A 57671-nucleotide genomic window follows, 5' to 3' on the forward strand; every position below is an offset into this window, starting at 1 on the left:
TTTTTAGTGCGCTTGTAGAGTCCCATGAAAATTATTTTTAGTCTGCAAACCAAAAATAAGGGATTCTCAAGCTTCTTTAAAACTTAAACTTTCGGATAGTTGTGGGTTTATAATTAAGTTTATTTTTTTTCTTTTGAATGGCTGCGTTTCTAAATTCTTGGTTTCTTGCTCTAATATAAACACTAAACTTTATAGTTTTGTTTTTATGTTTATTAAACCTCCCAATCTCGCGTTAAGGATTGCAGTGGAAAGCCCGCAGCGCCCCGATTATTTTTCGGGAGCGCGAGGACTTGCAGCGAAAAGCCTGACCCTTTTTTAGGGTAACGCCCAAATGTTTAAAATTGTTTAGATAGTGTAGTGCTTTTTATTGTAATTTTGCACTTAAGTAAATCGCCTTATCGCTGTTGCGTTTCGATAGTTATCGGGATGGAATGGAGGAAAGTCCGAACACCGCAGTGCAACATAGTGGCTAATTACCACCAGCCGTGAGGTTAGGAAAAGTGCAACAGAAAGTATGTACAGGTTATGCTGTAGTGAAACCAGGTAAACTCTATGTGGTGCAATGTCATGTAAACCAATGTCTTGGTAATTGTTGTTATGATGATAACCGAGAACGGGCGGCACGCTCGAATATTGGAGGGTAGGCAGCTAAAATGTATTGGTAACAATGCATTCAGATAAATGATAAGGGTTACACTTTGGTGTGAAACAGAATTCGGCTTATAGATTTACTTACTTTTACAAAAGTGCGATCAAAACTGGTCGCACTTTATGTTTTTATATGGGGTAATCGATTGTTAATCTATGTCTTACCTTATTGTCTTTTCTTTATTTGAAAATTATTTAGATTAATTTTAAACAAGTAAAACATGACATTTATCAGTTAAAGTTTTCTTAAATTGACTGAGTTTTGTTTTTGATTATAGAGTTCCGACAGAGAATGGATCATTCCTTTTTGTAAAGATTAATGTTTTTTAATGGGAACGATATACCATGCAGCCAGTGAATATGATGTGAAACAGTTTTATAGAATTCTAAATAATGCCAAAAAACAAATAGGTTTTATATAATAACCATTTTCTTAATCAGATATAGTAAAGTGAAGTTTAAAAACAACATATTGCCCGATAAAAAAACGCGATGGCGAACGGTTGCTGTTTTTTTAATTGCAGTAATTACTGGCTTAGGATTTTTTATGGCAAAGGAGGCCGAATTGGTGTCGTACATGTCCGATGATCCTTTGGCTTGTGTTAACTGCCATGTAATGACTCCAGTTTACAACAGCTGGATGCACAGTTCGCATCGCCAATGGGCATCTTGTAACGACTGCCATGTGCCGCATAATAATATTGTTAATCAGTATTATTTTAAAGCCAAAGACGGGCTGTTTCACGCTTCTGTTTTTACCATGCGGGCAGAGCCGGAAGTAATGTTTATGCGAGAGGCTTCTGAAGAAGTGGTTCAAGACAATTGTATTCGCTGCCACGTACAACAAGTGACCCAAACTAAATATGATGGCTGGATTGATGATCATGCCAAGAATAGAACCGACAGACAGTGTTGGAGCTGCCATCAAGAAGTGCCACACGGCAAAATACACGGTATATCCACTATAAGAAACAATATAGCGCCCATTCCCACAGATACTGAGAAAACTGTGATTCCGGAGTGGTTAGAAAAACAAATAAATGACAAATAACTAAACCTAAAATGATACATCCATAACTACATTTTTATACCGTAAAAAACAGTTTTACAACATTAGGGTTGTGGAGATGGCAATTAAAAAAACAAATTTTACAGATGAAAAACAAAGTACTATTTATCGTTACCGCAGTAGTCGTGTTTCTACTAGGATTATTGGCGTCCAGTATTATTAACAGAAAAAACGAAGCCAAATACATGTATGTGCCACAGGTGGAGATAGGTGAAAACGAACCTAGAAATGAAGAATGGGGGAAAAATTTTCCTGCAGAGTATCAATCGTTTCTGCAAACAGCAGATTCCAGTTTTGCTTCGCTTCAAGGCGGTTCTGCTATGCGCGATATGCTTCATGAGGATTCCCGTTTGGTCGTACTTTGGGCTGGATATGGGTTTTCAAAAGAATATACGCAAGGCAGAGGCCATATATATGCCATTGAAGATATTACAAACTCCTTACGTACAGGCGCGCCAACAGGTAGTGATGATGGTCCTATGCCAGCGACGTGTTGGACTTGTAAAGGGCCAGATGTACCACGTTTGATGAATGAGCATGGTATTGCCGAGTTTTATTCTGGCACTTGGTCTTCTAAAGGTGCTGAAGTGGTAAACCCAATTGGTTGTGCCGATTGCCACGATTCTAAAACTATGAAATTAACCATTACAAGGCCTGCATTAATTGAGGCTTTTGAAGAGATGGGCAAAGATATCAATAAAGCGACGCACCAAGAAATGCGTTCTTTGGTATGTGCCCAATGCCATGTGGAATACTATTTCGATAAAAATTTACCAGGAAAAGAAGGGGTTCCTTATTTGAAATTTCCTTGGAAAAATGGGATGAGCGTTGAGGCGATGGAAGAATATTATGATGAAATCGAATTTAGTGATTGGACGCATCAATTAAGTCGTGCGCCAATGCTTAAAGCCCAGCATCCTGGCTATGAAACCTATTTAACAGGAGTGCATGCCGATAGAGGCGTATCTTGTGCAGATTGCCATATGCCTTATAAGAGTGAAGGCGGCCAAAAATTTACAGACCACCATATCCAGTCGCCATTAAACAATATGGCAAATGCGTGCCAAGTGTGTCATAGAGAAGATGCTGAAAAATTGAAATTAAATGTTTACGACCGTCAGCGTAAAGCTTCTGAAAACAGAATAAAACTGGAGGATATTTTAGTAAAAGCCCACATAGAAGCTAAAAAAGCATGGGATTTAGGTGCTACGGAAGAGCAAATGAAAGATATTTTAATGGATATCCGCCATGCCCAATGGCGCTGGGATTTTTCTGCTGCGTCTCACGGGGCATCATTCCACGCTCCTGTTGAAACCGCTCGGATTATGGGTGGCGCTTTTTCAGTTATTCAAGAAGGACGTTTAAAATTAGCGCGTTTATTGGCAGAACTTGGCCATAACCAACCTGTTGATATGCCCGATATTTCAACTAAGGAAAAAGCACAAAAATATATCGGTTTGGATGTGGATCAGTTGATGAAAGAAAAAGAAGCATTTAAACAAAACTTAGTACCTAAATGGCTTGAAGAGGCGAAAACTCGCGAAGCAGGATATGGTTCTAAAAAAGTATCAATGACAGAATAAGAAGGTCACGCTTCTTTTATAACAACTAATAAAAAAGATAACATTTGGGGATAAAATACACCACAAATGTTATCTTCTTTTTTATAGAAATTTTATGCAAAAATTATATAAATTTTTCTCGTCTTCAAGCCTAGCGCTTTTATTATTATTGATTTTTGCTATAGCCATGGCCGTAGCAACTTTTGTGGAAAATGATTTTGGTACCGCTACCGCTTGGGTTATCATTTATGATGCTTGGTGGTTCGAACTGGTTATGCTAGGCTTAGCTCTTAGTTTTATTGCCAACATTTTTAAATATAAGTTGCTGCGTAAAGAAAAATGGGCGGTTTTATTATTTCATTTGTCATTTATCGCGATTATTTTGGGTGCTTCTATAACACGCTATGCCTCCTATGGTGGTATTATGAGAATTCGGGAAGGGGCGTCTTCTAATATTGTTATTTCAGATACTAATTTTTTAACGGCAACTCTAACCGATGGTACTAACACGAAAACCATTAAAAAGAAACTGTCGTTTTCTCCAATAGGGAATAATGATTTTGTTTTAAAAACAGATTTTAACAATATACCAATAGAGATTTCACACAAAGAATTTATTGCAGATGCTGTACCAGAAGTTGTGCATGATGATGTTTCGGGAAAACCTCTTTTAGAAATGGTTGTAACCCATGGTGAAGGACGAAACACTATATTTCTTAAAAAAGGAGAAGTAAAGACTATTGGTGACCATCATCATGAGATTGGTTTTGAGTCTGACAAGGAAGGTATTATCAATATTTCGGAAATTGATGGTGCTTTTAGTCTTAAAGCCCCTCACGATTTAGACTTCTTTATCATGGCTTCCCAACAGGCTGGTAAAGTTTTTAAAGATAGTTTGCAGCCCATTACATTACGCACCTTATATAGAGCGGGCGATATGTCTTTTGTGCCTTTGGCTTATTATGAAAAAGGGAGTTTTCATTTAAAAAGCGATTCGGAAAAGGTAAAAGACAATGATAGCACTAAAGACGATGCGCTAATTGTAAATGTTTCGGTTGGTAACGGTGAGCAACAGCCTGTAAACATTTTATACAGACAGGGTTTTCTGCCAACGCATCACCATACAGAAATTAATGGGATAAACATAGCATTGTCATATGGTGCTGCGGCCATAAAAACACCTTTTTCAATTAAGTTGAATGATTTTCAATTGGAGCGATACCCAGGCTCTTCAAGTCCTTCTGCTTATGCCAGTGAAGTTTCAATTTTAGATAATGGCGAAAACATGCCTTATAGAATTTTTATGAATAATGTTCTGGACTATAAAGGCTATCGGTTTTTTCAAGCCAGTTATGATACTGATGAAAAAGGCACAGTACTTTCTGTAAACCATGATAGAGTAGGGACGTTTGTAACCTATTTGGGGTATTTGCTGTTGATGGTAGGGATGTTCTTTACGTTATTTGGAAAAACATCACGCTTTCAACTTATTAGTAAAAAATTAAAAAAACTAAAAAAGAAAACGGTTATCGCTGTAGGACTACTTCTTTTTGGGCTTTCTGCTCCTGTTTTTGCACAAGTTCCATCAGATTCTTTAACTGTAGTAATTGAAAAAGCGTTAAAGACCCAGAACATAGATAAGCAACATGCAGACTTTTTTGGTAGACTTTTGGTACAGGATTTAGATGGACGGATAAAACCAATCAATACCTTGGCATCGGAAATTATTAGAAAGATTTCTCGGAAGTCAAAATTCACTTATCCATTAGAACATGAGACTATTCAATTAAATGTTAATCAAACCTTTTTGGCGATGCATATGCTGCCACAAGTATGGCAGCGTATTCCGCTTATAAAAGTAGATTTTGAAAAAATAGGAAAATTACTGGATAGTATCCCCGTGGGAAAAAATAAACTTGTCGCTTTTACTGATCTTTTAAATGAAAAGGGAGATTATATCTTAGCGAGCCAAGTGGAGGATGCTAATGTGAAAAAACCTGCTGAGCGTAATGAATTTGATAAAGAAGTTTTGAAAATTGATGAGCGTTTCAATATTCTTTATAATGTTTTTATTGGGAATTATTTAAAAATACTACCTAATAAAAATGATGATAACCATACATGGTTTAGTTATACGCATCATTTTGACGATTTTCCTGAAGAAGATGCCCAATTTGCAGAAACCATTATCCCTACTTATTTTAAGGATGTTTCCATGGGAAATTATGTTGGTGCTCATGAAAAACTTATGTATATTAAAAAGTACCAAGAAGTGTTAGGTGCAGAGGTTATACCAACACCAGAGCGTATTGAAGCAGAGTTATGGTACAATAAGGCCAATGTGAATTTCTGGTTATTTCAAGTTTTCTTTACATTAGGCTTTATCTTGCTAATTTTAGCTATTGTTAGAATGTTTTCTAATAAAAAATGGGTAGAAGTTGCGAATAATACCCTAGTAGTACTCACTCTAATATCTTTTTTATGTTTTACAGGGAACATTTTGTTGCGTTGGTATGTCGCCCAGCACGCGCCTTGGAGTAACGGTTACGAAATGTTGATTTTTGTAGCGTGGGTATTAGTGCTTTGTGGATTACTAACGTTTAGAAAATCGGATTTCTCTTTGCCTTTGGCTACTTTGTTTTCTGGTGCTTTATTGTTTGTAAGCTACTTAGATTGGTTAAGTCCGGAAATCACCAATTTAATGCCCGTATTAAAATCCTATTGGTTAAAAATTCATGTGGCAACCATTGTGAGCAGTTATGCACCCTTGGCTTTATCGGCCGTACTGGGCTTGATGGCCTTACTGTTAATGATTTTTAGAACATCAAAAACAAAAGATATTATAGATGTAAAAATAAAAGAAATCACTTATATCAATGAAATGTCCATGACTATTGGCTTATTTGTTTTGGCTATAGGTACCTTTTTAGGAGGGGTTTGGGCAAACGAATCATGGGGCCGGTATTGGGCATGGGATCCTAAAGAAACCTGGGCCTTAATAAGTATTATAGTATACGCTATTGTGTTGCATTTACGTTTTGTACCCCAATTAAATAATGCTTATGTACTTAATATGGCGAGTATGTTTGCATTTTGGTCTATAATTATGACGTCTTTTGGGGTTAATTATTATTTAGCAGGGCTACATAGTTATGCGGCAGGAGATCCACTACCTATTCCTTCATTTGTTTATGTGTTAGCTGTTCTTATGGTTATAATTGCTGTTTTAGCAGCTTACAGAAATAAAAGAAAAAAAAATATTTAATGCGATAACTAGAATGTTTTTTTAAACCATACTGTGTTTTACACTTCATTTATATAAAATAGCCCCATTTTTTTATCAAGAACATGTGGCTATTTTTTTATATCCATATTGAAATGAGAAAACAGTGCGTTAAGCTTTCTGTTTTTCACATTAAGTTTTCCATGTGATATATTTTAATACGGTGCGGTTAAGCTAATGTAATACCATACATAAGGCCGTGCTTATAGGGATGAGAATTTAAGGGGCAAGTGCGATAATATGAGATATATCATAAATTATAAAAACAACAGCTTTTATATTTGTTAGGTTATAAAATATTCTGTTTATGATAAAATATAAAAAATGATAACTTAAAATCAGAAAAAAAATGAAAAAACAATATTTAGTATTGAGCATATTGGTGTTAGCCATGCAGTTTGCACAAGCGCAATTTTCTTTGGATGGTGAATTTAGACCGCGAACGGAATATCGTAATGGCTACGGTAGCATTATTCCTAGCGCAGAAGATTCTGGCTTTGGTGTTTCTACTAGAGTACGTTTAAACGCTGGTTATGCCGTAGAGGCTTATAAATTCTATATTAGTCTTCAAGATGTTATGGTTTGGGGAGAAAACAGACAGATATTGCCGTATGATCAAAACAACTCGTTTGCTGTTTTCCAAGCTTGGGCCGAAGTTAATTTGGGAGAAGGTTTTTCAACTAAATTAGGCCGCCAAGTGCTTTCTTATGACGATCAACGCATATTTGGTGGTTTAGATTGGGCACAACAAGGCCGTAATCACGATGCCGCATTGTTAAAATACAATAAAGGTGATTTTATGGCAGACATAGGTTTGGCTTTTAATCAAGATTATTCTCACCCTACAGGTTTTGTTTCTTCTGGAACTGGGTATAATACTACGGGGTTCTTTTCTTATAAAACCATGCAATACTTATATTTAAAAAACGTTTGGCAAAATTTTACAGGGAGCTTGTTGGTGTTGAATAATGGATTTCAAAAATTTGATAGCAATACAGAACCAGATGGTGTTGATAATATCCAAACCATAGGGACCCATGTAAATTATAAAAAAGGAGATTTTGGAATAGCGGCAAATGCCTTCTTGCAAACCGGAGATCAAGTGGATAATGCTTATTTGTTAGGTTTAGACCTTAATTATACAGCTACCAATAAATTAAACCTAGGAGTGGGTGTGGAGTTAATGAGTGGCGATGATAATACAACCGCAGATACAGAAGCTTTTGCGCCCTTGTTTGGAACCAATCATAAATTTAATGGATTTATGGATTATTTCTATGTTGGAAATCATATTAACAGCATTGGATTATTTGATGTTCATATTAGTGCCGATTATGCACTAAACAACACGTCTAGCGTAATGATAAAAGTATTGAATTTTAGTGGTGACAAAAAATTAGCAAGCGGAGAAAAGTCTTTAGGTACTGAAGTAGATTTAGTATACTCTAAAACTTTTAAAGGTTATAGTTTAGCATTGGGCTATTCCCATATGTTCGAAAGTGATGGTATGTATGAGTTAAAAGGCGTTTCTAAAAATGATGCAGCAGATGTGCAAAATTGGGCTTGGGCGATGTTGGTTATAAAACCCAAGTTTTTAAATTAATACCAACAGAGAGGGCTTGTGCAGTGGGTTAGAGTATCTGTTTTATACGCGTGGCACGGCCTATTATGTTAAAAAAAAGTTTCCCATATTTAAAACGGTATTGTTAACTAAGTTATTAAAAAGATAGAATTGGTTTAGCCTTTTATGATACAAACTATTAAATAGGGTATTATACTTTATAAATACCATGTTTTATAGCGTATAGTACTAAACCAATTCTGTTTCTCACATTCAATTTTTGAAACAGACAGTCTCTATACCCATCTATGGTTTTAGGACTTAAAAACATTTTGTCAGCAATTTCTTTGTAGGTCATTTCAGAACAGACGTGAGTGATGAATTCTATTTCTCTATTCTTGAGCTTAATATCATCTGTCTGTTCCGTGTTATTTAGCGAGTTTATTAAAATATTGGATACATCTCGAGTATGATAATACCCATGTTTTATAGTTTCGGTTAACGCTAGTTCTAAAATATCTTTTTCCACATCTTTTAGCAAATACCCTTTTGCACCAACTTTTAGCATTTTAATAATAGTAGCGTCTTCTTCTTCTACGGAAAGTGCTATAACTTTGATGTCAGGATATTGCTTGGTTATTATTTCTGTAGTTTCTATGCCATTTAATATGGGCATTTTCACATCCATAAGTATTAGGTCTGGAATATTGCTTGTCGTTTTAAGCATTGTAAGCAACGCTTTACCATGCTGGCATGTGTAGAGCACATTAAAGTCTGGAAACGAATTAACTAGACCTGCTATGGCTTGAGAGAGTAAGAGGTGGTCCTCAACAACAACTACAGTATAGGGTTTCATAGGTTAAATTTATATATTATAGTAAGTTTTGTTCCTTTATGTAAATCGGAAAGAATAACAGCATCGGCATGAATTAATTTAGCCCTGTTTTTTATGTTTATAAGGCCAATTCCCGAATTGCTTGGTGCGTTTACGTTAAAACCTTGTCCGTCATCTTTAGCTTCAATAATTAGCGAATCGGTTTTATAATGCACCAACACATCTAAATGTGTCGCTTTGGCGTGCTTTATGGTGTTTGAAAAAAACTCTTGCACCATTCTAAAAAGCATGATTTTTATGTTGGTATCTAAGGGCACGACTTGTCCGTTAACGGTAAAGCTAGAAATTATAAAATTGAGTCTATTAAACCGTCCAATTTCTTCACCAATAGCCTGTTCTAAGCTTATATTTTTTAGAGCATCTGGATTTATTGATTTAGACAGGATTCTTAATTCTTGTAGGCTTTTGTTTAGCGTTTGTTTTACATCTTCAATACCCAAGTGATTTTGTAACTGTATTTTTGCTAAAGTAAGCAATTGCCCAATGTTATCATGTAGCTCCCAACTAATGTTGCGAAAAGTTTCTTCTCTAATTTCAATTTGAGCTTTAGATAGCTCTTGCTCAAAGCGTTTTTTTATATGCTCTTGTTCAAAAAGTAAAGTGTTTTTCTTTTTTTGAAAGAGGAGAAATAAAGAAATCATCGTAAATACTAAAATGAATAATATTACAGAGGATATAATTAAAAATGATTGTATTTCTTTTTCGTCCATATAAAACCTATCATGTAACAGCCATATAAAACCACATTTAGAAAAAACAGGATACTAACAAAAATAGGGTTATCTACCCAAAAGTTAAAATATTCTGATAGCAATATAAATGGTATCATGCTTATATTAAATAAAACCAAAGCAATGGTAATCCAAAAACTCAATTTATATTTTAAATTTAAGATGTAATCGGCATTGAATAATTGATGAAGATAGAGCCCAGTTAATATAAGTAAAAAGAAAGCTCCGGTAATAAAACTATATTGATGGAGATTGGGCTTAGTAAAATTAAAAAAATAAACAATAAAAAATAGAAAACCAAACACGAGTATTATTCTTTTATACATTGTTTTTAATAACACGCTATGGTACCACCAATAATAGAATAAAAAACTGATACCGGTGTAGATATAATAGGCCCAAGTATTATCTATTTCAAATAAAGGTCTTATTAAAACACCTATAACGGTATCAAATATAAAAGTTAACCATAAGAAATGTAAAAAATAGCGTTCTGTAGAACTTTTATACTTCTTGTAGTGGATTAATGCCAAGATAGCAGCTGTAAGTTCCAATAAATGGATTAAATAGTATAAAAAATAATAGGAATCGCTCATCTTTACAAGGCATCATTTATTTTATTATCTTTTTTGGAGGTCGTCCTGCATGACCATAATTATAAGCACGTATGCTTTGAATGTTGTCATTGCTTAAAATAAAACTTGAAGACGAAATACCTGCTTTAGAAATCGATTTAGTGCCAGTAGGTACTAAAAAAACAGTTGAATACCCAGGGTCTGGATACTGTTTTTCCTTTGGATAGGCTCCGTTATAAATACGGATCCCTAAATTTTTATATCCTTGGGATTTTGCTTCTTGTTCCACATAAGCAATATATTTTTTTAGTTGATCAAGATCAAACCAAAATTCGCGAGCATCCTCCATATCTAAAGATTTATTGATTATGCTAGCTCTAGTGTTTATGTATTCTTCTTCTAAATTACTGGCATATTCATAATCGATGGTTTGTTTTGGAGCGCTAATCTTTTCGGGTTTCTGTTGCTCCGAAGGCTTTTCTTTTGTGACATTGTTACACGACACTAATAAGCATACGGTAAAAATGACTAAAACACTGATTTTGTGAATTGCATTTGTTTTCATAAAATATAGTTTATTGGTTTGGTCAAATGTACAGTTTATTATCTAAAATTAAATTATCCAGAATGGAGCTGTGTTTTGATCATTGTTGTCAATGTCTTGTCCATAAAGGGATAGTGTGTTTTGCTAGCTGTTTTTATAGGGGTATTTCTGATTGAAAAAGGGAAAAACACCTATAGTGGACAAGTAAAACCCTTGTAGTTTTTAAGGGGCTCTTCTTTTAGCATTTTAGGGATTTCACTCTTGAACGGTAAAGCTCCTAAAAATACATTTGCCAAGTAAACATATAATCAGGAACACATGAACATTTCAATCCACACGTTTTTTATAAAAAACGTTTTGTACTTACTAGGTCTGTGTATGCTTTCTATAAACATCTACTCTCAGGGTTTTAGTGGTTTAGAACACAAAAAATTAAACAAATGGAGTGCAGCTAACCAAAAAAAAACGTCTCGAAAAACATTCATTATTCCAAAAAATATTGCTTTAAAAAACCCTATTTCAAGAAGTGAGTGGACAGAGACCAAATATGAAATCAGTTGGAATTTAAAAGGAGAATTAAAACCTATGGAGATTCCAAAACCTCATAACACTTGGCATATGGATAATATGTCTTTTATTACTTTATCACCAAAATTTAAAAGAAAAAAAATGAATATCGATGCAGGCCGCCGAACTGCCTTTAACGCTAATAACTGCATGAGTGGCAACTGCTAGATTGGGGGCTAGAGCCTCTGGTTTATTGTAAATAGAGAATTATGACACTGATTTATATTTATGATAACCCTAAAATTTATAAATACCTGTCCACCAAAGCTCGCTTGGTTTTAATATGAAGTAAATGACCCAAAGTTTTCTTTCATGCGGTATATAACCGAAAACCATTTGCAGACGATAATTAAATACGTTCTCTTATAAAGGCGGGTGGTGGCAGTATTTTTAAAGTCCAAGTAGCTAGTTCGTAATTATGAAAGCACTTAAAAAACGGCTCTTAAAACCCTAGATCAAGGGCTGTGCTATAATTTTTTTAATAGAGTCCTGAACGTATTTTAGGGCTTTATTTTTTTATAAGAATTTTTATACTTTTACTGTTTCTAAATAAAATAATTTCTTACATTTAAACAGTAAATAAATCATATGCTTAAAAAAGTGTTTGCCAGTGCAGTTTTTGGTGTAGAGGCTTCAACAGTTACTGTTGAGGTAAATACAGATAAGGGGGTGGGATATCATTTAGTTGGCTTGCCAGATAATGCCATTAAAGAAAGTAACTTTCGTATAGCTGCTGCGCTTCAGAATAACGGATACAAAATCCCAGGTAAGAAAATCATCATCAACATGTCTCCAGCAGATTTGAGAAAAGAAGGCTCTGCTTATGACCTCACGTTGGCAATTGGTATTTTAGCTTCAACAAATCAAATTCAATCGGAAGATTTAGATCGCTATTTGATTATGGGCGAACTATCATTAGATGGTAGCTTACAACCCATAAAAGGTGCTTTGCCTATTGCGGTAAAAGCAATGGAAGAGGGGTTTAAAGGATTTATTCTTCCCTTTCAAAATGCGAAAGAAGCTGCTATTGTAGAAGGATTAGAAGTTTATGGTATCGAGAACATAAAACAAGTTATTGATTTTTTTGATAAAGGTGAAGCACTCGAGCAAACCATCATCAACATTCGTGAAGAGTTTGAAAAAAACTTGAACTATCCTGAATTTGACTTTTCAGATGTTAAAGGGCAAGAAGGCATTAAACGCTGTATGGAAATTGCAGCCGCAGGTGGTCATAATATTATTTTAATAGGCCCACCAGGAGCAGGTAAAACAATGTTAGCAAAGCGTTTATCTAGTATTTTACCGCCTATGACTTTGCATGAGGCTTTAGAAACCACTAAAATCCACTCTGTGGTAGGACGTGTAAAAGACACAGGGCTAATGGCCCAACGGCCGTTTAGAAGTCCGCACCACACGATATCGAATGTGGCTTTAGTTGGTGGTGGAAGCTATCCGCAGCCTGGTGAAATATCACTATCCCATAACGGTGTATTGTTCTTAGACGAACTCCCGGAATTTAAACGTGAGGTTTTAGAAGTAATGCGCCAACCGCTTGAAGATCGGGAGGTCACCATTTCTCGAGCGAAATTTACAGTAACCTATCCCTCATCATTTATGCTAGTGGCAAGCATGAACCCAAGTCCAGGAGGGTATTTTAACGACCCTAATGCTCCAGTAACATCTAGTCCTGCCGAAATGCAACGCTATTTAAGTAAAGTTTCTGGCCCTTTATTAGATAGGATTGATATCCATATTGAAGTTACGCCTGTGCCGTTTGAAAAGCTTTCCGACGATAGAAAAGGAGAAACCTCTATTGAAATTAGACAGCGCGTTACAAAAGCAAGGGAAATCCAAACCGATCGCTTTAAAGATTCAGATGCCGTGCATTATAATGCTCAAATGAATACTAAACAAATAAGAAAACATTGTGTTTTAGATGAGGGGTCTAAACTTTTATTAAAAACAGCTATGGAACGTTTAAACTTATCCGCTAGAGCTTACGATAGAATTTTAAAAGTGTCTCGAACCATTGCAGATTTAGAGGCATCTGTTACGGTAAACGGAAGCCATATAAGTGAAGCTATTCAATATAGAAGCCTGGATAGGGAAGGGTGGTTGGGGTAAAGTGTTTTAAAGATTTTATTCGCTATTATTTCTAAACACCTAATAAAAAAGACAGATATTTTAAATTATCTGTCTTTTCAATTAGTGTCGTAATCGTTTTTATTTTAAAGTTCCAACCATTTCTTCTGGTTTAACCCATGCATCATAATCTTCTGCAGTAACATAGCCTAGTCTTACCGCTTCTTCCTTTAAGGTTGTACCATTTTTATGTGCGGTATTTGCTATTTCAGCAGCTTTATAATACCCGATTTTAGGGTTTAAGGCTGTTACAAGCATTAAAGAATTGTTCAATAATTTGGTAATAACGTCTTGGTTTGGTTCAATACCAATAGCACAATTTTCATCAAAACTAACACAAGCGTCTCCAATTAATTGTGCAGACTGTAATACATTTGCTGCCATCACAGGTTTAAAAACATTCAGTTCATAATGGCCTTGCATACCGCCCACAGCTACTGCTACATCATTCCCTATTACTTGGGCACAGACCATGGTCAATGCTTCACATTGTGTCGGGTTCACTTTTCCAGGCATAATAGAGCTACCAGGCTCATTCGCTGGAATAATAATTTCGCCAATACCACTTCTTGGGCCAGAAGCCATCATTCTTACATCATTAGCTATTTTGTTTAAAGAAACCGCCAATTGCTTTAATGCTCCATGACTTTCTACTAAAGCATCATGTGCAGCTAGGGCTTCAAATTTATTTGGTGCAGTTATAAAGGGAAGCTCTGTGAGTTTTGCAATATATTCTGCTACGCGTTTACTATAGCCTTTAGGTGTGTTTAACCCTGTTCCAACAGCCGTACCGCCCAAAGCCAATTCACTTAAATGTGGTAAAGTGTTTTCTAAAGCTTTAAGGCCATGATCTAATTGCGCTACGTATCCAGAGATTTCTTGTCCCAATGTTAATGGTGTAGCATCCATAAGGTGTGTTCTACCAATTTTTACAACATTTTTGAAAGCTTCAGATTTCTTTTTTAAGGTATCTCGCAATTGTTTCACCCCTGGGATGGTTGTTTCTACTATTTTTTTATAAATAGCAATATGCATCCCTGTTGGAAACGTATCGTTTGAAGATTGTGACTTGTTAACATCATCATTGGGCTGAATAACCTTTTCACCTTCACCAATTTTTCTTCCAGCTAATTGTTGGGCCCTATTCGCAATCACTTCGTTTAAATTCATATTGCTCTGGGTGCCAGAACCTGTTTGCCAAATAACCAAAGGAAACTGGTCATCATGCTTGCCTTCTAAAATTTCATCACAGACCTGGGCAATCAAATCACGTTTTTCTATAGGTAATACGCCTAATTCGCAATTGGTGAATGCTGCTGCTTTTTTGAGATAAGCAAAACCATAGATAATCTCTAATGGCATGGAGGACGCAGGCCCTATTTTGAAATTGTTTCTAGAGCGTTCTGTTTGTGCTCCCCAAAGTTTGTCGGCAGGTACATTTACCTCACCCATGGTATCTTTCTCTATTCTAAAACTCATCATAGTGACTATTAAAATTAAGTTACAAAGTTAATGGTTTTAAGGGGGATTTTTTACTGATATATGTTAGTTTTTATATGATATTTTTAACATATATATAACGCAATAGCTTTAATAAAAAATAAAATAAATGGTATCTTAGCTAGATTCAGATTTTAAATTAAATATCTATTTAAAATTTATTTATAAACATAAAAAAAATAGTAATATGGCAACGATTAGATTAGGAGATGAAGCCCCAAACTTTACAGCAGAATCCACAGAAGGAACTATTAATTTTCATGAATGGCTAGGCGACAGTTGGGGTGTTCTGTTTTCACATCCAGCAGATTATACGCCTGTATGCACGACGGAATTGGGTGCTGTAGCAAGATATAAAGAACAATTTGATAAACGTAACACTAAGGTTATAGCATTAAGTGTTGATGGTTTGGAATCTCATAAAGGTTGGGTTAAAGATATTAATGAAACACAGAATACCACGGTTAACTTTCCCATTATAGCAGATGAGGATAGAAAAGTATCTGAGCTTTATGATATGATTCACCCAAATGCAGACGATAAATTGACGGTTCGTTCTGTATTTGTTATTGGTAAAGACAAAAAAGTTAAATTAATCATTACTTATCCAGCTTCAACTGGAAGAAATTTTGATGAATTACTGCGTGTTATCGATTCTTTACAATTAACGGCTTATCATAAAGTGGCAACACCAGCAAACTGGAATAGTGGAGAAGACGTGGTTATTTCTCCAGCCATTACTAATGAGCAGATTCCATCTTTGTTCCCGAAAGGACATACTGAGATAAAACCATATTTAAGAATGACACCTCAGCCAGATTTGAAATAAATAATAAGGCTATAAATAGTTTAAAAACATCATAGGAAACTGTGATGTTTTTTGTTTTTGTATGTAGTATAACCTAGTAGACTATACCTTGTTTTTTTTTTAGAGGAATACTCGTAATTATCACGAAGCAATCCTTTACCCCTTTAGATTGATTTAATTTTATTCTGTATAAGTATCCCATACGTCATTTAAATAATTATAAATAGCGCTTTTTTTACCATTTTTATGATAAGTGGTTTTTTCTATTTCCTCATTGTACTGATAAACAGTTTTGCTTAATAACTCGCCGGTTTCATAATACTTCAAATGTTCACCATCCTTATATCCCATGGCGTGATTGGACTTATAAGCACCTTTTGATTTTAGTACACCAGTAATATAGTACTGTTTAAATTCGCCATGTTTACTACCGTAATTATAGGAGCCTTCACATTTTAATTGGCCGTTTTTATAATATGTTTTAATGTCGCCATCCAACAGGCCATCTACGTAATGGGCTTTATAACTTATGGTATTATTGTCGTAAACCTTAATAATCTGTCCCGTGCCATAAGGGGTCTTTTTAAGTTTACTTTTTCTAATATTTTTACCCTTAGAGTTTTGTTGTTCAAGAACATCAATAACACGACCATTTTCGTATAAAATAGTAATCGCTAATATACCGTTTTCATGATATTCTTTATTTTCACCATCTTGAAGACCATTTTGGTTATAAACATGCCATTTGCTTAGCTGTGTAGTGTTATAATAATATTTCTGAATACCCCGAAGCTTGCCATTTAAATAGTTTTTTACCCATTCTTTAGTTCCATTGGGATAGAACTTTATTTCTGGACCGTCTTTTTCGCCTTTCGAACCATAAAGCGCACTATATGCTAAGCTGCTATTTTCATAATAAGACTTATAGATACCAACCCGTTGGTTGCCTTTATAGCTCCCTTCTTCCTTTATGGTTTTACCGTCTTCATGAAACGTTTTAAAACTACCATGCTTTTGATTATTGGCATACGTGTAAAGTTCTGCCAAAATCCCTGCAGTTGTGTATCTTTTCTCTATACCATGTTTTACACCACTGCTATACTCTGTAATCGTTTTTATTATACCGCTTGGGCTATACGATTTGAACGTACCTTGCATTACTCCATCTTCATAGTGCCCTTCTCGGTAGAGTTTCCCATTTTCAAAGTACTCTAAGAACACCCCATCTAAAAGTCCGTTTTTATAGGTCTCTACTTTTTGTAAATGCTCCTTATTGTAATAATACTTTTTTGTGCCATTTCGGTTTAATGGATCTTTAAAGTAACCAAAAGTATCAATTTTGTTAGAGATTTCTATATCACGAATTACATCTAAAACCTCTTTAAATTTAGAATGGATTTTGGGAGCTTCTTCAAGAAATTTTAAGAATAATTGTTTGGCTTCAACTATATTTATATCATGCCTATAATGTGCTTTGGCTTTTAAATATGTGATATCAGGACATGTTTTTGTCCCTGCATTTACTTGGGCTATTTTAAGAAAAGCAATCGCTTGCTTATAGTTGTGTTGTGCGTACTCTTCTTGGGCTCTTTTATAATAGGCGGTTACAATTGTAGAGGATTGTGCTCCTGTTTTCATAAAAAAGAAACTTAAAACAAACATCAACACGAATTTATTCATACCTAATAAGAGTTTTTTTTTAATGAGTTTGTAGCTATTTTAAGCATACTAATAACTTAAAGGATACATTTATAATGTACTTAGTTAAATGAGAATACTAAATTTATAAATAACCCCATGAGATGATAAGGCTTATTTTACTGGTGCTATACGCTTTATCTTTTTATAAATAGGTATTCTATATGAAATGGAATACCCAACACCCGTTCCAATACCGCTACTATCGTAAGTTCTGTTAAAACCCGGAATGTAGATGTTCTCAAAATTTTCAGGAATTTTTTCTGTCACTAAGGTTTTCATTTGGAGATTAAGACCAAGGTATAGGTTTTTAAAAATTTCTGCTTTAATACCTATAATAAGTTCAAGCCACAATGCCGTTAATCCATTAAATTCTTGGCTGGTGTTTGAGGTGTATTGTGGTGCCCAATATTGATTGGTGCTATACACTTCAAATTCATTAAGGGTATGGTTAAAAGAGCTAGCGCCTAAACGGAAGCCTGTATACACCATATTATCCATATCCAACCAGTTTTGGTAGAGGTTATAATCAATACCAGCTTTAAAATAGGATCCTGTTGTCGTTACATCTAAATAGTCGTTTATATTGGTTTTGTCTTCAGTACCAACTTCACCAGCAATATAGAGGCGATTACTATATCTAAAATCTGCTGAAATTTCAAATCCCTTATAGTCATCTTCAGCAAAAGTCCTGATAATTTTTCCGGTATCGACCCCTACACGTAAACCATATTTTTGTTGGATGTTAAGGGTGTCTTTATTTGTTTTTACTTTACTGGTACTTTGTGCTTGTATTGAAGCACTAAAAAACAGCAAGATGGCAATGTTAATGATAAATGTTGTAATGTGCTGCTGCTTCATCTTCTACAGATTGGTTATCGGTTGTTGCTTGTCTCGAAAGGATCCAGTTATCGCCATCATCTTCGATGGTGAGCGACACATTTTTAAAAATGGTTTTATAACCACAGGCACGCGATACATATATTTGCTCGGTGGTATAGTTTATGGTTATAATATCTTCGTTACCTTCTAAATAATCATCACTGCTATCGTCGGGCGTTCCATTATTATTTATAGTGGTGTCTTTTATCAACCTATATTGTGTTGTGGTGGTATCTGTTCTTAAGGGCAAGTTGATGTCCTCTATGGTAGCAATTTCATAACCTTCTAGTACCACATCGTTATCAACACCTATAACAAGCAGTCCGAAAATGTTTTTTCTATTTTCTTGAATGGTAGCATCATACGCTTTAAGAAGCAAGCGTGGTGTAGTAGATGTGCTTGAAGGGCAAATATCATCGCGTTCACAACTTATAAGAGTGCCAACGGCCATTATCGCAGTTAAAAAATAAACAAATTTAGAATACCTCATGCTTTAATTTAATGGGTGTTTATAGTAAAGATGATCTAAGTTCCAAAAGTACAACATTTTCAACATGAAATGTTTGTGGAAACATATCTACCGCTTGTGTTTTTGTTACTTTATACATCGCATCCATAAGGCTTAGGTCCCGTGCTTGTGTAGCGCTGTTACAACTCACGTAAACTACTTTTTTTGGAGCAATGTCTAAAATCTGCTGTACCACGTCTTTATGCATGCCATCACGTGGTGGATCGGTTATGATAACGTCTGGTTGCCCGTGGGCTTGAATAAATTCGCTATTAAAAACCTGCTTCATATCGCCCACATAAAACGCAACATTAGAAATTTGGTTTAATTTCGCATTTTCTTTTGCGGCAGTAATAGCATCTGGTACAGACTCTACACCTATGACTTTAGAAGCATTTTTTGCCACAAATTGCGCAATGGTTCCGGTACCTGTATATAAATCATATACCAATTCGTTTCCTGTTAATCCCGCAAAATCTCTAGTTATCTTATACAACTCAAAAGCTTGATCTGAATTGGTTTGGTAAAAAGATTTGGCATTTATCTTAAACTTTAACCCCTCCATCTCTTCAAAAATATGATCGGTGCCTTTATAACAAATAACATCTTGATCGTAAATAGTATCATTTCCTTTTCCGTTAATTACGTATTGTAAAGAGGTTATTTCCGGAAAGGTTACAGCAATATAATCTAATAAGAGTTCTCTTTTGGCTTTATCTTCCTTAAAAAACTGAATCATAACCATAATATCGCCTGTGGACGATGTACGAATCATCATAGTGCGCAATAGGCCCGTTTGGTTTCGGGTATTGAAAAACGCCAAGTCATTCTCAATAGAAAAAGTCTTTACAGCATTTCTGATAGCATTAGACGGGTCGTCTTGTAAATGGCATTTTTTTACATCCAAGATCTTGTCCCACATACCCGGAATATGAAAGCCTAAAGCATTTCTGTTTTCTATATCTTCAGTAGACTGTACTTCTTCAAGTGTTAACCAGCGGCTATCACTAAAAGAGAACTCCATTTTATTTCTATAAAAGTACTGTTTCTTTGATGCCAATATAGGTGTCACTTCAGGAAGTTCTACATGGCCAATACGGATTAAGTTATTGGTCACTTCTTTTTGTTTATAAAACAATTGGTGCTCATAGGCCATATCTTGCCATTTGCACCCACCACAGGTTCCAAAATGGTCGCAGACCGGCTCGGTTCTTTTATCCGATAATTTATGAAACACAGTTGCTTTGCCTTCATAATAGGCTTTTCTTTTTTTGAAAGTTTGTATATCTACGACATCGCCAGGTACGGCGTTGGGTATAAAAATTACTTTTCCGTCTGGTGCTTTTGCAATCGTTTTTCCTTTTGCGCCAGCATCTAAAACTTCTATATTTTCAAAAACCTGTTTTGTTGCTCTTCTTTTTGCCATATTGCAAAAGTAGCCCCTTTTTAGAATTTAGCATATGGAGAGGGCTTATTTTTTTATGAATGCATAAAGGATTTAAAAAAGCCTCCTTTAATGTATATGGAATTTAATCAAAAACCATTCGCAAGATTTTAAGGAACAACATATATTTAGTACTTTGCAAGTGTTAAATAAGACGTTTTTGTTACCCTGATATAACAAAATAGTTGTGCATTTATCTACGCTAAACAAACACTAAAACGTATTAAATATGGCTGTTATAGACAAACTTACATCACAGCAAGCAATAGCATTAGAACATCAATATGGGTCGAACACGTATCATTCTCTTCCTGTAGTTTTAAGTAAAGGGAAGGGCGTGTATGTATGGGATGTGGATGGTAAAAAATATTACGATTTTTTGTCGGCCTATTCTGCAGTTAACCAAGGCCATTGCCACCCTAAAATCATAGAGGCCCTAACTAAACAAGCACAGACTTTAACCTTAACCTCTAGAGCTTTTTATAATGATATGTTGGGGCGTTTTGAAAAGTTTGTTTGTGACTATTTTGGTTTTGAAAAAATGCTGCCCATGAACTCAGGAGCCGAAGCCGTGGAAACAGCTTTAAAAATATGCAGAAAATGGGGATACGAAGTGAAAGGGATTAAACGAGATGAAGCAAAAATCGTGGTCTGTAATAAAAACTTTCATGGTAGAACGACCACTATTGTATCTTTTTCTAATGATGAGAAAGCAACTAAAAGCTTCGGTCCATATACGGATGGTTTTATAAATATTGACTATAATGATTTGGATGCCCTTGAAGCCGTTTTAAAGCGGAACCCAAATATTGCAGGATTTTTGGTTGAGCCTATTCAAGGTGAAGCTGGGGTGTATGTGCCTTCTGAAGGATATTTGGCAAAAGCAAAAGCATTATGTGAGTCCTATCATGTGCTGTTTATTGCAGATGAAGTACAAACGGGTATTGGCAGAACAGGCAAGCGTCTGGCTGTGGACCATGAAAACGTAAAACCCGATATTTTAATTTTAGGAAAAGCCTTAAGTGGTGGAGTATACCCTGTAAGTGCTGCTTTAGCAAACAACACGGTTATGGAGGTTATGACACCCGGTACTCATGGAAGTACTTTTGGAGGAAACCCATTGGCAGCCGCTGTGGCTATAGCTGCTTTAAAAGTGGTGCAAGATGAAAATTTGGCCGCCAATGCCGAAACACTGGGGCAGCTTTTTAGAAATGAATTAAACGATTATATAAAAACCAGTAATATCGTTACTTTGGTAAGGGGCAAAGGCCTGCTTAACGCTATTGTAATCAATGATACAGAAGACAGTGATACGGCTTGGAATATCTGTTTGGCATTGCGGGACAATGGTCTGTTGGCAAAACCAACCCATGGCAACGTCATTCGTTTTGCACCCCCGCTTGTCATGACCAAATCTCAATTGATGGACTGTGTTGGTATTATTACAAAAACCCTTCAAGCCTTTGAAAAATAGACAGAATTTAATCGTGTAATAATCCTATTTTAAAGCTCACAAAAGCACATGGACGTTTTTTTTAATGTTCGCTTAAACTGAAAGACAACATACATAAAGCGATGTTTATCGCTTTATGTATGCTCCATCTAAAATTTAACGTCCTAATAGTTCTTGAATCTTCTCTTGCATAAAAGCTTCGTCTTGCAAGTTGTTCCATCCAAAATAGGATATAGCGCCCACCATAAATATGATGTACAAAACACTTAATATAATACCTACTATGGCTAGCACTTTTCCTGTTCTAACGTTTTGAAACCCTTTATAAAGCTCTGGATTTTCACGATAAGTGTCTGTGGCTTTTTTTGCAAGAACTAAAGCGGTTATTCCCATAATTAAACCTAAAACCCCATAACAACAACAGGTTAAAATTGAAAAGATTCCGAAAATTAAAATAAGAGTCGAGTTTTGTAATGTCTGCTTTTCCATAACTAAGTTTTAATGCGTGTTTAAAAAGATTTTAAAGATAAAGCTCCCAACGATTAGGATGACATTGATGATAGCAAGTGGGATAATGATTTTACTAGCGAATCTATAATTATTAAAAGCATTCAGGATAGAAAACCCTAGAAGGATGAGTAGCGTGTAAATAGCAGGGTACATATAAAAAGCCGCTGTAAATTCACCATGAAACATAAGGGATAACGAACGCTGTGTACCACATCCCATACAATCGAAACCGAAAAATTTCTTGTTTAAACAGGGAAGCATATAGGTTTCAATTGAAATCATTTAGAGACTTTAGTTAAGATAAAAATAGTGTTTTTTTTAAATCAAGGTGCTAAAATAGTAAATGGATATGATTTTATATTTCGTAAAATACTATACGCTATAACAATAAAGAGAATAATATAGATGGTTTTCGATTGGTGCAACAGGTTGGTGACGTTTTTTTTGAAGAGGAATTGCGACAGCTTTATCATAACATGATATACAATAACGACTGCTAGCAATACGATTAAAAGATTATGTTTTAAACCTTCGATAATGTGTCCATTCAAAAATTGATGCATGGCCCTTTGGCTTCCGCAACCCGAACAATAATAGCCTGTAAAAGCGTAAACAGGGCATTGTGGAAAAAAAGCGCGTTCAGCAGGGTTATAATGGAGATATAGCCACACTAAAACACCGCTTATTGCGGTTGCTAGCAAGCCGATAAAAATCTTTAATTTAATACCCACTACTTAATAAAGTTCCGAAAAGTACCAATCCAAAAAACAAGAAGTAGATAATAATTCCGAAAAACGCTATTCCGATAGAGACTATGCCCCATATTTTAGCATTTTTTGAAGCTTTAACAGCTTCGGCATACTGGCCATCTTCATAAGCACTATTTACCTTGGAAGCATATATAATACTTACAATACCTGTAGGCAAACAACATAGAATAGTACTAATAATTGCTAGAGCTAAATAGTTGCTAGGGCGTGGTGGTTTTAATTCCATAAAAAAGGTTAGGTTGGTTTTTTGAGCACAAATATAGTTAAACTCCTAATTTAAAATGGGTTTCTTAAGAAGTGATACGATGCTTTATTTATTGGTGATAATTATCTTTTGTGTAAACATAATACCGCTAGCAGATGTTATTTTTACTAAATACATGCCACTGCTTAGCTGTTTTGTTGGAAAATCGTAAGTTTTATTTCCTCCTTCTAAATGGTTTGAATGGATTTGTTTTCCAGTAACATCAACTAAATGGAAGGTTTTTAAATCTAAATGCTGCGGATTGAAAACAGTTAACTGTCCAATGGTATTGTCTTGAAACACCTTAAGGTCGTTATACATTGTTTCATCAATACTTAAAACGTCCTTTTTAAAGGTGATTTCAAAACGGTCGTTATAGCGCGCAGTGCCTAAAGGCAATTCATAATGTTGTGATTTAAGGTCTACGTAAATGTCTTTTTCGATATCGTGCAAATAAATAGGGTATTCCTCATTAAAGTGCTGAATATCAAAAGCACGAAATCGTATCGTTTTTTGAGTGTCTAAAGTAATGACTATCGGTATTTTTAAATCTGTATTAAATTTATGGGCCTGAGCAATGTAAGGCACATCGTTTAAAACCCAATGGGCATCAGAGCTTAATACTCCAGTATGTTTACTTTCCAACCCATAATCAAAACCATCTGTGGCAGTATCATGAAAATTATGTACCAACTGTCTGGTATAAACATCATTAAAGTCTATATTGACCCTAAAACGTTTGTAAGCCTCAGGAATCAATTGTAAATTATTATTATCATTTTGTAATGCGTTTTGGCTTTCGCTTTTATTTTTAACATTACTGGATCTAAAAAACTCACTATTGCCTCCAGACTCTTTTTCGTATGCCCGTTGTACATTGGTGAAAAATACTTGTTCTGTTGCCAGAATACCGTCCATACCTTCAATCATAAACCCTTGCCCTACAGGAATGTATCTTTTTACTTTTTTAGTGCTTGCACTTGATCCACCTATAGTATTTAAAGAGCCATCACCGTTATAAGTATTAAAAGTAGCGGGAACAAAAGTTTCTAGTTCACCGAGTTTATCTATAGTGTAAGTGGCATAACCTCCTCTATAATTTGCAAGAATATGGGAATTGGTGGTCTCGTCTTGTTCCCAGAAATATAATGTTCCTGATAGAGTGGGCGCTCCAGAAGAATCGACACCAACGGATAATGAGGTCTGGTTTAAAAGATCATGTATAAAGGCATGAGCATCTAATGCAGATGGGTATGGATTGCCTACAAGAGTTTGCTGTCCTGCCGCAACAGTAACTTCAATAGTGCCAGTATTGGGTTTTCCTCTAAAATCGTATAATTGTTTACTTCCAGATCCCTGGGTGCCTTTCATTGTAAAACCATAACCAGCGTCTACTGCGCCCGAGGGGCCTATATAATCCCAATCTCCATAATTCGATCCAGAACTATATTTATAAAGCCACCTGCTGGATATTTTTAGTGGAGAAGATTCGCCATCAAAATCAGTAGTATACTTCGCTATCTCGCTTGTTATGGGGTCTAAAGAAGGGGCGGTGGTATGGCCAACATGCCAATATATATTATTATTGGGTATAAAGGCCGTATTAGTGTCTGTGTTTCCAACAGGAGCACACCAATAGTTATAAGCAAATTGATTAACAGTACCTGTTTGGTGAACACTTAACTTGCCCATACCAGAATTCCCTGTAGAGCTTTCGCCTTGTATCAATTGAGCTTCATTACGCAAATATATCATGCTAGTCTCATCATTGAGTTGGATATCATCTTCCACAAAAACAATTTGGTCATCAACAAAAATATAGGCTTCATTTTTTACTGAAAGTTGTGCATACGAAATGCCTGTTATTAGAAAAATGAGGAGATGTAGTTTTAGATGCATTCTGAAATTTAATAAATTTTTACAACAAAAACAGATTTTTTATAATAAAATTGCAGTTAATCGTTTAAAAGAGACGATTAACGCTATTTTAATTTAAAATCTTGATTATATATATTTTCATATGCAACTTTTTTTGAAGTACTTTGTTTGATACAATCGATTTTAAAGAAAATGAAATACCTTAACTATTTATTAATACTTCTTGGTGCCATTATCGCCATGTATGCAAACCATTCTGAAGAACAAAACCAATATATTTTAATTGGTGGCATTTCTATTTTAATGATAGGTGTTTATAGAACTTCTAGAAATATTCCGAGCAAACTTGAAAAAGATGAAGATGACAGTTTAAAACAACAAGAACATGAAGTTTAATATTGGTGATGCCGTATCGGTTTTAGATGAAGATTTGTCTGGTGTAGTTATTCAAATTAAAGACACTTTAATAACGATAGAAACACATGATGGCTTTGAACTTCAGTTTTTAGCCAGTGACTTGGTTCAGCATAAAAGCGAAAGCGATTTACGTAAAGACATGTTTTTCAATACTAATATGGATGCTTTAATATTAGAAAAAGAGCAGTCCTTAAAAAGAAAACAGATAAAAACCAAAGCTAAAGAGCGGTATGAACCTAGCATGGAAGTGGATTTGCATATCCATCAATTGGTTAAATCTTATAAAGGCTTATCCAGTCATGATATATTAAACTTGCAATTGGATACTGCAAGGCATAAGTTGGAGTTTGCTATAAGTAAACGCATTCAAAAAATAGTATTCATCCATGGCGTAGGCGAAGGGGTGTTAAAAACAGAATTAGACTATCTTTTTGGACGTTATAATAATATTAAATTTTACGATGCCAACTATCAAAAATATGGATTAGGGGCCACCGAGGTTTATATTTTTCAAAACATAGCGCCTAATTAAAATCGGGGGTTACCGTTACTGTTTTAGAGGGCAAATTATTTAAAGTCCCAAAATAATAATCATCTTGAGAGATGATGCGAATACTAATATCTAAATAAAGCGAGATTTTATAAACCTGAGTATAGGTGTGTGTGCGGTATGCTGTTGCAGGTACACTGTTTTTAATATCTTTATTTAAATAATCTGGGCCTACTTCGCTATTGGTAATATCGTCTTTGGGGTTTTGGTTTTGGGTGTCGTTTTCTTCATCACGTGTTAATACACCATCTCCGTCGTCGTCGTTGTCTAAGTAATCGGGTATCCCGTCACCATCCGTGTCTTGTGCATCAGAGAAATCGCCATCCCCATTAGGGTCTGGGTTTTCATCTTTAGTCAACACATTATCGCCATCATCATCGGCATCTAAGTAATCTGGAATACCATCTCCATCAGTATCGTCATCGGTTAAATCGCCATTTCCATTTCGATCCTCTAAATGGGCAGGAATACCATCATTATCATCCTCAATTAAAACGGTAATAATAGTGGCTTCTCCACCTTCACTTTCATAATCTTCTATAATTTGAACTTCAGAAGAAGGGATATCCGAACAGAACAGTCCTGTGGTAGGCAATGTGGCATTGCTATAGGTTCTATAGTTAAAAATGTTTCCTGTTGAACTTGTAATAAGGGTATCATTATCGCCTACTTGTAATAGCTGTTCTAAAGTCAAATTTTTAAAAAGGATAGACATGGACTCCGCCGGTTCCTTTTTTGTTTTATAAAACACCAGTTCTCCACAGGAATCAAAGTTGTTCTCAAAATCAAATTCAACAGTAATGATATCGCCATCATCACAGGAAAGAAACATTAAAAAACTGAGACTTATTAGGGTAATAGATAACAGACGCATAGGTTTGGATTTTAAGCAAAAATAAAGGAATTGTTATTTATAACGTATCATATTGATAATAATTTTATTTCTGGTATTTTTGTGCTTTACTATGGTTGCCTATAAAGTTGGCATAGTACACCCTTTGCAAGTATCCTCATTTTTATAAATACATGTATATGACTCCAGTTTATTTTGATAATGCCGCCACCACCAAAATACGAGATAAGGTTATAGATGCTATGGTTACGGTAATGCATAATAATTATGGAAATGCATCATCTACACATAGTTTAGGGCGCTCATCTAAAGCATTAATTGAATACTCTAGAAAAGTTATAGCAAAGTATTTTAATGTATCTGCAAGCGAGATAGTGTTCACTTCTGGGGGGACAGAAGCCGATAATTTAGTGTTAAGAAGTGCTGTGCGAGATATGGGTGTTACCCGTATTATAACGTCTAAAATAGAACATCACGCTGTTTTGCATGCCGTAGCACAATTAAAAACCGAGTACGGTATTGTTGTAGATTATGTGGATTTAGATGAAAATGGCCAGGTAGATTATATGCATTTAGAGGGTTTGTTACAGTCTACACACAAAACCTTGGTGAGTTTAATGCATGTTAATAATGAAATAGGTAATATTCTAGATATTAAACGTGTCGCTTTTTTATGCAAAGCACATAAGGCCCTATTCCATAGTGATACTGTGCAATCTATAGGCCATTATGAATTAGATTTAAAGGCCTTGCCCATTGATTTTTTAGCTGCAAGCGCACATAAATTTCATGGTCCAAAGGGTGTTGGTTTTGCATTTGTGCGAAAGGGTTCCGGTTTAAAACCTTTAATATTCGGGGGAGAGCAGGAGCGGGGTTACCGTGCAGGAACCGAAAGTATCCATAATATAATAGGACTTGAAAAGGCGCTAACACAGGCGTATGAGCATTTAGCAGAGGAACGTCTGTATATTAAGGACTTAAAGCAGTATTTTATAGAAAAACTTAAATTAGAGCTTCCTAATAGTGTTTTTAATGGCCTTTCAGGCGATATGGAGAAAAGCACCTATACATTGGTTAATGTTGGTTTGCCCATATCTCCCGAAAAATCTGCTATGTTTTTGTTTCAATTGGATTTAAAAAATATTGCATGCTCGAAAGGAAGTGCTTGCCAAAGCGGTAGCATACAGGCCTCTCACGTGTTATCAGAAGTAGTGGGTGTTAACGATTTTCAAAAAACATCCCTTCGTTTTTCGTTTAGCATCTACAACACCAAAGAAGAGGTGGATTATGTGATTGGGGTTTTAAAAGATTTGATATAGATTATTAGGAATATTTAAAATAAGAATACTATAATAAAATCGTGTTTTAGTTGGGATATTGGTGGTTTTTTGATAATTTCTTTGATAAAACGGTGTTGTAATAAGATAATTATGTATCTTATTAAAAAAATAAGCCATGAATCAGAAATCTACCTACCTTTTTACGCTCTTATTTGTTTTAGTTTTTTTTAATGCTTTTTCTCAAGTAGGCATTGGAACTACAGAACCCCACGCGTCGTCTATTTTGGATGTAACATCCACAGAACAAGGCCTGTTAGCACCTAGAATGACTTCCGCACAACGTTTAACTATAGCCACCCCTGCAGAAGGCTTGTTAGTTTTTGATACAGATGAAAATGTATTTTACTTTTTTGATGGCACCACTTGGTTGCCTTTGGAAAGTGCAGAAAAACGAGATAATTATAAATTAATAAAAAGTGCTGCAGATTTAGCCGATGAATTAGCCGCTGGTGGTGGTACTGTTTATCTTTTAGATCCAGATACATTATATGAAATTAATGGTACCATTACTTTAGCCGTACCTATAAATATAAACGACGCTTACATCTTTGGTGAAGATACTAATGGCGATGTATTGGTTAGTACAGGAACTATATTTGAAGGGGTTAAGGGAGGGTCTATAAAAGGGATTACTTTAATATCTACTGGAGGAAGTGTTTTTAATTTAAACGGAACAGGGGATGGGTCTCTTATTTTTAGAGATAGTGCTATTGTTAATTCAAATTCGGTAGGGACGGTGAGTGATTTTAAATTGGTTTTTTTAAGCATTGTACGCTATAGCAATAACTTAAACGGTATTACTTATACAGATATTGAAGAACTGCTTTTAAATTCTGCGGGGTGGGATGGTTTGAACAAAGGCACCTACGAAACTCTTACCGGCATCTTTAATATAATAACAAAACAAGGAGGATTTAGCACCGTTGAAGAAACGGCAACAGCAGCATTTGATGTTACCGGGATAACTTCAATCACTGGAAGTGCAGGAATGAGAAATGTGAGTTTTTCTGGCGATGGTAACTATGTTAATGGATCATCACCTTATATAGGTTATAATTTTACAAACGATTGGGATGTGAATTGCCCTGGTTTAAAAGTGGAAACGGATAATAATGCTACTGGTGACATCAATTTAGATTACTCTGTTGGATCAGGAGCAACGACAGCTTTTTCGGGTACAGGAATGTCTAGTAGGACAAAGCTGTCAGGGAACACTACTTCAGAAAATTTGTTCAGATTTAGATCTAGTCCCGGTATAAACAATAGGATTATCTATGATGGGATGCAAACGCGGTTCTTTAATGTTTCTGCCAGTGTTTCTTTTCAAGGGGATAATAATAATGCCGTCTTTGTATTTTATATACTTAAAAATGGAAGCATTTTAGAAGAAACAAAGGTGTATAGAGAAGTTGGTGAAAACAATGACGTCGGGGCTTTAGCTATTATAGGGACGATTGAGTTGAGCACGAATGATTATATTGAGGTATGGGTAGAGCGTTACAGTGGTGCTGGGAATTTACTTGCAGTATCTATGAATTTGAGTATTCGCTAATTAAAACGACATCGTAGTTCTAATATTAAAAACCCGTGGGGTTAAGTAGTTAGGAATAGCATATTGGCGTTTGCTGTATACATCGCGTACCCAAGTGTTGGTAATGGAGTTTTGTACATCAAACATATTAAAAATTTCCACACCAAAAGATAGAGATTTAAATGGTTTTTTCCAGCCATGGGCAAACCGTTTGTGTTCATCTACTATAACAAACTGAAACCCTACGTCTACACGTTTATAATCTGGTAACCGGTTTTGGTATGCATAAGGGTCGGCATAACTGGGCGAACCGCCAGGCAAGCCCGTATTGTAAACCAAATTTAAATACACCTTCATGTTTGGTATGTTGGGCACATAGTCTTGAAAAAGGGCCGCAAACTTTAACCTTTGATCCGTTGGTCTGGCAATGTAGCCTTGGGCATCGATATTCTCTTCGGTTTTAAGGTAACTAAAGCTAAACCACGACTCTGTACCGGGAACAAATTCACCATTTAAGCGCATATCCAAGCCATAGGCATAAGCTTTTGCGGTATTGTTGGCACTATATCTAATCCGAACGTTTTCTAAGGTATACGGGTTAACATCTGTTAAATGTTTGTAATAAGCTTCTGTGGTTAATTTAAAGGGCCGTTCCCATATTTTAAAACTATAATCGTTTCCTGCAACAACATGAAATGATTTTTGTGCTTTAACCTCTGGCTTAACAGCTCCTGTAGTACTTCGCAATTCCTTATAAAAAGGCGGTTGATAATAAAGCCCGGTAGCTATTCTAAAAAGCATGTCTTTTTTCCAGTCGGGTTTTATGGCGAACTGCACTCGTGGACTTACAACCGTTTGGCTAGAAGCAGCCGTTTCGGCACTGCTTACCGACCAATGATGCATTCTTACGCCAGCATTATACCACACGTCGCTGGCGCCTAGTGTAGCACGTAAGCTCCATTGCCCATAGGCTTGTAGCCTATTAATTTGTGTTGCGTTCGTAGCCCTAACATTTTGATAAGGTTCCAATGGGCCGCTATACGACTCATAAGGTTGTTCGTTTGCAGGAAATGTTTTTGGGGGGCGAATTGAGAATCCAGCAGAATCGATGCGTTCCCATTCTACCACCCGATCTCGAATATCTTCATGGGTGTATTTTACAGACCATTCTAAACGGTTATTTTTAATTTTAAGATCGCCTTTGTGTTCCCAATTCGTAATTAAAGCATCTAGATCATTTCTTCCGTGGTTAAGTTGGCTGCCAATGCCTTCACTAAACGTCACTTCGCCTAAGTTTTCATCACCAATATTAGTGTTCACTTCACCTAAACGGTATTGTGCTAAAATGTCAAAATATTCCTCTTCTGTAGTATGGTATGCAGAGGCTGTAAGGTTTAAATTTAAGTTTTCATTTACTCTGTAAGAACTTTTAAATGCGCCAAAAGTAGTTTGGTACTTGTCTTTTTCTTGCCCTTCATAAAAAACCAATAAAGCTATCGGGTCGGTAAGCGTCCCAAAATTGGTCTGTCTGGTTTGAGGTTGGTAATTGTATTTATTTGAGGACGCATTTCCTAAAAAGCTCAAACTAAACTTATCGGTGAACTTATAAGTTAAAAACGTTTGTAGGTCTCCAAAAGCAGCATCGTAATTGGTTTCTGTTTCTTTAGCATTTACTAATAGTCCATTATCGCGATAGCGCATACCTATAATGCTTGTAAACCTAGAGTCTTTACTTATATTTTCGTAGGAAAGACTACCACCTAATAAGCTCATATCGGCATTTACTTCAAATCGATAAGGAGTTTTATAGGTAATATCTAATACCGACGATAGTTTGTCCCCATATTTAGCTTGAAATCCCCCAGCTGAAAAGTCAACATTTTGTACCAAATCGGTATTAACAAAGCTAAGTCCTTCCTGTTGTCCCGAGCGGATTAAAAATGGCCGATACACTTCGATACCATTTACATACACTAAATTTTCATCGTAATTTCCACCACGAACGGCATATTGGGTGCTCAATTCATTATTATTGCTTACACCTGGCAGTGTTAACAAAAGATTTTCTATTCCTGCATTCGCCCCCGGTATTTTACGAATGGTCTCTGGGTTTAAATTCACAATACCTTCCACATCTTTTCTTCTCTGGGTATTAATGGTAACGGTGCCTATTTGCTCTACTGAAAAGCTCATTACGGGATTGAATTCCAGTGATTCTCCTTTTTTTAAATTTAGGGTGCTCGTAATTTTTTTGTAGGCAATATGCGTAAAATCGACCACAACATCTTGGCCTGACGGGATTTTTAAAAGATAAAATCCGTTTTCATTGGTCTTTGTGCCACCCGTTCCTGTTTTAATATTAACATTATCTATAGGTTTGTTGTTATTATCAAGAATAACACCTTTTACAGTAGCGGTTTGTGAAAACACCAAACCGATAGAGAAAAATAATATAGCGAAAAGAAAGGGTTGTTTTATCAAGCTTGTAAATATTTAATGTCGCGTTAAAGTTTGAAAACCTGGCATGTTAATAAGTGTTATTTTAGTATTTATAAAATTTTAATCTTGGTGGTTGCATATCAATACCTTAAAGAGGTTGTTGTACTTTACGTATTTATTATACCCTGTTGTGAATAAGGCTTCCTCTTGAGGGCCAAAATGATAGGCGGTAACCATAAAGCTTTATTTTTTATAAAACATGGTTTCAAAAGTAGAACTATTTCCAACATTATCGGTTACAATTACTTTTAAAATATTTTTGGTGTCTGTAACACAGCCATCATTAAAGTCGTGTGTAAGGGTTTTGGTTTTGTAATCGTATTCCATCAAAATCCAAGTGTCGTTAATAGTGGCCCGATAACTTGAAATGCCCGAGAGGTCGTCGTCTATTTTTAGTTTTAAATATCTATAATTGCTTAACCATTGTCCGTTTTTAAAATTAATAGGAACAATAGTGGGGTTTTTAAGGTCCGAAACCAAAGTATAGGTGCCCAAGGTTTTGGTTTTGGTCGTTAACGTATTACCCATGCGGTTTGTAGAATGGTATACGGGGTAGTTTCTATACCCTACAAGTCTGGCTATAAATAATTTATCTTTATCAGTTTCAGAATATTTACTAACATCAAATGCTATATTGAATTCTTTTTTAAGGGGTAGCACATCCTTATGGACCGTTACTGTATCGCCACTTACTCTAAAATCGAGATAGAAATCATGGTAAAAACTATCTTTAAAAAAATCTACAGCAACAAAACCTTCTTTTAATTGCATAGGTTGGTTAGCATATACATAATAAGGTGTAACAGGAGTATTTTTAGGCTGTGTAAGCGCTCTTTTTTGTCCCTTTATAGAAATGGTTATCCATGCTGGGTTATTTTTAAAATCGTTCACTTTTATTTTATAAACGGCATGGGTGCTATCTTGAATGGTAAGCGTACCATCATCGATCACATTTCTGTACAGGCTTAAGGGATTGTTTTCAATAAATAATTTCTGAACCCTTTGGCGCTGTTCTTGAAAATGTTCATAGTCTATTAATTGATTAATATGCTTAGACTCTTCAAAAGAAAAAGTATCAAAATCCAATTCGAAATTTTGCCTACCATTTAAAAAGGTCTGTATGTTGGATACCCCATTTTTATTGGCGGCCAAATCCTGCCTGTCTGTTACCGAAACCCCAAAGCCTATTTTTCCAAAGGCTTCTATACTTTCTGTTAAGAAATCGCCATTTTTTTGTGGTATTAAACGTAAGGCCTGTTTTTTGTTCGATTGGTTTACCGATGCATCATCGCCAATAGGATACACGTACACAGAAGTAACTGCGGGGGGCGTGGTGTCTTTAACATCTATTCCAAAAAGCAAGGGGTTAATGGGGTGTTCGTTTTTATCTCTAATCTCAAAGTGTAAATGTGGGCCTCCCGAGCCTCCAGTGTTCCCGCTATAAGCCACAAGCTCGCTTTGTTTTACACGTAACTCTTCGGCTTTAGGGAAAAGTTCAATCTCAAAGTTTTCTACTTCATATTGATGGTTTTTAACATACGCTTCAATAGCAGGTGAAAACCGCTGCAAATGGGCATATACACTAGTGTAGCCATTGGGATGCGTAATGTAAAGGGCTTTGCCGTAGCCAAAATGCGACACTTTGATACGGCTAACAAAACCATCTGCAATGGCTACAACATTTAGGCCTTCGCGTTGTTGCGTTTTTATATCCAAACCCGAATGGAAGTGATTGGTGCGAAGTTCTGCAAATGTACCCGAAAGCAAAATGGGGATTTCCAAGGGCGTTCTAAAATAATCTTGGGGATAATGATTTTGTGCATAAGTACTTAAAGAAAGACAAACTAAAAAAAGGAGGCGTAAGGGCATAAAAAAAAGAGTTAATTCTAAAAATATTAATAAGGCTGTAAAAATGCAAAAAAATAAATGAATATCCACGCTACAGCCCTTATAATAGGGTGTAAGCTTTAATTTTAAATTTTCTTTTAAAAACTATTGTATGTTATGGATAGGTGTATTAACTTTGTGTGATAGGTATTGATATTTGTAAATGAATAATATTGAAGATATTGTTGATTCTTTAGAAAATAAAATTAGCAAGATTTTGCATAAGCAAGACCTTTTACAGCAGGCTAATTTAAAATTGAAAGCAGAACTAGAAGAATCACAAAAAGCGTTTCAAAATCAAGAGTTGGAAATTTCAACTTGGAAAGATAAATATGAAGCTCTTAAGTTTGCAAATACTTTACTTGGTAGTGACGATAATAAAAGAGAAACTAAGCTTAAAATAAATGCATTAATAAGAGAGATAGATCATTGTATTGCACAACTCTCAAATTAAGGTACTAGTAATAAATTCAATGTCAGAAAAGCTTAAAATAAAGCTGTCTATAGGCAACAGGATATATCCTTTAACTATAGACCCCTCGCAGGAAGAAGGGTTGCGTAAAGCAGCGAAAAACATTGATGTTATGATAAAACAGTTTGAGCAAAGCTATTCTGTAAGAGATAAACAAGATGTATTGGCCATGTGTGCTTTGCAATTTGCATCTCAAGTAGAACAGAAAACAATTGATAAAGCGTATGTAAGTGAGCATGTGGAAGAAAAACTAAATGCTTTAAATGATTTATTACACGCACATTTAATCTCTTAAACGTTCATTAACATAAAAGTTACTGCCTACATTGGTTATTTTTTTTGATAAACTCAACGTTAATTCTTTAAAAAGGGTGAGTTTAAGTTGTAAAAGCATGCTGCATGTACTTTTAAAGTACCTAGCAGACCCTTGATCAGCTTGTTAGCCCTAAACTTGTTTTTAAGGAGTTTATACAAAATCTTATGCCGGTGTAGGCTTTTTTTATATATACACAAACCAACACAGAAAAATGGATTCAATTATATTAATTGCAGGAGGCGTACTATTAGGGATTATAATAGGCTATGTTATTGCTAAAGTTTTAGAAAAAAATAATGCCTCAAAACTTATAAAGAACGCTAAAAAAAGTGCTATCTCCATACTTAAAGAGGCCAATGCAGAAGGCGAATCAATAAAAAAGGATAAAATACTTCAAGCCAAAGAAAAATTTATAGAATTAAAGTCTGAACATGAAAAAGTAATTTTGTCACGCGACAAAAAAATGGCAGATGCAGAAAAACGCACTCGAGACAAAGAATCTCAAATCTCAAGCGAAATAGCTAAAACAAAAAAGCTTAATGATGCCATTGAGAGTAAAATTAAAGATTACGATTATAGACTAGATATTGTTGAAAAAAAGCAAGAAGAAGTAGATCGATTGCACAGAAGCCAAGTAGAGCAATTGGAGGTGATCTCTAGTCTTTCAGCTGAAGATGCAAAAATACAACTTATGGAGTCTTTAAGAGGGCAGGCTAAAAACGATGCCATGTCTTATATCCAGAGTACCATAGAAGAAGCGAAGCTAACAGCGCAACAAGAAGCTAAAAAAATCATTATCAATACGATTCAACGTATAGGAACGGAAGAAGCGGTGGACAACTGTGTATCTGTATTTAATATTGAATCTGATGATGTTAAAGGTAGAATTATTGGACGTGAAGGCCGAAACATACGTGCTATTGAAGCGGCTACAGGTGTTGAAATTATTGTTGACGATACACCAGAAGCTATTATTTTATCTTGTTTCGATTCGGTTCGTCGTGAGATTGCTCGGCTTTCATTACATAAATTGGTAACCGACGGTAGGATTCACCCAGCACGAATTGAGGAAATCGTTCAAAAAACAAAAAAACAGATCGACCAAGAAATTATAGAAGTAGGGAAACGTACTGTTATCGATTTGGGAATACACAATTTACACCCTGAACTTATTAAGATGGTAGGGCGTATGAAGTACCGCTCTTCTTATGGGCAAAACTTATTGCAGCACTCTCGTGAAGTTGCAAAACTTTGTGGTGTTATGGCAGCAGAGCTAGGATTAAATCCAAAGTTAGCAAAACGTGCCGGATTGTTACACGATATTGGTAAGGTGCCCGATGCTGAAACCGATATGGAAACACCACACGCTATTTTAGGGATGCAATGGGCAGAAAAGTATGGAGAAAAAGATGAAGTTTGTAATGCTATTGGTGCACATCACGATGAAGTAGAGATGAAGTTTTTAATTTCTCCAATCATTCAAGTATGTGATGCTATTTCAGGAGCACGTCCAGGAGCTAGACGCCAAGTGCTAGATAGTTACATACAACGTTTAAAAGATCTTGAAGATATTGCTATTGGTTTCCAAGGTGTTAAAAAAGCTTATGCCATTCAAGCGGGGAGAGAGTTAAGGGTTATTGTTGAAAGCGATAAAGTAGATGATCAAAAGGCGGCAGATTTATCATTTAGTATTTCTCAAAAGGTACAGACCGATATGACGTATCCAGGACAAGTGAAAGTAACGGTTATTAGAGAAACCAGAGCCGTAAATATTGCTAAGTAAAAATTATAATAAAATAATTATCACAATTAAAAACCAGCTATAATCAGGCTGGTTTTTTTTTGATGCTCATTGTAATGGTAAAGGTAGTGCCAACATTAACTTTACTACTAACTTCTATTTTTCCGCCCAAGGTTTCTATTTGGCTTTTGGTAAGATATAGCCCAACACCTTCGGCATTTTCATTGCCATGGAAGGTGCGGTATAAGCCAAAGATATCTTTGCCATACTTGTTTAAATCTATGCCTAAACCATTATCGGTTACCGTAACAGTTAATATTTCAAGTTCTGATAAGTGAGATTCAATAGTTACAACCGGTGTGCGGTTTGGGTGTGCATACTTTAAAGCGTTTGTAGCTAAGTTTTGTATAATGCTTTCTAAATAAGAACGATTGGCGTAAATCGTGATATCAGGAGATACATTATTATGGAAAACAGCTTTTTTACTGGCCGCTTCTATGCTCAGCATTTTAAGTGTATCTTTTATACATTGATAAACAGATAAATTTTCACGCTCAATTTCTTTAGTGAATTGCTTACTTACAATTTCATTTAAATTTACTATGGTTTTACTTAAAGACTCTGAAACTGTTTTTAAATGGGTTATCAAGTCCTTTTTCTCAGATTCGGTTTCGGCATCATCATAAAACTCCAATAAACTTTCAAAATTGCCTGCATATTCTTTTAAATTATGGGTTACAATATGAGCGAAGTTCTGAAGTCTATTATTCTGATTGGTTATAATGTTTAGGTTTTCGGCTCTTGCCGCTTGCCGCTCTTTTCTATGGGTAATATCTACTACAGTGCCTATCATTCGCAAGGGTGCTCCAGACGCATCCCTTTGTACAATCCTTCCCGTATCTTCAATCCATATGTAGTTTCCTTTTTTACAAAGCACTCTATGTTCGCTTCTGTATTCAGGGGTTTTATTGGTGAAATGCTCATTTATACGAACAAATAAGGCATCGAGGTCTTCAGGATGTATTATTCTTTCCCACTCTAATTGGTTTATTTTTGTACCATCAATGCCTAAAATATTTTTAGCTTCTTCTGAATAATGAATTAAATTGGTTTTAAAATGAAAGTCCCAAACCCCAATCTTGGAGTTTTTAAGAGCAAATCGAGAGGTATACGCATCATAATTTAAATCGGAATTAACCCCTATTAAATCAGAGCCTGGTTTTTTATTCTCGAAAATATTTTTCATACTAATAAGTTAAGTAAATTACAAATATATTTAAAACCTGATAATAAGCGCATAACGTTTCTAACGCATTATTTTCTTGGATGGTAGGTTTCTATAACATGTTTTAAATGACTTTTATCCAAATGGACATAAATTTCGGTTGTTGTTATGCTTTCATGTCCTAACATGAGTTGAATGGAACGTAAATCTGCATTGTTTTGCAAAAGATGCGTCGCAAATGAATGCCGAAAGGTATGGGGCGATATGTTTTTTTTTAGCCCGATTTTTTCAGCCAATTGTTTAATAATGGTAAAAACCATCGCTCTGCTCAGTTGTTTTCCCCTTCTATTTAAAAACAAAGTATCTTCAAATCCCGGTTTAATGTTCATGTGTACCCGCATTTGGGTTCTATAAATTTGTATATATTTTTCGGTAGCCTCAACTATTGGTACAAATCGTTGCTTATCGCCCTTACCGGTTACTTTAATAAAGCCTTCTTCAAAAAACAAGTCCGATAACTTTAACTGGATCAGTTCACTTACACGTAAGCCACACCCATAAAGGGTTTCCAGCATGGCTCTATTGCGCTCACCTTCGGGCTTACTTAAATCTATAGCATTAATTAGAGCATCGATTTCGGCTTCTGCTAAGGTGTCAGGTAATTTTCTTCCTGTTTTTGGAGATTCAATAAGTTCTAAGGGATTATCTGTTCTATAGTCTTCAAAAATTAAATAACTAAAAAAGCTGCGCAATCCAGAAATAATTCGCGACTGCGATCTTGCATTTACGGTTTTTGCAAGTTCATAAATAAAATGCTGAATTGTTTCCGCGTCTATCGCAATTGGGCTGATCTTAATAGAATGTGCGTCTAGATACTTGATAAGCTTATTAACATCAAGTACATAGCTGTCAATTGAGTTTTTAGACAACCCCCGTTCAATCTTTAAATACAATTGATAATCTTTTAAAGCATTATCCCATTTCATAATTGTAAAAATAACTTAAATTATTGTTTTTTTTGAAAAGGATATCATAATAAATCATATATAACTTAACATATTCCATACCACACACCGCTTATTAATGATAATTTCTAATAGGGGGCTAGGTTTTGTTGTTTTTTAAAGGTTTTTTTACTAATTAAGTAATTGTTTGTTATTACATTAAACAAATGTTTTATTTAAAAACAGTTGAAATGCTTTTTTTTCGGATTAAAAGAGTATTTTTTTTAAATATATAAGAAAAAATGTGTTAATATAATTGAATTTATTTGTATGTTCTAAATTTTAAAATTATGTTTGCGCAAAATTTTAAACAAATTAGTATCAATTTAACCAACTAAATTATGAAAAAACTATTATTATCAATTGTCATTGTATTTGGAATGAGTAATTTAAATGCTCAAAGTTTTGGTCTAAAAGCAGGTGTTGATTTTGCTTCTTTGAAATCTAAAGTAGAAAGCTTTAGTGTTTCTGTCTCTGAAACCGGCTTTTATATTGGTGCTTTTGCAGATATAGGAGTTTCTGAGTCTTTCAGCTTTCAGCCAGAAGTACTTTATGTGTCAATAGATGAATTAGATCAAATACATATTCCTCTTATGGCCAAATTTCCTGTAACAGAAAAGTTGAATATTTTGGCAGGACCTGCTCTAGGACTTCTGTTGGATTCAGGAGATGGAATTAAATCATTTAATTATGGAATTGAAGCAGGTGCTGCTTATGATATTACTGAAAAGTTTTTTATTGAAGCTAGATATAATTTAGGTTTAGCTAACTTACTGGAAGACGCTCCTAATGACCCTTCTTTAAAAATGAGTGGTTTTTTTATTGGTGCTGGGTATAAATTATAATACGAACTACTTATTATTATAGATTAATTTAAGAAGAACAATGGGGAGAAATATCTTCATTGTTTTTTTTTATTGTTATTAGATCAAATTTAGGGGTTACAAAATATAAAAATATGCTCAATAAATCCTAAGTCTACTACTATTTTAGGTTTGCTTACAATATACTATAATTAGAGAATATTTTTATGATTTTTTAAAATCAATAGCGTATAAGGTTAATACCGTTTTACTTTAGGAAACCCAAATAGGGGGATGTTTTTACAATAATTATTATATTTAAGAAGATTGACACCTATTCGCTTATTTGTTGTCTACAGAGTTTTTTATTAGTTTCTAACCCAAATAATAAACATTTATTTATGTCATAATAGAGTATTCTTAAACAACTAATTTCTAGTATTTACATTTTACGAAGAGCTGATGAGTTTTGTTTTTACATGAAACAAATATAAGTGATTAAAACATAGTTCTTTAGGTTTTAATTTTGTTTTTGAACAGGTAAACTTTGTTTTTTTGTAAGAAAAAAAGGATTGTCTTTTTGCTTTTTTCTCTTGTTTAAAATGAAACTTCACACTATGTTTGCGCCTCAATAAAAATAATTTAAAACAACTAGTATTATGAAAAAATTAATTTTAAGTGTTGCTGTTGCTGCATTAGGTTTATTACAAGTAAACGCTCAAGATGCGCCTATATTTGGATTTGCTGAAGGCGATGTTATCGTTGAAGGAAGTGTAAACTTCAATAGTACTAATGACAAAAATTCAGATGTTAAGACTAATAAATTTGGTATTAGCCCAAAAGTCGGTTTCTTTATTAGCGATGATTTGGCAATAGGTGCTAGCTTAAACGTAAGTTCAGGAAAAATAGAGAGTTCAGGAGTTGACACTTCAAAAAAATCTGAATTTGGAGTAGGTGTTTTTGGTCGTTATTACTTTTTAGATTTAGGGGCACGTTTTAAAACGTTTACTGAACTAGGTCTTGGTTACAATACTAGCGATGATAAAATAGCTGACCTTAAAGAAAATACGCTTGGTGCTAATTTAGATTTAGGAATCAACTATTTTGTAAAAGAAAACATTGCGCTTACTTTTTCATTGGATAATCTTATTAGTTTTTCTTCTTCTAAGTATGATGTTGACGGAGCAAAGGCAGTAAGTTCTTTCGATTTGGGTGCTGGCGATGTTAATAATCCATTTGCAACAGCTAGTTTTGGAGTTTTATTTAAATTCTAATTTCCATTATAAATAAACAATTTAAAACCGAAGCAATTGCTTCGGTTTTTTTATGTCCATTTTTTATATATTTACCTTATGAAAAAACTAATTATCATCAATGGCCCTAACTTAAATTTGCTAGGGAAGCGGGAGCCCAATATTTATGGCAGTTTATCTTTTACTGAGTTTTTAGAGGAAGTAAAAGGAAAATATAAAGATGTCGAAATTGATTATTTCCAATCTAATATAGAGGGTGAATTAATTGATAAGTTACAAGAAACCGGTTTCACTTACGATGGCATAATATTAAATGCAGCAGCTTACACACACACCTCCATTGGAATTGGTGATGCCGTAAAGGCTATTGAAACTCCAGTGATAGAAGTGCATATTTCTAATACGTTTAGTAGAGAGGAGTTTAGGCATCAATCGTTTATCTCTCCAAATGCAAGGGGAGTAATCCTTGGGTTTGGCTTGCAAAGTTATGAGCTGGCCATTCAAAGCTTTTTATAAGACTTCATTTTTATTCAGGTTATGACATAAAAAAAGTTCCAGAAACATATTCTGGAACTTTTTTTTATTAACACTTTATAAAGTATATTATAAATGAATCACTTCACCATAAGCAGCGGCAACAGCCTCCATAACGGCTTCACTCATAGTAGGGTGAGGGTGTACGGTCTTTAAAACCTCTTGTCCTGTAGTTTCTAGTTTTCTACCTAAAACAGCTTCAGCAATCATATCGGTAACACCGGCTCCAATCATGTGGCAACCTAACCATTCACCATATTTAGCATCGAAAATTACTTTAACAAAACCGTCTTTAGCACCAGAAGCACTAGCTTTACCAGAGGCAGAAAATGGGAATTTTCCAACTTTTATATCCAAGCCTTTTTCTCTAGCTTGTTTTTCTGTTAAACCAACACTTGCAATTTCTGGCGAGGCATAAGTACAGCCCGGTATATTGCCGTAGTCTAAAGGTTCTACTTGATGGCCTGCTAGGTTTTCAACACATAAAATACCCTCTGCAGAAGCCACGTGTGCTAAAGCTTGGCCAGGCGTAACATCTCCAATAGCAAAATATCCTGGGATATTGGTTTGGTAGAATTTATCAACTAATATCTTATCTCTATCTACAACAATACCAACATCTTCTAGTCCTATGTTTTCAATATTGGTTTTAATACCTACGGCAGATAAAATTATATCCGCTTCTAAAACTTCTTCACCTTTACTGGTTTTAACCGTTGCTTTAACGCCGTCTCCAGAAGTATCTACTTTGGTAACTTCTGCAGAAGTCATAATGTTAATACCGCTTTTCTTGAAAGAACGCTCTAATTGTTTAGAGACATCTTCGTCTTCAACTGGCACAACATTTGGTAAAAACTCAACAATAGTTACCTCTGTACCCATGGCATTGTAAAAATAGGCAAACTCAACACCAATGGCGCCAGAGCCTACAACAATCATTTTCTTAGGTTGTTCTGCTAAAGACATGGCCTCTCTATAACCAATCACCTTTTTGCCGTCTTGAGGCAAGCTTGGTAACTCACGTGATCGCGCACCCGTTGCAATAATAATATTATCAGCACTGTACTCAGTACCATCAACATCAATTTTTTTGCCAGGCTTTAATTTTCCGTAACCTTTAATAACATCAATTTTGTTCTTCTTCATTAAAAAGTCAATCCCTTTGCTCATGCCATCGGCAACGCCACGGCTACGTTTTATAACAGCATCAAAGTCTTTATCATACTCTTTAACTGTTAAGCCATAATCTCCAGCATGTTTTAAATATTCAAAAACTTGAGCAGATTTTAACAGCGCTTTGGTAGGGATACACCCCCAGTTTAAACATACACCACCTAAATTATCTTTCTCAACAATTGCGGTTTTAAAACCTAATTGCGACGCTCTAATGGCGGTTACATAACCACCTGGGCCACTTCCAAGTACTATAATATCGTATTTGCTCATTTGTTATTTTTTTAACTTAATTTTTGAAGCTACGAATTTACGAAATCGAATTCGAATAAAGAATTTAGAGCTTTAAAATTTTACATCTTTTGTGCTACCTTTGTTAAGCAAGTTATAATTTATGAATATACCTCAAACAAGTTTCCCTCGTATTGTTATTATTGGTGGTGGTTTTGCAGGCATTTCTTTGGCCAAAAAACTATCTAAACAAGAAGTGCAAGTCGTATTAATGGATAAGCATAATTATCACACCTTTCAGCCCCTTTTGTATCAGGTATCTACTGGTGGGCTCGAACCAGATTCTATAGCATATCCCATTCGTAAAATACTTAAAGATTTTCCTAATTTTTTATTTAGACTGGCCCATGTTAAAGAAATCGACACCTTAAATAATAAGGTATTAACCGATATTGGATCCTTAAAATTCGACTACTTAGTAGTGGCTTCAGGTTCTACAACAAATTATTTTGGGAACAAAGCAATAAAAAAATATAGTATGGCGATGAAAACCATACCGCAGGCCCTTAATTTACGAAGCTTGATATTAGAGAATTTTGAGGATGCGTTATTGACCTCTGATTTAAACGAACGCAATACGCTCATGAATTTTGTAATTGTAGGTGGTGGCCCTACAGGGGTTGAGTTGGCAGGAGCTTTGGCAGAAATTAAAAAGGGGATTCTCCCTAAGGATTATCCAGATTTAGATACTCGCATGGCGCAAATTCACATCGTTCAATCCAGTGCTTGCCTTCTTAAAGGGATGAGTGCTAAAGCGTCTGAAAAAGCAGAAGCGTTTTTAGAAAACTTAGGGGTTAATGTTTGGAAAAATGTAAGGGTTACGGATTACGATGGCAAAACAGTTACTACTAATGCCGACCTGACTTTTGAAACAGCCACCCTTATTTGGGCGGCAGGGGTAAAGGGTGCTACCATAAAAGGGCTTCATGCGGCCGAACTAATCAATAAAGGAGACCGCCTTTTAGTTAATGAATTTAATCAAGTTACAGGATTTAATCACATATTTGCTATTGGTGATATGGCCTGTATGGTAACGGAAGCTTTTCCTTCTGGATTGCCTATGATGGCGCAACCAGCCATACAACAAGGGGAGCAATTAGGAGATAATATGTTGAAATTAATTGAAGGAGAGGCTATGGTGCCTTTTACCTATAAAGACAAGGGGGCTATGGCGACCATTGGTAGGAACAAGGCTGTGGTCGACTTGTCTCGCTTTCGGTTTCAGGGAGTGTTTGCTTGGTTTGTTTGGATGTTTGTTCATTTGTTTTTCTTGATTGGTTTTCGAAATCGTATGGTGGTTTTTGTAAACTGGGTATATAATTATGTGCGTTTTGATAGGGAAGCCCGTTTGATTATAAGGCCGTACAAAAAGAAACATAAGCCTAAATTTTAATGTTTTTCAATAGATATGGACTTTAGAACCTATTGATATACGGTTTATTATCCCAAACACAATTTTAAGAACTTTGTTTTAAAATGGCTAAGTTCGAAAAAAGCTTTATTTTAGCCAAAAAATTGTAATTATGGCTGGAAATTCCTTCGGAAAACTATTTACCCTTACCACATATGGCGAATCTCATGGTCCTGCTTTGGGCGGCGTAATTGATGGCTGTCCTCCAGGGATTGCTCTAGATTTAAATGCAATTCAAGATGAATTGGACCGACGTAAGCCTGGACAATCTGCTATTGTAACCCAGAGAAAGGAGCCCGATACGGTAAAATTCCATTCTGGAATTTTTGAAGGTGTTACCACAGGTACATCTATTGGTTTTGTAATAGAAAACACGAATCAAAAATCTCATGATTATACCCATATAAAAGACAGTTACAGGCCAAGTCATGCCGATTATACCTATGATAAAAAATACGGTGTAAGAGATTATAAAGGTGGAGGGCGCAGTTCGGCTCGTGAAACAGCATGCCGTGTGGTGGCAGGTGCTATTGCTAAGCAAATGCTTAAGGGAATCGAGATTATCGCCTATGTATCAGGGGTTGGCAAAATGCAATTAGAGAAGCCATACACAGCATTGGACCTAACTCAAATAGAATCCAATATAGTACGTTGTCCAGATCAAGCTATGGCCGCAAATATGGAAACCTATATTAAAGAGGTCCGTAGTAAAGGCGATACGGTTGGCGGTATTGTAAGTTGTGTCATTAAAAATGTTCCAGTTGGCTTGGGGGAACCTGTATTTGATAAACTGCATGCCGAATTAGGTAAGGCCATGTTATCCATAAATGCTGTTAAAGGCTTTGAGTATGGTAGCGGCTTTCATGGAAGTACCATGTATGGCAGTGATCATAACGACCCTTTTAATAGCGATGGTACCACAAAAACCAATTATTCAGGTGGTATTCAAGGTGGTATTAGTAATGGTATGGACATCTATTTCAATGTGGCATTTAAGCCTGTTGCTACACTTATCCAGAAATATGAAACTATCGATAAAGCAGGAAACACTGTAGAAATGCAAGGCAAAGGAAGGCATGATCCTTGTGTGGTTCCAAGAGCTGTTCCTATAGTAGAGGCCATGGCAGCATTGGTTATTGCAGATTTTTACTTGATTAACAAAATGTATCGTTAAGACATAACATAGGTGCTGTAATGTCTTACACAATAGGTTTTAAGTGGGATTGGATTACCTGTTTGTTTTGGGGATATCACGACCTTAGGCTACTTCAATATTTGTTATTTTAATAGGTCTAATGGCATGATACATTTTCTTTATGAATATATTAAAAGCCTCAAGCTCTTTTTTAAAGACAGGTTAAACAAGTACAATATTACGCTCTCATATGGTATTGCGGTATTAATTGCTTTATTTATGGTGGTTGCGGGAATCAATCTGTTTATAGAGCTTACAGAAACGTTGGCTACAGATATGTTGGCTAATTACGACCATCGCTTTACACAATATGTTATTTCTCACCGCTCTGCGGCGTTAACAAAATACTTTATAGCTATAACTCACGTAGGCGATGTTTATGGTTATATTGCAGTATTATTAATTGTTTTTTTGGTATCATTATTAGTGTTTAAAAGTTGGAAATACGTGGTGCAAATTATAGTGGTACTTATGTTGTCTGCGGTGTCTAATTTAATGCTTAAACGGTTTATCGATAGGGCGAGACCAGATTTAGAGCATATGGTTTCAGTGGAAACGCTAAGTTATCCTAGCGGTCATGCTATGAGTGCCATGGCTTTTTACGGGTTCTTAATATACCTGTTTTATAAATTCAGCATACCTACTTTAGCAAAATATAGTATTATAACGTTTTTATTCCTGCTTATCTTAAGTATAGGCATCAGTCGTATTTATTTAGGTGTACACTTTCCTTCAGATATCGCTGGCGGTTTTATTGCTGGCGCAATATGGGTCGTATTTTGTGCGCTCCTCTTTAATTTAATAGATTTATTTAGAAAAGAGCTTAACAAGCAGTAAAAGTTACCGACTTTTTTTATTTTTTAAACCATTTCGAAGATACCCTTAATTGAAATAAACAGGGTTTAAAGCCTAAATATTTTAAAATGAATAGCCATCACAAGTTATAAAAAGTAAAAAATTCTTATATTGTTAGAGTAATGTTAAAAAGACAAGTCCTCTCTGTACATATGTTTTATAAAATAATATTCTGAAGAGGTTAAAAACGATTCATGAAAAAACTAGCGCTACATTGGCAAATATTAATAGGAATGACGCTTGGGGTAATATGGGCATTGCTTTCAAGCGCTTTAGGCTGGAGCTCGTTTACCCTTAATTGGATAAATCCTTTTGGAACTATTTTTATTAACTTATTAAAACTTATTGCGGTACCTTTAGTATTATTTTCCATTATTGGTGGTGTTGCAAACATTGGCGATCCTTCAAGTTTGGGGCGTATGGGCGGTAAAACCCTACTCATTTATTTAGTGACTACCGTAATGGCTATTTCATTAGGACTCGTATTGGTAAACACCATAAAACCAGGAAAATTAATAGATAAACAAAGTAGGATAGATAATAGAATCCGTTATGAAATTTGGGCAGATAATGAGGGACATGAGATAAAAGACGGCATTCATTACCTAAAAGACCCCGTTTTTTTTGAACGTGCTCAAAATATTTCCAAGCTCTCGGAATCTGAACTAAAAGAGGTTTCTGTTTCGGATAAACTAGAAAAGGCTAAGGAACAAAAAAATATTTCACCGTTGCAACCCTTAGTGGATATCGTTCCAGAAAATTTTTTCTTTTCGCTTTCTAGCAATGGGCTTATGTTGCAAATTATCTTTTTTGCGCTGTTCTTTGGGGTGTGTCTATTATTTATTCCCAACGAGAAATCACAGCCCGTTTTAATCTTAGTCAATGGCATAAATGAGGTATTTCTAAAGATGGTAGACTTGGTTATGCAAGGGGCACCATTCTTTGTGTTTGCCTTACTGGCTGGCGTGGTGAGTAAAATGGCTGGAGACGATCTCGCTAAGGTTTTAGAAATTTTTAAAGGATTGAGTTGGTATGCAGCAACGGTTTTAATAGGCTTATTGCTGATGATTTTTGTTATCTATCCTGGGATTCTGAAACTTTTCGTGAAAAAAATCCCTTATTTCGGTTTTTTTAAGGCTATGGGGCCTGCCCAAACTTTAGCGTTCTCAACCTCTAGCAGTGCAGCAACATTGCCCATAACTATGGAGTGTGTAGAGCATAATTTAGGAGTGGATAAAAAAATAAGCAGTTTTGTCCTGCCTATAGGTGCTACTGTAAATATGGATGGAACCAGTTTGTATCAGGCAGTTGCTGTTGTTTTCTTAGCTCAAATGCATATGATAGACCTTACTATTGGTCAACAGATAACGGTAGTGATTACTACCGCTCTTGCATCTATCGGCTCTGCTGCCGTGCCAAGTGCCGGATTGGTAATGATGATTGTGGTATTAGATTCTGTAGGCTTAAATCCAGCATGGATCGCTATTGTTTTTCCTGTTGATAGAATTTTAGATATGTTTAGAACTGTTGTAAATGTTACTGGCGATGCGACTGTTTGTTCTATTATTGCAGATGGTGAGGATATGTTGACTTATAAAAATAATAAAAAACCAACAGAAACCTTTAACATGGATTCTTAATTTAATCGTAAACCTATTTGTATGTCTGCAATATCAATAAAAACCCCTATAGTTTCAGTAGAATGGCTCTATAAGCATTTAGATGCTGAAAACCTCATTGTTTTAGATGGAACTATAATTAAAAATTTAGAAGATAGTCCAAATCAAATCCCGAATGCTCGTTTTTTCGATATCAAAAAGAAGTTTAGTGATATTACAAATTCTTTTCCGAGTGCCTTTCCATCAGAAAAACAATTTCAAAAGGAAGCTCAGGCTCTAGGTATCCATACAGATAGCGCGATTGTAGTGTACGACGACAAAGGGATTTATTCCAGTGCCCGAGTATGGTGGATGTTTAAAGCTATGGGACACGAGAATGTTGCGGTGCTTAATGGTGGATTTCCAGAATGGCAAAAAGCTGCATATCCGTCGGAAAAACCAAAACTATCTCTTATAGAAGTAGGCGATTTTGTAGCCCATTACCAACCCAAGTCTATGAGGTTTTTCGAAGATATGAAAGAAGCAACAAAAAACAGCACCCAGAGTATTATAGACGCCCGCTCTAAAGATCGATTTCTTTCGTTGGTTGATGAGCCTAAAGAAGGGCTTCGCAGAGGGCAAATTCCAAATTCTATAAACTTACCTTTTACCGACCTTATGGATGGCAATAAACTTAAAGACACTGAGGGATTAGAACCAATATTTAAGGCATTAGTTAAAAAAAAATCTGATATTATATTTTCCTGTGGATCTGGTATTACCGCTTGCATCTTGGCTTTGGCAGCCGATATATTAGGATATAAAAACATAGCGGTCTACGATGGTTCGTGGACAGAGTGGGGGAGTTTGGTCGATCCAGATTAGGCTGATACATGCGGGGTTTACCTGTTTTTATATAAAAAATCACTCTCCTTTTTTACTTATTGATGTATTCTTATCAATCCAAAAATTTACTTTTTAATTCTGGCGTAGGAATCAGGCATGCCTCTTTTTTTCCATACCACTTATAGCGGTTTTTAGCGATATAATCGTAAACCCAGTTACGTATAAATGGAGGGACAATAAAAAACACAACCATCAGATTTACTGGAAAACCTAATTTTGAAGCAATATTTAATGCTGCTGTAGATTTATAGGCCAGTTTTTTATTAGGAGTATAAAGAAGAATAGAATCTATTTTGGTTCTATCAATATGATGGGCCTTTATTACCTTTTGTCCTGCTTCACTTTGTAGTGCAGCAAACAAAAAAACATGCTCGGTATCTTTTTTAACAACATACTGTACGGCACTGTCGCATAAATTGCAAACCCCATCAAATAAAATTAATTTATTATGTTTAGGAATAAGATCCTTCATTTTATCATTTTTTTATGGCTTTAACCAGGTCTAGTTGTTCTAAATTTACATGAGTAGTAAAGGTGCCATAATTTACAATAGCTTTGTTTTTTTCTATTTTATCTACTGTGCCAATAGCACGGCCATCTTCTAAGCGTACACGATCTCCCAGCCTAATAATAGCTTTAGGTTTTGGATTTTCAATCGCTTTTTTCTTAGCTTCTTTTTTCTTTTCGCGTATAACCGTAACTACTTTTTCAGCTTCTTGTCTAACCGCTTTTTCCTTAGCTTTTGTTTCCTTTTTCTCCTTAGCCGAAACCTTCTTGCGTTTGGAGTTTTCTATTTGAACCAATTTAAAAAACTCGCCTAACATGTCTTTTTTGTCTTTGTTATCAAAATACCGCTCGGCCATATCATTTACTTTTTGTCCTAAATAAATTAGGCGTTGGTTGCTGTCAAAAAGCTCCTGGTATCCTTCAAGTTTCTTTTGGATTTTGGTGTTGATAAGCTCTAGTTTATCTGCTTCTTCAATTTTTTTCTTTTCATTAAGCTTTAAAGATTGTCCTGTTTTTTCAAGTTTAGACCGTTCTTTTTGAAGTTTTGCAATAGTAGCATCAAACCTCACCTTGCTACGTTCTATTTTCTTTTTGGCACGGTTGATCAAACTAAATGGAATCCCATTTTTTTGAGCTACTTCAAATGTAAAACTACTTCCTGCCTGCCCGATTACCAATTTGAAAAGCGGTTCTAAAGTACGTTCATCAAAAAGCATATTGGCATTGAGCATAAACGGCAACTCATTGGCTAAGATTTTTAAATTGGAATAATGTGTGGTTATTATGCCATAGGCTTCACGATGATAAAACTCTTCTAAAAAAGTTTCCGCTAAGGCCCCACCTAGTTCGGGGTCACTTCCAGTACCAAACTCATCAATTAAAAAAAGCGTGTTTTTATTACATTTTTTTAGAAAATAATTCATTTGCTTTAAGCGGTAACTATAAGTGCTTAAGTGATTTTCAATGGATTGATTATCACCAATATCTGTTAAAATTCGGTCAAACAAAAAGACTTTACTGCGTTCGTGCACAGGAATCAACATACCACTTTGTAACATGACCTGTAATAAGCCTACTGTTTTTAAAGTAATACTTTTTCCTCCGGCATTGGGTCCAGAAATAACAATAATCCGACTGTCTTCTTCTAATTTTATGGTTTGCGGAAATGTTTTTACCTTATTTTTAAGGTTGTTTAAATAAAGTAATGGGTGATAGGCGTCTCTTAAAAACAGTCTTTTTTCTTCAGAAATTTCAGGAAGTATTCCATTCATGGTGTTGGCATATTTCGCTTTCGCTGAAATAACATCCATATCGATTAAAAAATCTTGAGAATCTTGTAACAACTCTGAAAAAGGACGGATATAATTGGTAAGAGCCTTTAAAATCCTAACAATTTCTTCCTGCTCTTCATACTCCAGATTATTGAGTTCTCGAGTAAACTGTAAAGTTGTTTCTGGCTCAATGTATACAATACTGCCCGTTTTACTACCGCCCATGATAGATCCTTTAACTTTACGTCTATACATTGCTTTAACGGCCAACACCCGTTTGTTGTCCACGACCGATTCCCGGATATCGTCTAAGTATTCCAGATTATGATAGGTGTTTAACGCTGTGGCAAAACTTTGGTTTATCTTGCCTTTTACGCTATTAATAGACTGACGTAAGTCGAAAAGCAAATCGGATGCATGGTCTTTTATTTCTCCAAAGCGGTCTATGTTGGCATCTACCTTTTCAATAATGGCTTTGGTCACTTCTATATGCGCTGCAAAACTGTTAAGCGCTGGATAGTAATCTTTAAATTTGTTTATAAAGATTACTATTTCATTGGTTGTTATAGAAAGGGCCTCTATTTTTTTAAAGCCTTGAATATCTAGATAAGTATTTTCAATACGAAGCAGTTTAAGTTCTTTTGTAATGGCATCAAACCCATGGTTGGGGAGGCGGTTGTCATTATCAAAAGAAGACAGATATTCATTGGTTAAAAGTAGCGCGTTACGTAACTCCTCTTTATTTCTAAAAGGTGAAATTTGTAATGTTTTTTCTGTGCCTAAACTGGTAACGCAATGCGCACTAAGCTGTTTTAAAACTGTTGAAAACTCTAAATCTTGTAAGGTCTTTTCGTGAATGTGTATCATTCTTATATTTAAAAGAAACAAAGTTAAACATTCTGTTGAAACACATGATCCCTTTTAAGTGAAACCTGAGCGGGATTCTTTTAAAAAAACATTATAAAAATTACTAAGGTGTTTTATAGATCGTACCTGAGCAGATAAAACAAAAGGAAAAAGAAAACCCCACGATGTAGCTTTGAGGCATACATATCGCGAGGCTTTCCCACTAACCAACCAAAAAATTAAAGTCTCCTTCTTGAAGAAGACGGTATGTTTCCTGTATTTGAACTATTTCTTGTCGCTTGCGAAACGTTTGATGTGTTTCGCGTTCCCCTAGAAGAGGAACGAACTTGAGTGCTACTCGGCTTAGTTCTCGTACTGGTATTAATTTTAGTATATGTACGAGAATTATTCGGGTTTGGTTTTTGTGCTACCGAAGTTTTTCGTTGTATACGGGGTCTGTTCGCACGAGTATGGGGCGTATTAAGCCCTGTTGTGTTGGTATTCTCCCGTGTAATTCTTTCGTTACCAATAGGTTGCGAAACACGTCGATTTGTGTTACTAGGTGTTGAATTAATGTGTGTGTTTTTTCGATTATTATCATGATTTTTGTTTTTTAAATGGGTATTTGTGTTTTCTCGAGATATGCGACCTGCGTCTGATTTTTGCGACCCATATCTTCGGTTCGTGGTGCTTGTAAGCCTTCTATAATCGGCAGATTGGTGCCTTGTTTCAGTAGCATAACTTCTATTTCTGGATATGGTACTGCCCCGTCTATTAGCTACAGACGTTTTAGGTCTGTAATTATTATAATAAGGCCTGTTGTACACATATCTTACCGGTTTGTAATGTTGTCTGTAAGGTCTGCTGTATACCACACGGTGATGATGGGATGGAACATTATAGTAAGAATGCCAAGGTCTATAAACATAATGCCTATTATACACATTTATAAAACCTGTATAGTGTGAGAAATGATGTTGGCTGTTATAAAAAACATGTAAACCTCCAACACGGGACACATATCCATGATGGTTATAATGAATATTAACCTGTCCGGCGCGGGTTATACGCCCATAATAATCATAATAAATAGGACTGTTTTCTATTTGAATAATAGCACCATATTCATCATATTGAACATAAGCATTATAATCATAACCAGAATTAAAACTGATATTTACATGTGGAGAACCAATAGAAACATTTAAATGCGATCGATTATTTAACATGGTAAAGTCGAATTGCCCATCTGGAAACACTGAAAACTCGATACCGTTTTCAACAAAAATAAAAGCTTTGCCATAGGCTTTATTGGAAAAAGAATGTTCTGTGTTCACGGGTGCTGTATGCGCTGTAAATCCTGAAAGGACCATTGCTGTTATAAGGAATATGTATGTTTTCATAATTAAGGGTTTTTAGGGGTGAACAGTATGATATTTACAAACAACGTGCCAAAGACCAAAAGACTAATCTCAATACTGTTCATGAATTTTTTTTTAAGGCTAAAATATATTAATATCCCGCCTTTATTTTGTTAGTTTAGCAATCAGACTTATATTTGGATTTATGGCAAAACGCATCACTGAAAAACAACAACAAGACATCCTTGATCTTGCTGAAACTTTGCAGCAGCCCAGGGAAAACGCAAAACCAACCCTTTTTTCTAAACGAATAGGGCCTATAATAGAAAACCCTGAAGCCAAGACCTTTTTAATCCGCATGATGGATACGGCTTTTCGGTCTTCAAATTACATTAGGATTTCAAAGTATATGGATCGGCTTTTAAAGGCGAACAAAGCGTCATTTGTAATATTCAATAGGTTTGAAAAGGCCCTTATCAACATATATAGGTATGTAGGTAACAAAGTTCCTTTTATAAGCATTCCTTTAATGCTCGGTCAAATAAAAAGTGTTACTAAACCTATTTTATTTTTTGTTAATGATTCAAAATTCAAAACCCACGTTCTTAACAGAAAGAAAGAAGGTGTGGTGTTGAATGTAAACCTTATTGGCGAATCTTTGGTAGGGGAAGAAGAAGCCGCTGTTCGTATCGAAAACTATTGTTTATTGCTCAATCAAAAAGAGGTCGATTATATTTCCGTAAAGGCTTCTACCATTTCATCACAACTTAAACCAATGGCTTTTAACAAAACAGTAGACGACTTAGTAGAGAAGCTCTCTGTTTTATATCAAGAGGTTATCGATATTGAGAAAAGGACAGGACGAACCAAGTTTGTAAATTTGGATATGGAAGAATATCGGGATTTGGAAATTACCTTGTCTACGTTTATGAAAACACTAGATCTGCCACAGTTTAAGCATCTAAGAATGGGGATTGTGCTGCAGGCTTATTTGCCCGACTCCTATCAGGCGATGGAGCGTCTCCAGACTTGGGCTAAAAAACGTGTTCAAAACGGAGGAAGCCCTATAAAGGTAAGACTTGTTAAAGGGGCTAATCTAGAAATGGAAAAAACCGAAGCCTCTCTGGAAGATTGGCCGCTAGCAACTTATGCCACCAAGTTGGATACTGATGCCAATTTTAAGAAAATGTTGCTTGAAATGCTAACCAAAAACTCTGCACCAGCTTTAAATGTTGGGATAGCATCTCATAATATTTTTGATTTGGCCTTTGGGCTACACCTTGTAAAAGCACATCAAATTGAACGTTTTGTAGACTTCGAGATGCTAGAAGGCATGGCAAACGAAACGGTTTATGAGCTTTTAAAACAGCAAGTCCATTTATTATTATATACGCCTATAGTTAAAAAGGAGAACTATAATAATGCGATTGCCTATTTGGTGCGCCGTTTGGATGAAGGCACACAGCCTGGAAACTTTTTAAAAGAAGGTTTTGAACTAAAAAAGGGATCCGAAAAATGGAACATGCTAAAACAGCAGTTTCTCGATAGTTTAGCACGCATGGAAAGCGTAAGGGAAACCCAAAACAGACTTCAAGACAGAGCTAACGAAACGCCTGTCGCCCAGACTAAATTCTCAAATGTACCTAATACAGATTGGATCCTTTCTGCAAATAGAGCATGGATTTCTAAGATGAAGTCCAATTGGCAAAACCCTTTAAATATTCTAGGAGATACCATTCCTGTAGTTGGTGTATTACCAAAAAAAGAAAGAGAAAAAACATCCATAGAAGCTTGGAATGGTACGCATCCTTGGACATATGAGCTTGCGGATAGTGAGGATTACCAGCAAGTTATTGAGGCCACATCAGAATGGTACGGATTTTCTGTAAATGAAAGGGCAGAACTGTTAAGAGCTGCCGCTGTTGAAATAGAGAAAAACCGCGCAGACCTTATCGGTGTTGCTGTTGTAGAATTGGGTAAAACGGTTGCCGAAGTAGATGTGGAAGTTTCAGAGGCTATCGATTTTGCTAATTATTATGCCCAAACAGCTATAGATTTATATTATACTGAAGGTATAGAAAGTACCTCAAGTGGTATTAATTTAGTGTTATCGCCATGGAATTTCCCAATTGCTATACCTATAGGAGGCGTTTTAGCGTCTTTGGCTGCGGGCAAACGTGTTATTTTAAAGCCTTCTCAAAATGCAGCTGCATGTAGTTACCTCGTAGCAAAAGCATTGTGGACTGCAGGAATTCCTAAGAGTGCGTTTGCATTCTTGCCAGCCAAAGAAGATACATTAGATGCTTTTTTGATTGATGACACGATTTTTGATGCTGTTATTTTAACAGGAGGAACGGCAACCGCTAAATTTTTATTGGAAAGAACTCCAAAATTGAAATTATTTGCGGAAACAGGAGGAAAAAATGCGACTATCGTTACAGCGCTATCCGATCGAGAACAAGCTATTAAAAATGTGGTGCAGTCTGCTTTCGGAAACACTGGTCAGAAATGCTCTGCAACCTCCTTGTTAATCCTTGATGAGGAAGTGTTTAACGATAATCACTTTAAGTATTTATTGAAAGATGCTACAGAAAGCAGGCCTTATGGTAATCCGTGGGATTTCGAAACGGAAATTGGCCCATTAGCGGTTAAAATAAACGAAAAATTACAACATGTTCTCGATCATACCCCGGATAGCCAATGGCTTTTAAAACCAAAGGTAAATGGCGGGTTCTTTTTGTCCCCGGGCATTAAGTGGGGTATTACGCCAGCCGACTATGAGTATAAACATGAGCTTTTCGGCCCTATTTTATGTGTTATGAAAGCTAAAAATTTAAAACATGCGGTGAGATTGGTAAATAATTTGGATTACGGTTTAACAAGTGGTATTGAGAGCTTGGATACTCATGAAGTTGATTATTGGCTTAATAACGTGAGAGCTGGAAACTTATATGCCAATAGGTCTACCACAGGTGCTATTGTGCAAAGACAACCTTTTGGAGGAATGAAAGCCTCTTGTTTTGGTTTTGGAATGAAAGCTGGAGGCCCTAATTATGTCGCTCAATTTTTAAATAGAAGTGAAAAGGTTCTTTTTTCCAAAGTGGTGAAGAGCTCGTACCAAAATGCTTATGATAAGCATTTTTCAAAAGCCATAGATTATGCGAAACTACGAGGACAACACAATATTAATGTATATTTGAAGCCGAAGGAAATATTGGTTTGTTTAGACAGTGAAGTTCCTAAAAAAGACATTCAAAAAACACAAATGGTTGCTGAAATTTTAAAGGTTCCCATTTCTTTTTATGCGCTTGAAGCCATTCCGGCCATGCCCAGTTGTCGTGTTATAGAAAACTGGATAGAGATTGAGCAGCGCATAAACCATCACACTGTAATCCGGGCTTTAAACTATGATAGAATTGATATATCATTATTAACATTATGTCGCGAAAAGGATGTTCATGTTTATGGTGAAAAACCAAGTAATTATGGCCGATACGAATTGCTTAATTATTTAACAGAACAAAACCGCTCCATTAATTACCACCGCTATGGAAATTTAATGGGTGTGGAGCCCGTATAGTTTTTTAGCTGCTCTTTATTTTGTTATCACCTATATCGGTAAATTTACACTGGTTTTCACCAAGTAATTTACCGATTTTTGATTGATAATGAGGAAGACGCTTTATAGCTTATCCTTTAAATATTTTCCGGTTTCTGAGGCGCTTACTTTAACAATAGCTTCTGGTGTGCCAGAGGCAACCAAATATCCTCCATTTTCTCCACCTTCTGGACCAAGATCCAGAATGAAATCGGCACATTTAATCAGTTCTAAATTGTGTTCTACTACAATGATAGAATGTCCTTTTGCTATAAGGGCATTAAAGGATTTTAATAATTTCTGAATATCATGAAAATGCAGACCTGTTGTGGGTTCGTCGAAAATAAAAAGGGCTTTTTCTTTAGTGTTTCCTTTGCCTAAAAAAGTTGCTAACTTAATCCGTTGGGCCTCGCCTCCCGAAAGGGTAGAAGAGCTTTGTCCTAAAGTTACATAGCCAAGACCAACATCCTTTAAGGGTTGTAGTTTGTCTTTTATTTTAGTTTGGTTGTGTGTGTCGAAAAAAGCAACAGCATCATCAATGGTCATGTTTAATATATCATCGATATTTTTAGTCTCAAAAACCACCTCAAGAACTTCTTTTTTAAAACGTTTGCCTTTACAGGTTTCGCACTCTAAATGTACGTCTGCCATAAATTGCATTTCAATGGTTACTTCACCTTCCCCTTTGCAAGTCTCACAGCGTCCGCCATCTACATTAAAAGAAAAGTGTTTGGGCTGGTAGTTTCTTATATGGCTCAGTTTTTGTTTGGCAAACAGCGCCCGTATGTCGTCGTAAGCTTTTATGTAGGTTACAGGATTGGAACGGGAAGAGCGTCCAATTGGGTTTTGATCTACAAATTCAATCTGTTTGATGTTACTAAAATCGCCTTCTAATTTAGTAAACTGGCCCGGTTTGTCACTAAAATCAGTTAATTTTTTTTGTAGAGCTGGGTATAATATTT

48 protein-coding genes and 2 other RNA genes (1 of these 50 running past the window's edge) are annotated in these 57671 nt (G+C 35.5%); 26 read left to right on the forward strand and 24 right to left on the reverse strand.

Annotated features, from left to right (window positions below):
• The first annotated feature begins 382 nt into the window (after positions 1–382).
• The 5 genes from rnpB to ACFFU9_RS12365 all read left to right on the forward strand — a co-directional run bounded on the left by rnpB (position 383) and on the right by ACFFU9_RS12365 (position 8165).
• Positions 383–739: RNase P RNA component class A (gene rnpB, locus ACFFU9_RS12345), an RNA gene on the forward strand.
• A gap of 381 nt (positions 740–1120) precedes the next feature.
• A complete protein-coding gene (nrfH, locus tag ACFFU9_RS12350; RefSeq protein ID WP_379861763.1) occupies positions 1121–1699 on the forward strand; it encodes a cytochrome c nitrite reductase small subunit in 579 nt (192 codons plus the stop codon).
• Between the two features lie 104 nt (positions 1700–1803).
• Complete coding sequence (nrfA, locus tag ACFFU9_RS12355; RefSeq protein WP_379861764.1) at positions 1804–3300, forward strand: ammonia-forming cytochrome c nitrite reductase; 1497 nt, start codon at positions 1804–1806, stop codon at positions 3298–3300.
• 94 nt (positions 3301–3394) lie between these two features.
• Positions 3395–6544, forward strand: a complete 3150-nt coding sequence (locus tag ACFFU9_RS12360) for a cytochrome c biogenesis protein (protein WP_379861765.1) — start codon at positions 3395–3397, stop codon at positions 6542–6544.
• 367 nt (positions 6545–6911) lie between these two features.
• The gene (locus ACFFU9_RS12365) at positions 6912–8165 is read left to right on the forward strand and encodes an alginate export family protein (RefSeq protein WP_379861766.1); all 1254 of its coding nucleotides are present in this window, start codon (positions 6912–6914) and stop codon (positions 8163–8165) included.
• A gap of 169 nt (positions 8166–8334) precedes the next feature.
• On the opposite strand, the gene ACFFU9_RS12370 is transcribed toward ACFFU9_RS12365, so the two are convergent.
• The 4 genes from ACFFU9_RS12370 to ACFFU9_RS12385 are packed head-to-tail and all read right to left on the reverse strand — an operon-like array spanning position 8335 to position 10889.
• A complete protein-coding gene (locus ACFFU9_RS12370) occupies positions 8335–8979 on the reverse strand; it encodes a response regulator transcription factor (protein WP_379861767.1) in 645 nt (214 codons plus the stop codon).
• Entirely contained in the window at positions 8976–9659 is a 684-nt protein-coding gene (locus ACFFU9_RS12375; RefSeq protein ID WP_379861768.1) for a sensor histidine kinase, read from the reverse strand. The genes ACFFU9_RS12370 and ACFFU9_RS12375 overlap by 4 nt, the downstream gene beginning before the upstream one ends.
• Positions 9660–9697: 38 nt before the next feature.
• Positions 9698–10345 carry a hypothetical protein gene (locus ACFFU9_RS12380; protein ID WP_379861769.1) on the reverse strand — a complete coding sequence of 216 codons (648 nt, stop codon included), beginning with the start codon at positions 10343–10345 and terminating at the stop codon, positions 9698–9700.
• Between the two features lie 16 nt (positions 10346–10361).
• The gene (locus ACFFU9_RS12385) at positions 10362–10889 is read right to left on the reverse strand and encodes a hypothetical protein (RefSeq protein WP_379861770.1); all 528 of its coding nucleotides are present in this window, start codon (positions 10887–10889) and stop codon (positions 10362–10364) included.
• Positions 10890–11186: 297 nt separating this feature from the next.
• On the opposite strand from ACFFU9_RS12385, the gene ACFFU9_RS12390 reads away from it, so the two are divergent.
• Both ACFFU9_RS12390 and ACFFU9_RS12395 read left to right on the forward strand, forming a co-directional pair.
• A complete protein-coding gene (locus ACFFU9_RS12390; protein ID WP_379861771.1) occupies positions 11187–11603 on the forward strand; it encodes a hypothetical protein in 417 nt (138 codons plus the stop codon).
• Between the two features lie 420 nt (positions 11604–12023).
• Positions 12024–13559 carry a YifB family Mg chelatase-like AAA ATPase gene (locus ACFFU9_RS12395; protein WP_379861772.1) on the forward strand — a complete coding sequence of 512 codons (1536 nt, stop codon included), beginning with the start codon at positions 12024–12026 and terminating at the stop codon, positions 13557–13559.
• Between the two features lie 99 nt (positions 13560–13658).
• On the opposite strand, the gene fumC is transcribed toward ACFFU9_RS12395, so the two are convergent.
• Entirely contained in the window at positions 13659–15056 is a 1398-nt protein-coding gene (gene fumC, locus ACFFU9_RS12400) for a class II fumarate hydratase (RefSeq protein ID WP_379861871.1), read from the reverse strand.
• 208 nt (positions 15057–15264) lie between these two features.
• Here fumC and ACFFU9_RS12405 point away from each other — a divergent pair, with 208 nt between their 5' ends.
• Positions 15265–15906 carry a peroxiredoxin gene (locus ACFFU9_RS12405; RefSeq protein WP_379861773.1) on the forward strand — a complete coding sequence of 214 codons (642 nt, stop codon included), beginning with the start codon at positions 15265–15267 and terminating at the stop codon, positions 15904–15906.
• A gap of 159 nt (positions 15907–16065) precedes the next feature.
• On the opposite strand, the gene ACFFU9_RS12410 is transcribed toward ACFFU9_RS12405, so the two are convergent.
• From ACFFU9_RS12410 to rlmD, 4 genes are all read right to left on the reverse strand, one after another.
• Positions 16066–17523, reverse strand: coding sequence for a toxin-antitoxin system YwqK family antitoxin (locus ACFFU9_RS12410; RefSeq protein ID WP_379861774.1), 1458 nt, complete (start codon positions 17521–17523; stop codon positions 16066–16068).
• A 174-nt stretch (positions 17524–17697) separates the two neighbouring features.
• Positions 17698–18444, reverse strand: a complete 747-nt coding sequence (locus ACFFU9_RS12415) for a DUF6048 family protein (RefSeq protein ID WP_379861775.1) — start codon at positions 18442–18444, stop codon at positions 17698–17700.
• A complete protein-coding gene (locus ACFFU9_RS12420) occupies positions 18410–18955 on the reverse strand; it encodes a DUF6452 family protein (protein ID WP_379861776.1) in 546 nt (181 codons plus the stop codon). The genes ACFFU9_RS12415 and ACFFU9_RS12420 overlap by 35 nt, the downstream gene beginning before the upstream one ends.
• Positions 18956–18974: 19 nt before the next feature.
• On the reverse strand, positions 18975–20399 hold the full coding sequence (rlmD, locus tag ACFFU9_RS12425; protein WP_379861777.1) for a 23S rRNA (uracil(1939)-C(5))-methyltransferase RlmD: 1425 nt from the start codon (positions 20397–20399) through the stop codon (positions 18975–18977).
• 247 nt (positions 20400–20646) lie between these two features.
• Here rlmD and rocD point away from each other — a divergent pair, with 247 nt between their 5' ends.
• Positions 20647–21891, forward strand: a complete 1245-nt coding sequence (gene rocD, locus ACFFU9_RS12430) for an ornithine--oxo-acid transaminase (RefSeq protein ID WP_379861779.1) — start codon at positions 20647–20649, stop codon at positions 21889–21891.
• Positions 21892–22026: 135 nt separating this feature from the next.
• Here the strand turns inward: rocD and ACFFU9_RS12435 are convergent, their stop codons facing one another.
• The 5 genes from ACFFU9_RS12435 to ACFFU9_RS12455 form a co-directional block, all read right to left on the reverse strand.
• Positions 22027–22359, reverse strand: coding sequence for a CCC motif membrane protein (locus ACFFU9_RS12435; RefSeq protein WP_379861780.1), 333 nt, complete (start codon positions 22357–22359; stop codon positions 22027–22029).
• 9 nt (positions 22360–22368) lie between these two features.
• Positions 22369–22662 (reverse strand): DUF2752 domain-containing protein, encoded by a 294-nt coding sequence (locus ACFFU9_RS12440; protein WP_379861781.1) that lies wholly within the window; start codon positions 22660–22662, stop codon positions 22369–22371.
• A gap of 41 nt (positions 22663–22703) precedes the next feature.
• Complete coding sequence (locus tag ACFFU9_RS12445) at positions 22704–23081, reverse strand: DUF2752 domain-containing protein (RefSeq protein WP_379861782.1); 378 nt, start codon at positions 23079–23081, stop codon at positions 22704–22706.
• A gap of 19 nt (positions 23082–23100) precedes the next feature.
• Positions 23101–23376 (reverse strand): CD225/dispanin family protein, encoded by a 276-nt coding sequence (locus ACFFU9_RS12450; protein ID WP_379861783.1) that lies wholly within the window; start codon positions 23374–23376, stop codon positions 23101–23103.
• An 84-nt stretch (positions 23377–23460) separates the two neighbouring features.
• Positions 23461–25293: a DUF8693 domain-containing protein gene (locus ACFFU9_RS12455; protein WP_379861784.1), complete on the reverse strand. Its 1833-nt coding sequence runs from the start codon at positions 25291–25293 to the stop codon at positions 23461–23463.
• Positions 25294–25464: 171 nt separating this feature from the next.
• On the opposite strand from ACFFU9_RS12455, the gene ACFFU9_RS12460 reads away from it, so the two are divergent.
• Positions 25465–25668, forward strand: a complete 204-nt coding sequence (locus ACFFU9_RS12460) for a hypothetical protein (RefSeq protein ID WP_379861785.1) — start codon at positions 25465–25467, stop codon at positions 25666–25668.
• Positions 25658–26221, forward strand: coding sequence for a DUF8465 domain-containing protein (locus tag ACFFU9_RS12465; RefSeq protein WP_379861786.1), 564 nt, complete (start codon positions 25658–25660; stop codon positions 26219–26221). The genes ACFFU9_RS12460 and ACFFU9_RS12465 overlap by 11 nt, the downstream gene beginning before the upstream one ends.
• On the opposite strand, the gene ACFFU9_RS12470 is transcribed toward ACFFU9_RS12465, so the two are convergent.
• Positions 26214–27113, reverse strand: coding sequence for a hypothetical protein (locus tag ACFFU9_RS12470; protein WP_379861787.1), 900 nt, complete (start codon positions 27111–27113; stop codon positions 26214–26216). The two genes, ACFFU9_RS12465 and ACFFU9_RS12470, sit on opposite strands and share 8 nt — an antisense overlap.
• A gap of 158 nt (positions 27114–27271) precedes the next feature.
• Here ACFFU9_RS12470 and ACFFU9_RS12475 point away from each other — a divergent pair, with 158 nt between their 5' ends.
• Both ACFFU9_RS12475 and ACFFU9_RS12480 read left to right on the forward strand, forming a co-directional pair.
• Positions 27272–28411: a cysteine desulfurase family protein gene (locus tag ACFFU9_RS12475; protein WP_379861788.1), complete on the forward strand. Its 1140-nt coding sequence runs from the start codon at positions 27272–27274 to the stop codon at positions 28409–28411.
• A 136-nt stretch (positions 28412–28547) separates the two neighbouring features.
• Positions 28548–29984, forward strand: coding sequence for a phage tail-like protein (locus ACFFU9_RS12480; RefSeq protein WP_379861789.1), 1437 nt, complete (start codon positions 28548–28550; stop codon positions 29982–29984).
• Here ACFFU9_RS12480 and ACFFU9_RS12485 read toward each other — a convergent pair whose 3' ends face one another.
• Entirely contained in the window at positions 29985–32444 is a 2460-nt protein-coding gene (locus ACFFU9_RS12485) for a TonB-dependent receptor (protein ID WP_379861790.1), read from the reverse strand.
• Between the two features lie 201 nt (positions 32445–32645).
• The gene (locus ACFFU9_RS12490; RefSeq protein WP_379861791.1) at positions 32646–34331 is read right to left on the reverse strand and encodes a M23 family metallopeptidase; all 1686 of its coding nucleotides are present in this window, start codon (positions 34329–34331) and stop codon (positions 32646–32648) included.
• Between the two features lie 181 nt (positions 34332–34512).
• Between ACFFU9_RS12490 and ACFFU9_RS12495 the strand changes: the two genes are divergently transcribed.
• The 4 genes from ACFFU9_RS12495 (at position 34513) to rny (ending at position 36920) form a co-directional block, all read left to right on the forward strand.
• Positions 34513–34803, forward strand: a complete 291-nt coding sequence (locus tag ACFFU9_RS12495) for a coiled-coil domain-containing protein (protein WP_379861792.1) — start codon at positions 34513–34515, stop codon at positions 34801–34803.
• Positions 34804–34822: 19 nt separating this feature from the next.
• Positions 34823–35116, forward strand: coding sequence for a cell division protein ZapA (locus tag ACFFU9_RS12500; protein ID WP_379861794.1), 294 nt, complete (start codon positions 34823–34825; stop codon positions 35114–35116).
• Between the two features lie 51 nt (positions 35117–35167).
• A non-coding RNA gene (ssrS, locus tag ACFFU9_RS12505) (6S RNA) lies at positions 35168–35289 on the forward strand.
• 59 nt (positions 35290–35348) lie between these two features.
• On the forward strand, positions 35349–36920 hold the full coding sequence (gene rny, locus ACFFU9_RS12510) for a ribonuclease Y (RefSeq protein WP_379861795.1): 1572 nt from the start codon (positions 35349–35351) through the stop codon (positions 36918–36920).
• A gap of 43 nt (positions 36921–36963) precedes the next feature.
• On the opposite strand, the gene ACFFU9_RS12515 is transcribed toward rny, so the two are convergent.
• The gene (locus tag ACFFU9_RS12515; protein ID WP_379861797.1) at positions 36964–38124 is read right to left on the reverse strand and encodes a sensor histidine kinase; all 1161 of its coding nucleotides are present in this window, start codon (positions 38122–38124) and stop codon (positions 36964–36966) included.
• A 68-nt stretch (positions 38125–38192) separates the two neighbouring features.
• A complete protein-coding gene (xerD, locus tag ACFFU9_RS12520) occupies positions 38193–39089 on the reverse strand; it encodes a site-specific tyrosine recombinase XerD (RefSeq protein WP_379861798.1) in 897 nt (298 codons plus the stop codon).
• 359 nt (positions 39090–39448) lie between these two features.
• On the opposite strand from xerD, the gene ACFFU9_RS12525 reads away from it, so the two are divergent.
• The 3 genes from ACFFU9_RS12525 (at position 39449) to aroQ (ending at position 41679) form a co-directional block, all read left to right on the forward strand.
• The gene (locus ACFFU9_RS12525; protein WP_379861799.1) at positions 39449–39952 is read left to right on the forward strand and encodes an outer membrane beta-barrel protein; all 504 of its coding nucleotides are present in this window, start codon (positions 39449–39451) and stop codon (positions 39950–39952) included.
• A gap of 617 nt (positions 39953–40569) precedes the next feature.
• Positions 40570–41184: an outer membrane beta-barrel protein gene (locus tag ACFFU9_RS12530; protein WP_379861801.1), complete on the forward strand. Its 615-nt coding sequence runs from the start codon at positions 40570–40572 to the stop codon at positions 41182–41184.
• Between the two features lie 78 nt (positions 41185–41262).
• Positions 41263–41679, forward strand: coding sequence for a type II 3-dehydroquinate dehydratase (gene aroQ / locus ACFFU9_RS12535; RefSeq protein WP_379861802.1), 417 nt, complete (start codon positions 41263–41265; stop codon positions 41677–41679).
• A gap of 87 nt (positions 41680–41766) precedes the next feature.
• On the opposite strand, the gene lpdA is transcribed toward aroQ, so the two are convergent.
• Positions 41767–43143 carry a dihydrolipoyl dehydrogenase gene (gene lpdA / locus ACFFU9_RS12540; protein WP_379861803.1) on the reverse strand — a complete coding sequence of 459 codons (1377 nt, stop codon included), beginning with the start codon at positions 43141–43143 and terminating at the stop codon, positions 41767–41769.
• A 121-nt stretch (positions 43144–43264) separates the two neighbouring features.
• Between lpdA and ACFFU9_RS12545 the strand changes: the two genes are divergently transcribed.
• From ACFFU9_RS12545 to ACFFU9_RS12565, 5 genes are all read left to right on the forward strand, one after another.
• Positions 43265–44554: an NAD(P)/FAD-dependent oxidoreductase gene (locus tag ACFFU9_RS12545; RefSeq protein WP_379861804.1), complete on the forward strand. Its 1290-nt coding sequence runs from the start codon at positions 43265–43267 to the stop codon at positions 44552–44554.
• 130 nt (positions 44555–44684) lie between these two features.
• The gene (aroC, locus tag ACFFU9_RS12550) at positions 44685–45746 is read left to right on the forward strand and encodes a chorismate synthase (RefSeq protein WP_379861805.1); all 1062 of its coding nucleotides are present in this window, start codon (positions 44685–44687) and stop codon (positions 45744–45746) included.
• Positions 45747–45872: 126 nt separating this feature from the next.
• Positions 45873–46604, forward strand: coding sequence for a phosphatase PAP2 family protein (locus tag ACFFU9_RS12555; protein ID WP_379861807.1), 732 nt, complete (start codon positions 45873–45875; stop codon positions 46602–46604).
• 212 nt (positions 46605–46816) lie between these two features.
• Entirely contained in the window at positions 46817–48262 is a 1446-nt protein-coding gene (locus ACFFU9_RS12560) for a dicarboxylate/amino acid:cation symporter (RefSeq protein WP_379861808.1), read from the forward strand.
• A 21-nt stretch (positions 48263–48283) separates the two neighbouring features.
• Positions 48284–49105, forward strand: coding sequence for a sulfurtransferase (locus ACFFU9_RS12565; protein ID WP_379861809.1), 822 nt, complete (start codon positions 48284–48286; stop codon positions 49103–49105).
• Between the two features lie 73 nt (positions 49106–49178).
• Here ACFFU9_RS12565 and ACFFU9_RS12570 read toward each other — a convergent pair whose 3' ends face one another.
• From ACFFU9_RS12570 to ACFFU9_RS12580, 3 genes are all read right to left on the reverse strand, one after another.
• Positions 49179–49598, reverse strand: a complete 420-nt coding sequence (locus ACFFU9_RS12570; protein WP_379861810.1) for a thiol-disulfide oxidoreductase DCC family protein — start codon at positions 49596–49598, stop codon at positions 49179–49181.
• A 4-nt stretch (positions 49599–49602) separates the two neighbouring features.
• Positions 49603–51771 (reverse strand): endonuclease MutS2, encoded by a 2169-nt coding sequence (locus ACFFU9_RS12575; RefSeq protein WP_379861812.1) that lies wholly within the window; start codon positions 51769–51771, stop codon positions 49603–49605.
• 218 nt (positions 51772–51989) lie between these two features.
• Positions 51990–53153, reverse strand: a complete 1164-nt coding sequence (locus ACFFU9_RS12580) for a hypothetical protein (RefSeq protein WP_379861813.1) — start codon at positions 53151–53153, stop codon at positions 51990–51992.
• A gap of 163 nt (positions 53154–53316) precedes the next feature.
• On the opposite strand from ACFFU9_RS12580, the gene ACFFU9_RS12585 reads away from it, so the two are divergent.
• On the forward strand, positions 53317–56691 hold the full coding sequence (locus ACFFU9_RS12585) for a proline dehydrogenase family protein (protein ID WP_379861814.1): 3375 nt from the start codon (positions 53317–53319) through the stop codon (positions 56689–56691).
• 102 nt (positions 56692–56793) lie between these two features.
• Here ACFFU9_RS12585 and uvrA read toward each other — a convergent pair whose 3' ends face one another.
• Positions 56794–57671, reverse strand: partial view of an excinuclease ABC subunit UvrA gene (gene uvrA / locus ACFFU9_RS12590; RefSeq protein ID WP_379861815.1) — the end only. The gene runs 1909 nt beyond the window's last position; 878 of the gene's 2787 nt are visible here — the last part of the coding sequence; the start codon falls outside the window, past its right edge — the gene reads right to left on this strand; its stop codon occupies positions 56794–56796.

It is taken from the genome of Mariniflexile ostreae (assembly GCF_042427585.1).
Lineage (GTDB): Bacteria > Bacteroidota > Bacteroidia > Flavobacteriales > Flavobacteriaceae > Pseudalgibacter > Pseudalgibacter ostreae.

Excerpts from the sequence above, each read along its gene's own strand:
- nrfA (WP_379861764.1), top strand. The coding sequence starts at position 1,804 with ATGAAAAACAAAGTACTATTTATCGTTACCGCAGTAGTCGTGTTTCTA.
- ACFFU9_RS12360 (WP_379861765.1), top strand. The coding sequence starts at position 3,395 with ATGCAAAAATTATATAAATTTTTCTCGTCTTCAAGCCTAGCGCTTTTA.
- ACFFU9_RS12365 (WP_379861766.1), top strand. The coding sequence starts at position 6,912 with ATGAAAAAACAATATTTAGTATTGAGCATATTGGTGTTAGCCATGCAG.
- ACFFU9_RS12370 (WP_379861767.1), bottom strand. The coding sequence starts at position 8,979 with ATGAAACCCTATACTGTAGTTGTTGTTGAGGACCACCTCTTACTCTCT.
- ACFFU9_RS12375 (WP_379861768.1), bottom strand. The coding sequence starts at position 9,659 with ATGATTTCTTTATTTCTCCTCTTTCAAAAAAAGAAAAACACTTTACTT.
- ACFFU9_RS12380 (WP_379861769.1), bottom strand. The coding sequence starts at position 10,345 with ATGAGCGATTCCTATTATTTTTTATACTATTTAATCCATTTATTGGAA.
- ACFFU9_RS12385 (WP_379861770.1), bottom strand. The coding sequence starts at position 10,889 with ATGAAAACAAATGCAATTCACAAAATCAGTGTTTTAGTCATTTTTACC.
- ACFFU9_RS12390 (WP_379861771.1), top strand. The coding sequence starts at position 11,187 with ATGAACATTTCAATCCACACGTTTTTTATAAAAAACGTTTTGTACTTA.
- ACFFU9_RS12395 (WP_379861772.1), top strand. The coding sequence starts at position 12,024 with ATGCTTAAAAAAGTGTTTGCCAGTGCAGTTTTTGGTGTAGAGGCTTCA.
- fumC (WP_379861871.1), bottom strand. The coding sequence starts at position 15,056 with ATGAGTTTTAGAATAGAGAAAGATACCATGGGTGAGGTAAATGTACCT.
- ACFFU9_RS12405 (WP_379861773.1), top strand. The coding sequence starts at position 15,265 with ATGGCAACGATTAGATTAGGAGATGAAGCCCCAAACTTTACAGCAGAA.
- ACFFU9_RS12410 (WP_379861774.1), bottom strand. The coding sequence starts at position 17,523 with ATGAAAACAGGAGCACAATCCTCTACAATTGTAACCGCCTATTATAAA.
- ACFFU9_RS12415 (WP_379861775.1), bottom strand. The coding sequence starts at position 18,444 with ATGAAGCAGCAGCACATTACAACATTTATCATTAACATTGCCATCTTG.
- ACFFU9_RS12420 (WP_379861776.1), bottom strand. The coding sequence starts at position 18,955 with ATGAGGTATTCTAAATTTGTTTATTTTTTAACTGCGATAATGGCCGTT.
- rlmD (WP_379861777.1), bottom strand. The coding sequence starts at position 20,399 with ATGGCAAAAAGAAGAGCAACAAAACAGGTTTTTGAAAATATAGAAGTT.
- rocD (WP_379861779.1), top strand. The coding sequence starts at position 20,647 with ATGGCTGTTATAGACAAACTTACATCACAGCAAGCAATAGCATTAGAA.
- ACFFU9_RS12435 (WP_379861780.1), bottom strand. The coding sequence starts at position 22,359 with ATGGAAAAGCAGACATTACAAAACTCGACTCTTATTTTAATTTTCGGA.
- ACFFU9_RS12440 (WP_379861781.1), bottom strand. The coding sequence starts at position 22,662 with ATGATTTCAATTGAAACCTATATGCTTCCCTGTTTAAACAAGAAATTT.
- ACFFU9_RS12450 (WP_379861783.1), bottom strand. The coding sequence starts at position 23,376 with ATGGAATTAAAACCACCACGCCCTAGCAACTATTTAGCTCTAGCAATT.
- ACFFU9_RS12455 (WP_379861784.1), bottom strand. The coding sequence starts at position 25,293 with ATGCATCTAAAACTACATCTCCTCATTTTTCTAATAACAGGCATTTCG.
- ACFFU9_RS12460 (WP_379861785.1), top strand. The coding sequence starts at position 25,465 with ATGAAATACCTTAACTATTTATTAATACTTCTTGGTGCCATTATCGCC.
- ACFFU9_RS12465 (WP_379861786.1), top strand. The coding sequence starts at position 25,658 with ATGAAGTTTAATATTGGTGATGCCGTATCGGTTTTAGATGAAGATTTG.
- ACFFU9_RS12470 (WP_379861787.1), bottom strand. The coding sequence starts at position 27,113 with ATGCGTCTGTTATCTATTACCCTAATAAGTCTCAGTTTTTTAATGTTT.
- ACFFU9_RS12475 (WP_379861788.1), top strand. The coding sequence starts at position 27,272 with ATGACTCCAGTTTATTTTGATAATGCCGCCACCACCAAAATACGAGAT.
- ACFFU9_RS12480 (WP_379861789.1), top strand. The coding sequence starts at position 28,548 with ATGAATCAGAAATCTACCTACCTTTTTACGCTCTTATTTGTTTTAGTT.
- ACFFU9_RS12490 (WP_379861791.1), bottom strand. The coding sequence starts at position 34,331 with ATGCCCTTACGCCTCCTTTTTTTAGTTTGTCTTTCTTTAAGTACTTAT.
- ACFFU9_RS12495 (WP_379861792.1), top strand. The coding sequence starts at position 34,513 with ATGAATAATATTGAAGATATTGTTGATTCTTTAGAAAATAAAATTAGC.
- ACFFU9_RS12500 (WP_379861794.1), top strand. The coding sequence starts at position 34,823 with ATGTCAGAAAAGCTTAAAATAAAGCTGTCTATAGGCAACAGGATATAT.
- rny (WP_379861795.1), top strand. The coding sequence starts at position 35,349 with ATGGATTCAATTATATTAATTGCAGGAGGCGTACTATTAGGGATTATA.
- ACFFU9_RS12515 (WP_379861797.1), bottom strand. The coding sequence starts at position 38,124 with ATGAAAAATATTTTCGAGAATAAAAAACCAGGCTCTGATTTAATAGGG.
- xerD (WP_379861798.1), bottom strand. The coding sequence starts at position 39,089 with ATGAAATGGGATAATGCTTTAAAAGATTATCAATTGTATTTAAAGATT.
- ACFFU9_RS12525 (WP_379861799.1), top strand. The coding sequence starts at position 39,449 with ATGAAAAAACTATTATTATCAATTGTCATTGTATTTGGAATGAGTAAT.
- ACFFU9_RS12530 (WP_379861801.1), top strand. The coding sequence starts at position 40,570 with ATGAAAAAATTAATTTTAAGTGTTGCTGTTGCTGCATTAGGTTTATTA.
- aroQ (WP_379861802.1), top strand. The coding sequence starts at position 41,263 with ATGAAAAAACTAATTATCATCAATGGCCCTAACTTAAATTTGCTAGGG.
- lpdA (WP_379861803.1), bottom strand. The coding sequence starts at position 43,143 with ATGAGCAAATACGATATTATAGTACTTGGAAGTGGCCCAGGTGGTTAT.
- ACFFU9_RS12545 (WP_379861804.1), top strand. The coding sequence starts at position 43,265 with ATGAATATACCTCAAACAAGTTTCCCTCGTATTGTTATTATTGGTGGT.
- aroC (WP_379861805.1), top strand. The coding sequence starts at position 44,685 with ATGGCTGGAAATTCCTTCGGAAAACTATTTACCCTTACCACATATGGC.
- ACFFU9_RS12555 (WP_379861807.1), top strand. The coding sequence starts at position 45,873 with ATGATACATTTTCTTTATGAATATATTAAAAGCCTCAAGCTCTTTTTT.
- ACFFU9_RS12560 (WP_379861808.1), top strand. The coding sequence starts at position 46,817 with ATGAAAAAACTAGCGCTACATTGGCAAATATTAATAGGAATGACGCTT.
- ACFFU9_RS12565 (WP_379861809.1), top strand. The coding sequence starts at position 48,284 with ATGTCTGCAATATCAATAAAAACCCCTATAGTTTCAGTAGAATGGCTC.
- ACFFU9_RS12570 (WP_379861810.1), bottom strand. The coding sequence starts at position 49,598 with ATGAAGGATCTTATTCCTAAACATAATAAATTAATTTTATTTGATGGG.
- ACFFU9_RS12575 (WP_379861812.1), bottom strand. The coding sequence starts at position 51,771 with ATGATACACATTCACGAAAAGACCTTACAAGATTTAGAGTTTTCAACA.
- ACFFU9_RS12580 (WP_379861813.1), bottom strand. The coding sequence starts at position 53,153 with ATGAAAACATACATATTCCTTATAACAGCAATGGTCCTTTCAGGATTT.
- ACFFU9_RS12585 (WP_379861814.1), top strand. The coding sequence starts at position 53,317 with ATGGCAAAACGCATCACTGAAAAACAACAACAAGACATCCTTGATCTT.